Origin of the sequence: Vibrio litoralis DSM 17657 (genome assembly GCF_000426765.1) — a bacterium.
GTDB lineage: Bacteria > Pseudomonadota > Gammaproteobacteria > Enterobacterales > Vibrionaceae > Vibrio > Vibrio litoralis.
Genome location: NZ_AUFZ01000016.1, coordinates 403700 through 461370, shown reverse-complemented (window position 1 = coordinate 461370; position 57671 = coordinate 403700). Strand labels below are relative to the sequence as shown.

At 41.0% G+C, this 57671-nt stretch carries 56 protein-coding genes (2 of these 56 running past the window's edge); 23 read left to right on the top strand and 33 right to left on the bottom strand.

The genetic code is table 11. From position 1 onward, the window contains the following. From rbsC to rlmF, 5 genes are all read left to right on the top strand, one after another. A protein-coding gene (gene rbsC / locus K358_RS0105310) for a ribose ABC transporter permease (RefSeq protein ID WP_027695841.1) crosses the window boundary here: on the top strand, positions 1-577 show its 3' portion. Its footprint begins 413 nt before the window's first position; only the last 577 of its 990 coding nucleotides appear in the window; the start codon falls outside the window, past its left edge; its stop codon occupies positions 575-577. A 59-nt stretch (positions 578-636) separates the two neighbouring features. Continuing rightward, on the top strand, positions 637-1521 hold the full coding sequence (gene rbsB / locus K358_RS0105305) for a ribose ABC transporter substrate-binding protein RbsB (RefSeq protein WP_027695840.1): 885 nt from the start codon (positions 637-639) through the stop codon (positions 1519-1521). A 115-nt stretch (positions 1522-1636) separates the two neighbouring features. Then, entirely contained in the window at positions 1637-2569 is a 933-nt protein-coding gene (rbsK, locus tag K358_RS0105300) for a ribokinase (protein ID WP_027695839.1), read from the top strand. Positions 2570-2618: 49 nt separating this feature from the next. After that, the gene (locus tag K358_RS0105295) at positions 2619-3629 is read left to right on the top strand and encodes a substrate-binding domain-containing protein (protein ID WP_027695838.1); all 1011 of its coding nucleotides are present in this window, start codon (positions 2619-2621) and stop codon (positions 3627-3629) included. Positions 3630-3742: 113 nt separating this feature from the next. Beyond that, on the top strand, positions 3743-4891 hold the full coding sequence (gene rlmF, locus K358_RS0105290) for a 23S rRNA (adenine(1618)-N(6))-methyltransferase RlmF (protein ID WP_027695837.1): 1149 nt from the start codon (positions 3743-3745) through the stop codon (positions 4889-4891). A 79-nt stretch (positions 4892-4970) separates the two neighbouring features. On the opposite strand, the gene aroG is transcribed toward rlmF, so the two are convergent. The 6 genes from aroG to lplA all read right to left on the bottom strand — a co-directional run bounded on the left by aroG (position 4971) and on the right by lplA (position 10087). Next, the gene (gene aroG / locus K358_RS0105285; protein WP_027695836.1) at positions 4971-6026 is read right to left on the bottom strand and encodes a 3-deoxy-7-phosphoheptulonate synthase AroG; all 1056 of its coding nucleotides are present in this window, start codon (positions 6024-6026) and stop codon (positions 4971-4973) included. A gap of 222 nt (positions 6027-6248) precedes the next feature. Next, positions 6249-6680, bottom strand: a complete 432-nt coding sequence (locus K358_RS0105280) for a PaaI family thioesterase (RefSeq protein ID WP_027695835.1) — start codon at positions 6678-6680, stop codon at positions 6249-6251. A 139-nt stretch (positions 6681-6819) separates the two neighbouring features. Beyond that, entirely contained in the window at positions 6820-7350 is a 531-nt protein-coding gene (locus K358_RS0105275) for a DUF3833 domain-containing protein (protein WP_027695834.1), read from the bottom strand. A gap of 26 nt (positions 7351-7376) precedes the next feature. Continuing rightward, the gene (locus K358_RS0105270) at positions 7377-7895 is read right to left on the bottom strand and encodes a chalcone isomerase family protein (protein ID WP_211232231.1); all 519 of its coding nucleotides are present in this window, start codon (positions 7893-7895) and stop codon (positions 7377-7379) included. 631 nt (positions 7896-8526) lie between these two features. Then, complete coding sequence (gene cspE, locus K358_RS0105260; protein WP_017025742.1) at positions 8527-8736, bottom strand: transcription antiterminator/RNA stability regulator CspE; 210 nt, start codon at positions 8734-8736, stop codon at positions 8527-8529. Between the two features lie 334 nt (positions 8737-9070). Next, a complete protein-coding gene (gene lplA / locus K358_RS0105255) occupies positions 9071-10087 on the bottom strand; it encodes a lipoate--protein ligase (RefSeq protein WP_027695832.1) in 1017 nt (338 codons plus the stop codon). Positions 10088-10260: 173 nt separating this feature from the next. Here lplA and K358_RS0105250 point away from each other — a divergent pair, with 173 nt between their 5' ends. From K358_RS0105250 to K358_RS0105215, 8 genes are all read left to right on the top strand, one after another. Further along, positions 10261-11601, top strand: coding sequence for an alpha/beta fold hydrolase (locus K358_RS0105250; RefSeq protein WP_027695831.1), 1341 nt, complete (start codon positions 10261-10263; stop codon positions 11599-11601). Between the two features lie 38 nt (positions 11602-11639). Next, on the top strand, positions 11640-12155 hold the full coding sequence (locus K358_RS0105245) for a GNAT family N-acetyltransferase (protein ID WP_027695830.1): 516 nt from the start codon (positions 11640-11642) through the stop codon (positions 12153-12155). 214 nt (positions 12156-12369) lie between these two features. Continuing rightward, complete coding sequence (locus K358_RS0105240; RefSeq protein ID WP_038149722.1) at positions 12370-14259, top strand: PTS fructose transporter subunit EIIC; 1890 nt, start codon at positions 12370-12372, stop codon at positions 14257-14259. A gap of 237 nt (positions 14260-14496) precedes the next feature. After that, positions 14497-15045, top strand: a complete 549-nt coding sequence (gene speG, locus K358_RS0105235; RefSeq protein WP_027695828.1) for a spermidine N1-acetyltransferase — start codon at positions 14497-14499, stop codon at positions 15043-15045. A 351-nt stretch (positions 15046-15396) separates the two neighbouring features. Then, positions 15397-16347: a transaldolase gene (tal, locus tag K358_RS0105230; RefSeq protein WP_027695827.1), complete on the top strand. Its 951-nt coding sequence runs from the start codon at positions 15397-15399 to the stop codon at positions 16345-16347. 73 nt (positions 16348-16420) lie between these two features. Continuing rightward, the gene (locus K358_RS0105225) at positions 16421-16852 is read left to right on the top strand and encodes a universal stress protein (RefSeq protein WP_027695826.1); all 432 of its coding nucleotides are present in this window, start codon (positions 16421-16423) and stop codon (positions 16850-16852) included. Positions 16853-17207: 355 nt separating this feature from the next. Beyond that, positions 17208-18695, top strand: a complete 1488-nt coding sequence (locus tag K358_RS0105220) for a SulP family inorganic anion transporter (RefSeq protein ID WP_027695825.1) — start codon at positions 17208-17210, stop codon at positions 18693-18695. 10 nt (positions 18696-18705) lie between these two features. Further along, positions 18706-19557, top strand: a complete 852-nt coding sequence (locus K358_RS0105215) for a universal stress protein (RefSeq protein WP_027695824.1) — start codon at positions 18706-18708, stop codon at positions 19555-19557. A gap of 178 nt (positions 19558-19735) precedes the next feature. Here the strand turns inward: K358_RS0105215 and K358_RS0105210 are convergent, their stop codons facing one another. The 6 genes from K358_RS0105210 to K358_RS0105185 are packed head-to-tail and all read right to left on the bottom strand — an operon-like array spanning position 19736 to position 25029. After that, positions 19736-20398 carry an HAD family hydrolase gene (locus K358_RS0105210; RefSeq protein WP_027695823.1) on the bottom strand — a complete coding sequence of 221 codons (663 nt, stop codon included), beginning with the start codon at positions 20396-20398 and terminating at the stop codon, positions 19736-19738. Position 20399: 1 nt separating this feature from the next. Next, complete coding sequence (locus tag K358_RS0105205) at positions 20400-21419, bottom strand: ABC transporter ATP-binding protein (protein WP_027695822.1); 1020 nt, start codon at positions 21417-21419, stop codon at positions 20400-20402. After that, positions 21416-22222 (bottom strand): ABC transporter permease, encoded by an 807-nt coding sequence (locus K358_RS0105200; protein WP_027695821.1) that lies wholly within the window; start codon positions 22220-22222, stop codon positions 21416-21418. Before K358_RS0105200 ends, K358_RS0105205 begins: the two co-directional genes overlap by 4 nt. Positions 22223-22224: 2 nt before the next feature. Further along, positions 22225-23103, bottom strand: coding sequence for an ABC transporter permease (locus K358_RS0105195; RefSeq protein WP_425315031.1), 879 nt, complete (start codon positions 23101-23103; stop codon positions 22225-22227). A gap of 26 nt (positions 23104-23129) precedes the next feature. Next, complete coding sequence (locus tag K358_RS0105190) at positions 23130-23936, bottom strand: alkaline phosphatase family protein (RefSeq protein WP_027695819.1); 807 nt, start codon at positions 23934-23936, stop codon at positions 23130-23132. A 10-nt stretch (positions 23937-23946) separates the two neighbouring features. Beyond that, entirely contained in the window at positions 23947-25029 is a 1083-nt protein-coding gene (locus K358_RS0105185) for an ABC transporter substrate-binding protein (RefSeq protein WP_027695818.1), read from the bottom strand. 207 nt (positions 25030-25236) lie between these two features. Here K358_RS0105185 and K358_RS0105180 point away from each other — a divergent pair, with 207 nt between their 5' ends. Next, a complete protein-coding gene (locus K358_RS0105180; protein ID WP_027695817.1) occupies positions 25237-25950 on the top strand; it encodes a UTRA domain-containing protein in 714 nt (237 codons plus the stop codon). A gap of 98 nt (positions 25951-26048) precedes the next feature. Continuing rightward, the gene (locus K358_RS19570; protein WP_083962757.1) at positions 26049-26270 is read left to right on the top strand and encodes a helix-turn-helix domain-containing protein; all 222 of its coding nucleotides are present in this window, start codon (positions 26049-26051) and stop codon (positions 26268-26270) included. 235 nt (positions 26271-26505) lie between these two features. On the opposite strand, the gene K358_RS0105175 is transcribed toward K358_RS19570, so the two are convergent. From K358_RS0105175 to K358_RS0105155, 5 genes are read right to left on the bottom strand one after another with little or no spacing between them, the layout of a single operon-like run. Then, on the bottom strand, positions 26506-27750 hold the full coding sequence (locus tag K358_RS0105175) for an NRAMP family divalent metal transporter (protein ID WP_051241197.1): 1245 nt from the start codon (positions 27748-27750) through the stop codon (positions 26506-26508). Positions 27751-27804: 54 nt separating this feature from the next. Further along, complete coding sequence (locus tag K358_RS0105170; protein ID WP_027695815.1) at positions 27805-28758, bottom strand: 5-oxoprolinase subunit C family protein; 954 nt, start codon at positions 28756-28758, stop codon at positions 27805-27807. Continuing rightward, entirely contained in the window at positions 28743-29471 is a 729-nt protein-coding gene (gene pxpB, locus K358_RS0105165; protein WP_027695814.1) for a 5-oxoprolinase subunit PxpB, read from the bottom strand. Before pxpB ends, K358_RS0105170 begins: the two co-directional genes overlap by 16 nt. Further along, a complete protein-coding gene (locus K358_RS0105160; protein WP_027695813.1) occupies positions 29468-30202 on the bottom strand; it encodes a 5-oxoprolinase subunit PxpA in 735 nt (244 codons plus the stop codon). Before K358_RS0105160 ends, pxpB begins: the two co-directional genes overlap by 4 nt. Before the next feature lie 21 nt (positions 30203-30223). Further along, positions 30224-31018 carry a putative hydro-lyase gene (locus K358_RS0105155; RefSeq protein ID WP_027695812.1) on the bottom strand — a complete coding sequence of 265 codons (795 nt, stop codon included), beginning with the start codon at positions 31016-31018 and terminating at the stop codon, positions 30224-30226. Positions 31019-31180: 162 nt separating this feature from the next. On the opposite strand from K358_RS0105155, the gene K358_RS0105150 reads away from it, so the two are divergent. After that, positions 31181-32122, top strand: coding sequence for a LysR family transcriptional regulator (locus tag K358_RS0105150; RefSeq protein WP_051241196.1), 942 nt, complete (start codon positions 31181-31183; stop codon positions 32120-32122). Between the two features lie 288 nt (positions 32123-32410). After that, positions 32411-33355 (top strand): ribosome biogenesis GTPase YlqF, encoded by a 945-nt coding sequence (gene ylqF, locus K358_RS0105145; RefSeq protein WP_027695810.1) that lies wholly within the window; start codon positions 32411-32413, stop codon positions 33353-33355. Between the two features lie 165 nt (positions 33356-33520). Here the strand turns inward: ylqF and K358_RS0105140 are convergent, their stop codons facing one another. Continuing rightward, positions 33521-33898 carry a nitrous oxide-stimulated promoter family protein gene (locus K358_RS0105140; RefSeq protein ID WP_027695809.1) on the bottom strand — a complete coding sequence of 126 codons (378 nt, stop codon included), beginning with the start codon at positions 33896-33898 and terminating at the stop codon, positions 33521-33523. A gap of 24 nt (positions 33899-33922) precedes the next feature. After that, complete coding sequence (locus K358_RS0105135) at positions 33923-34924, bottom strand: CobW family GTP-binding protein (RefSeq protein ID WP_027695808.1); 1002 nt, start codon at positions 34922-34924, stop codon at positions 33923-33925. Positions 34925-35827: 903 nt separating this feature from the next. Here K358_RS0105135 and clcA point away from each other — a divergent pair. After that, a complete protein-coding gene (clcA, locus tag K358_RS18115; protein ID WP_051241195.1) occupies positions 35828-37276 on the top strand; it encodes a H(+)/Cl(-) exchange transporter ClcA in 1449 nt (482 codons plus the stop codon). A gap of 72 nt (positions 37277-37348) precedes the next feature. Here the strand turns inward: clcA and K358_RS0105125 are convergent, their stop codons facing one another. Then, complete coding sequence (locus K358_RS0105125) at positions 37349-38266, bottom strand: ROK family protein (RefSeq protein ID WP_027695807.1); 918 nt, start codon at positions 38264-38266, stop codon at positions 37349-37351. Positions 38267-38812: 546 nt separating this feature from the next. On the opposite strand from K358_RS0105125, the gene K358_RS18110 reads away from it, so the two are divergent. Then, positions 38813-39838: an OmpA family protein gene (locus K358_RS18110; protein ID WP_169716284.1), complete on the top strand. Its 1026-nt coding sequence runs from the start codon at positions 38813-38815 to the stop codon at positions 39836-39838. A 66-nt stretch (positions 39839-39904) separates the two neighbouring features. Here the strand turns inward: K358_RS18110 and K358_RS0105115 are convergent, their stop codons facing one another. The 6 genes from K358_RS0105115 to K358_RS0105085 form a co-directional block, all read right to left on the bottom strand. Beyond that, positions 39905-41320, bottom strand: a complete 1416-nt coding sequence (locus K358_RS0105115) for a class II fumarate hydratase (protein ID WP_027695806.1) — start codon at positions 41318-41320, stop codon at positions 39905-39907. Between the two features lie 110 nt (positions 41321-41430). Continuing rightward, positions 41431-41850 (bottom strand): GFA family protein, encoded by a 420-nt coding sequence (locus K358_RS0105110; RefSeq protein ID WP_027695805.1) that lies wholly within the window; start codon positions 41848-41850, stop codon positions 41431-41433. Between the two features lie 271 nt (positions 41851-42121). Continuing rightward, the gene (locus K358_RS0105105) at positions 42122-42967 is read right to left on the bottom strand and encodes a sulfurtransferase (RefSeq protein ID WP_027695804.1); all 846 of its coding nucleotides are present in this window, start codon (positions 42965-42967) and stop codon (positions 42122-42124) included. 24 nt (positions 42968-42991) lie between these two features. After that, positions 42992-43276: a DUF1294 domain-containing protein gene (locus K358_RS18105; RefSeq protein WP_038149717.1), complete on the bottom strand. Its 285-nt coding sequence runs from the start codon at positions 43274-43276 to the stop codon at positions 42992-42994. An 80-nt stretch (positions 43277-43356) separates the two neighbouring features. Next, positions 43357-44346, bottom strand: a complete 990-nt coding sequence (locus tag K358_RS0105095) for a 2-hydroxyacid dehydrogenase (RefSeq protein WP_027695803.1) — start codon at positions 44344-44346, stop codon at positions 43357-43359. A 162-nt stretch (positions 44347-44508) separates the two neighbouring features. Next, the gene (locus K358_RS0105085; RefSeq protein ID WP_027695802.1) at positions 44509-45714 is read right to left on the bottom strand and encodes a multidrug effflux MFS transporter; all 1206 of its coding nucleotides are present in this window, start codon (positions 45712-45714) and stop codon (positions 44509-44511) included. Positions 45715-45823: 109 nt separating this feature from the next. On the opposite strand from K358_RS0105085, the gene K358_RS0105080 reads away from it, so the two are divergent. Continuing rightward, complete coding sequence (locus tag K358_RS0105080; RefSeq protein WP_027695801.1) at positions 45824-46795, top strand: LysR family transcriptional regulator; 972 nt, start codon at positions 45824-45826, stop codon at positions 46793-46795. Positions 46796-46989: 194 nt separating this feature from the next. On the opposite strand, the gene K358_RS0105075 is transcribed toward K358_RS0105080, so the two are convergent. Then, positions 46990-47904, bottom strand: coding sequence for an aldo/keto reductase (locus tag K358_RS0105075; RefSeq protein WP_027695800.1), 915 nt, complete (start codon positions 47902-47904; stop codon positions 46990-46992). A gap of 672 nt (positions 47905-48576) precedes the next feature. On the opposite strand from K358_RS0105075, the gene K358_RS0105070 reads away from it, so the two are divergent. Then, complete coding sequence (locus tag K358_RS0105070; protein WP_027695799.1) at positions 48577-49890, top strand: TolC family outer membrane protein; 1314 nt, start codon at positions 48577-48579, stop codon at positions 49888-49890. Positions 49891-49899: 9 nt separating this feature from the next. Then, positions 49900-50493: an OmpA family protein gene (locus K358_RS0105065; protein ID WP_027695798.1), complete on the top strand. Its 594-nt coding sequence runs from the start codon at positions 49900-49902 to the stop codon at positions 50491-50493. A 179-nt stretch (positions 50494-50672) separates the two neighbouring features. Here the strand turns inward: K358_RS0105065 and K358_RS0105060 are convergent, their stop codons facing one another. After that, a complete protein-coding gene (locus K358_RS0105060; protein WP_027695797.1) occupies positions 50673-51338 on the bottom strand; it encodes a hypothetical protein in 666 nt (221 codons plus the stop codon). Between the two features lie 404 nt (positions 51339-51742). Between K358_RS0105060 and K358_RS0105055 the strand changes: the two genes are divergently transcribed. Beyond that, entirely contained in the window at positions 51743-52297 is a 555-nt protein-coding gene (locus K358_RS0105055; protein ID WP_027695796.1) for a YgjV family protein, read from the top strand. Between the two features lie 78 nt (positions 52298-52375). Here the strand turns inward: K358_RS0105055 and uxuA are convergent, their stop codons facing one another. The 5 genes from uxuA to K358_RS0105030 all read right to left on the bottom strand — a co-directional run. Then, a complete protein-coding gene (gene uxuA / locus K358_RS0105050) occupies positions 52376-53440 on the bottom strand; it encodes a mannonate dehydratase (protein ID WP_027695795.1) in 1065 nt (354 codons plus the stop codon). Between the two features lie 21 nt (positions 53441-53461). Continuing rightward, positions 53462-54964: a mannitol dehydrogenase family protein gene (locus K358_RS0105045; RefSeq protein WP_038149713.1), complete on the bottom strand. Its 1503-nt coding sequence runs from the start codon at positions 54962-54964 to the stop codon at positions 53462-53464. A 191-nt stretch (positions 54965-55155) separates the two neighbouring features. Continuing rightward, entirely contained in the window at positions 55156-56121 is a 966-nt protein-coding gene (locus K358_RS0105040; RefSeq protein ID WP_027695793.1) for a TRAP transporter substrate-binding protein, read from the bottom strand. A gap of 39 nt (positions 56122-56160) precedes the next feature. Continuing rightward, positions 56161-57465 (bottom strand): TRAP transporter large permease, encoded by a 1305-nt coding sequence (locus K358_RS0105035; RefSeq protein ID WP_027695792.1) that lies wholly within the window; start codon positions 57463-57465, stop codon positions 56161-56163. A gap of 64 nt (positions 57466-57529) precedes the next feature. Beyond that, positions 57530-57671: the final stretch of a TRAP transporter small permease gene (locus K358_RS0105030; protein WP_027695791.1), read on the bottom strand. 359 nt of this gene lie beyond the right edge of the window; only the last 142 of its 501 coding nucleotides appear in the window; its start codon lies off the right edge, out of view; it ends in the stop codon at positions 57530-57532.

Below are 57671 nucleotides of genomic sequence, written 5' to 3'. Positions count from 1 at the left end.
GTTAGTCACTATGACGCTTTTACGCGGTGTCACAATGGTTTATACCGATGGTCGCCCAATTTCAACTGGCTTTACCGATGTCGCAGATAACTTTGCTTGGTTTGGTACTGGTTACACACTAGGTATTCCTGTTCCTGTGTGGATCATGGTATTTGTTTTTGCTGCCGCTTGGTATGTCTTAAACCACACTCGCTTTGGTCGCTACGTTTACGCATTAGGTGGCAACGAATCGGCAACTCGCTTATCGGGCATTAATGTTGACCGAGTAAAAATTGGTGTCTACGCGATTTGTGGCTTACTTTCAGCTCTTGCAGGTTTGATCGTGACATCACGCTTATCTTCCGCCCAACCAACCGCTGGCATGGGGTATGAGCTCGATGCTATCGCTGCCGTTGTCGTAGGTGGTACCAGTTTAATGGGTGGTCGTGGCCGTATTATGGGCACCTTAATTGGCGCATTGATTATCGGTTTCTTAAACAACGCGTTAAACCTGCTTGATGTCTCTTCTTATTACCAAATGATTGCTAAAGCAGTCGTTATTTTATTGGCCGTACTAGTTGATAATAAAAATAAATAAACGTCATTACCGACACTAAGAGCTAACAATAAGCTCCCCTACGATAAAGGAATAACAACATGAAACTTAAAAAACTGACTACTTTGCTTTCCGCAGCCATGTTAACCAGTACGATGTCGGTTGCCGCGCAAGCTCAAGATACAATGGCTATTGTGGTATCAACACTAAACAACCCATTCTTCGTGAGTATGAAAGACGGTGCCGAAGCCAAAGCAAAAGAACTCGGTTACGATCTGATTGTTTTAGATTCGCAAAATGACCCAAGTAAAGAGCTTTCTAATGTCGAAGATCTTTCGGTGCGTGGTGTAAAAGCGATTCTTATTAACCCAACCGATTCAGACGCGGTCTCTAACGCGATTCGAATTGCTAACCGCGCTAATATCCCAGTATTAACACTCGATCGTGGCGCAAGCCGTGGTGACGTTGTCAGCCATATTGCTTCGGATAATGTTGCTGGTGGTGAAATGGCGGGTAAATTCATTATTGAAAAGGTCGGCGAAAAAGCTAAAGTCATTCAACTTGAAGGTATTGCCGGTACTTCAGCTGCTCGTGAGCGTGGTGAAGGTTTCATGAACGCTGTGAAAAATTCACAACTCGACCTTCTTGCAAGCCAGCCTGCTGATTTTGACCGTAGCAAAGGTTTAAATGTAATGGAAAACCTGCTCGCAGCCAATGGCGATGTTCAGGCTGTATTCGCACAAAACGACGAAATGGCACTTGGCGCTCTACGTGCGGTACAAGCGTCAGGAAAAGAGATTTTAATTGTTGGCTTTGATGGTACCGATGATGGTATTGCCGCAGTTAACCGTGGCATATTAGGTGCAACAATTGCACAGCAACCCGCTCTAATTGGTGAGCTAGGTGTTGCCACTGCAGACAAAGTTCTAAAAGGTGAATCGGTGGAAAAAAACATTCCGGTTCCACTTAAAGTTATTACTAAATAATCACTAAATGTGAGGGCTGAACTGCCCTCACTTTCTTCACTGCGAATGCTCATTGATATGACGTATTTAAGTCATATCAATTCGTATTTAAACGTTATCGCCATAAGGATGATATATGAACAAGCTGATCGTTTTAGGTAGTGTTAATGCCGATCATGTACTTCAAGTCCCCTCTTTCCCTCGTCCAGGAGAAACTCTAATGGGACGTAATTACCAAGTTATTCCTGGTGGAAAAGGAGCTAATCAAGCGGTGGCTGCCGCACGTTTAGGTGCAGACATTGGATTTATAGCTTGTGTAGGAAGTGATTCCTTTGGGCAAAATATCATTCAAAGTTTTGCACAAGATGGTATCAACACTGACTATGTATCTAGCATTCAATCAACTCCTACCGGCGTAGCATTGATCCAAGTCTCTGATGAGGGCGAAAATAGTATTTGCCTCTCACCAGAAGCCAATAATGCTCTAGACCAAGATCGAGTATCTATTTTTAAAGATCCCATCCAACACTGCGATTATTTACTGCTGCAACTTGAAACCCCTTTAGATGGTATTGAGTCGGCAATCAAATTGGCTAAATCGAGTTCTAATTCTAATATCAAAGTCGTTTTAAACCCAGCTCCAGCGAAAGCATTGCCGGACTCTATCCTGAATAACATTGATATTATTACCCCGAATGAAACTGAAGCTGAAGTCTTAACGGGTATTGCTGTCACCGATGATAATTCAGCACAAGAAGCGGCGAATAATCTTCATGAAAAAGGTATCCCAACCGTAATTATTACCCTAGGTGCTAAAGGTGTATGGCTAAGTGAAAATGGAAAAGGTAAAATTATTCAAGGCTTTAAAGTAAAAGCTCTGGATACTACCGCGGCCGGTGATACCTTTAATGGCGCATTTGTTACTGCATTACTTGAAGGCGTTGACACTGTACAAGCGATCTATTTCGCACATGCCGCCGCAGCCCTTTCTGTTACTCGCTTTGGAGCACAAACCTCCATCCCGACACGGCAAGAAACGGATAACTTTTTACTACAGCAAACATGTTAATTTAGCGTCTAAAATTCAATTTTACTTTCTATAAATAGGGAATCATCACATGGCAACAATGAAAGACATAGCTCGACTTGCTCAAGTGTCGACGTCCACTGTTAGCCATGTTTTGAATAAAACTCGATTTGTTAGTGAAGATATTGAAAAGCGCGTAAAACAAGCAGCAAAAGAGCTTAATTACGCACCATCTGCATTAGCTCGTAGTCTAAAGATGAAGTGCACTAAAACCGTTGGCATGCTAGTGACAACCTCAACCAACCCTTTCTTTGGCGAAGTACTTAAAGGCGTTGAAAGACGTTGTTATGAGAAAGGTTATAACCTAATACTTTGTAATACCGAAGGTGACAGCGAACGTATGAAAGCCTCTATAGACACTCTGCTACAAAAGCGTGTCGATGGCTTAATGTTAATGTGCTCTACCCTTGAGGGTGAAGAAATTGAAATTTTTGAACGCTATCCAGAACTGCCTGTCGTCGTTATGGACTGGGGCCCAATGGAATACGCGAGCGATAAAATTCAAGATAACTCTTTCAAAGGTGGTTACTTAGCCACTCAGTATTTAATAGACCATGGCCATACCAACATAGGCTGTGTCACCGGTCCGCTACATCGTAGTCAAGCATCACTGCGTTTTGATGGTTTTAAGCAAGCCTTGCAGGATAATAACCTGACTTTAAATGAAAACTGGATAGCTCAAGGCAATTTTGAGTGTGACGGTGGTTACGATGCTTACCAGTCTCTAAAACTCAATGGATCTTTACCGAGTGCTTTCTTCGTCTGTAATGACATGATGGCATTGGGTTTAATTAATGCGGCAAACCAAGATGGTGTAAAGATCCCTCAAGATCTTTCCATTATTGGTTATGATGATATTCATCTCACCAAATACATCACGCCTTCTTTAACCACCATTCACCAACCAAAACATCAATTGGGAAAAACTGCGGTGGATACTTTACTTTATCGCCTTGAAAGCCCAGATGCACCTCAACAAGTGATTCAATTAGAGCCGACGTTGATAGAACGTCATTCCGTGCTCAAATACCAAGTAAAGTAATCAAAATGAGTTAAGCAACACACACTCTCTGTCCGGTGAAGTTGCTTGGGTATAGTCTAGAAGTGCGCTATTATTCACGCCGTTTTTCATTCTACCTATTTCTTGGAGCCCTCATGGCCACTGGACCTCACAACAAAAATAATCGTCACTCTCAAACGACTAACAGAAATAATAAGTCCAGCTCTCAGAAACCAAGATCCAATCAACCTAGAACGAATAAACCCAAAGCTAATAATAATAAGACAGCATCGCACCGTTCAAAATCACCAATACATAAAAAACCAACCGGATTGCATCCCCGTAACCTGCACAATGGTCGTTATGATTTTGATAAATTAGAAGCCGCAAATCCGGCATTAACAGAATTCGTGATCTTAAACCCTCGTGGTGAACGCTCGATTAGCTTTAGCGATCCTAAAGCGGTGTTAGCACTCAATGAAGGACTGTTAAAAGCGTATTATGGTTTAGAGTTTTGGCAAATCCCACCGGGTTACTTATGCCCGCCAATTCCGGGAAGAGCTGATTACATTCATTATCTCGGCGACCTATTAACCGCAACCAAAGAAAAAACTGATACGCTTGTCGTAGAGAATGACGAGCGCGATCCGAATGCAGGTTCAGCAAATCACAAGCATACAGTCCTTGATATCGGCACAGGGGCAAACTGCATCTACCCTATTTTAGGCTCAAGCCTTTATGACTGGAATTTTGTTGCCAGCGATATTGATCCGATCTCGGTCAAAACCGCACAATTATTAATTCAGGCGAATAAGAGATTGACGAATAAAGTGAAAGTTCGTCAGCAAGCTAAACCTAGCAGCATTTTCCACGGCATCATCAAACCGAACGACGATTTCATTTTAACCATGTGTAATCCTCCATTTCACGAGTCATTGGAAAAAGCACGTGAAGGTAGCTTACGTAAAGTGAATAACCTCAATAAAGGCAAAACTGAAGCATTAGCAAAAAATAGCCAGCCAGTTTTAAACTTTGCAGGGACTGAAAATGAGTTGTGTTATGAAGGTGGTGAGATTGCTTTCTTGAAACAAATGGCCATCGAAAGTAAAGACTTTGCCAAGCAAGTATGTTGGTTTACTAGCCTAGTATCCAAAAAAGAGAATGTGCCGTTACTACAGCAGCAGTTGAAAAAATTAGGCGCAACCAATATTCGCGTCGTTGAAATGGCACAAGGCCAGAAGATCAGTCGCTTTGTGGCGTGGAGCTTTTTAACTAATTTAGAGCAGAAGTCATTTTTTAGCTAAGGAATAACCACTAACTCCACATACAATAATGCCCAGCAAATTTGCTGGGCATTCTATTTAATCGTATTTCTAATTCGGATTACTTCGCTTTACGACGATCCGCTACTGCTTTTGCAAGTTGGCGCAATACTGTTTCTGTATCATCCCAACCGATACACGCATCGGTAATACTCTGACCATAGTTTTCAACTTTGCCATCAACTAGATCTTGACGACCTTCATTTAAGTGGCTTTCAATCATCACGCCAAAGATAGCATTTTCACCACCGGCAATTTGAGTAGCCACATCTTCTGAAACCACCATTTGACGCTGGAATTGCTTAGAGCTGTTTGCGTGGCTGAAATCAATCATCACTTTTTGGCGTAGCCCGTTACCTGCTAATTCTGATTTCACAGCAGCAACATGCTCAGCACTGTAGTTTGGCTCTTTACCACCACGTAAAATGATGTGGCAATCTGGATTACCTGCCGTTTCTACAATTGCAGAGTGGCCGTATTTAGTTACTGATAAGAAATGATGAGATGCGCCAGCAGAACTACAAGCATCTGTCGCAATTTTGATGTTACCATCGGTGCCATTTTTAAAACCAACTGGACAAGATAGACCTGATGCAAGCTCGCGGTGAACTTGTGATTCAGTTGTACGAGCACCAATGGCGCCCCAGCTGATCAAATCACCCACATATTGCGGTGTGATCATATCTAAAAACTCACTCGCCGTTGGCATGCCGCTATCGGTTAAATCAAGAAGCAGTTTACGTCCCATACGAACACCATCATTGATTTGATAGCTATCGTTTAAATATGGGTCGTTAATAAGTCCTTTCCAGCCTACGGTGGTACGAGGTTTTTCAAAATAAACTCGCATTACCACTTCAAGATCATCTTTAAGTTCATCACGTAGTACTTTTAAGCGTTTTCCATATTCGAGAGCGGCTTCGGTGTCATGAATAGAGCATGGGCCAATAACGACAAGCAGGCGGTCATCTTTATCTTCAAGAATATTATGAATGGTTTGGCGAGACTCAAATGTCGTGTTGGTGGATGTTTCAGTTGCAGGAAACTTTTCTAAAACAGCGATTGGTGGTAAAAGTTCTTTAACTTGGTTAATTCTTACATCATCTACTTTTTGCATAACGACATTGTCCTTGTTTTATGTGCATTTCAAGCCTAGATCCAATGTTAAACATCAAATTTCAATCGCTTAAAATATGTTATTTTCTTTTCCTTCTAGTTAACTTATCTCTACAAAAACATAACTTCAATCATTAATTAATGATAAGTGGATATTTTATGATTTTTCCTATGGTAAAAAAGAAAAACGATACCAACACTGTCAGTATCGCTTTTGATCTCTTCAGCGCAAAATCATACAAGTTGCCGTTGCGTGACCATATAATTTCCCTTGCTCATCTTTCAAGCAACCTTCTGAGATACCTAAAGATTTACTTAAATTAATCAAATTCCCTTCGGCAATAAGTGGTGTATTTTGCGGAACCGGTTTCAGCATTTTGACATTCAAATCGATGGTTGCATAACCCACTCCAGCTTCAAGCGCTGAATGTACGGCACATGCTGTTACCGAATCCATAATTGTCGCGAGAAAACCACCATGCACGCCACCAAGCGGATTTAAATGTCTTTCATCGGCGGTTGCTTCAAAAATCACCTTGCCAGATTCGACAGAAATTACTTTCATTGGCATCGTTTGAGTAATTGACGCTGGTGGTATTTTTCCCGCAGCCATTGCTTGTAGCACTTCTAGTCCAGACATAGTCGCAAGTGACATAACATTCCTTATTATTTATTGAGTGTAATGTCATCAGTATGAAAGAGATCTGACCACTTGGCTAAATGAAATGCTAAAAATGGGATTTATACATGATTCCTAGCTACCAATACGCGCGATGCCTAGTCTTTTTCGAGCACTATTCTTTTTCAATAACCAAGGTCACTTGCCCTACTTCAATGCCAAACTTTGAAATGCTAGTACGATTAATCAAACGTGTCGGAGTAACCAGATACATCCAATCATCAAAATGAGTTTCGAGCGTATCGTCTTTATAGGGGATCTCAACATCATAATTCCACTGAAAAACACTGCCCGAACTGCGCCCAGAAGCAATACCAATCACATCACTTGCTTCGCCTGAAATAGAGCCGTCATCATTGAGGGTGATATACCAAATTCGCTTTTGGGTTTCGCCATCATCATAAACAAAATCTTCTTCGATAACGCCTTTACTTCCTTGCCAACTTGCGTCCATATCGACAACGAGTTTTCTGGTCAGCTCACCTTTATAATCTTGCACCACACCGTAGGCTTTTAACTTGCCAGTGAAAAAGCGCTTAAAATTAAACTCAGGTTGACTACCTTTATAAACTTCAACATCGGGTGCTGAGCAACTGGATAAAGCGGCTGCTAAACAGATAACAAAAAATGATTTAATCAGGTTCATAACTACTTCCTTGAGTTTATTGATGCTTACTGTCCAATGAGTTGCTTACGTACTTTGGGATGAGAGGTATTCGGTGAAAGCCAAATCGCGATGAAAGATTCAGTAAAGCTAGGATCTCGGATCACGCCAAGCTTTTTACCATTGTAGAAAAAAGCAGAAGTCTGATTGTTCTCGACTAAAACACTTAGCGTATCGCCTTGCTTAATATCTGGCCACAACGCCATCAATTCTTGATCATATTGTCCAACAAGAGATTGCTTGCCTAGATGTTGCCACTGCTCATTAGTCGCTTTGATTATATCTTTGGCTTTAAAGTCTCTTAAATAAGACAATGAAAGTAACAATGGTAAACCCTGGGTAGTGTAGTCTCCCGATGGGTTGTATAGCCGCGCATCATAAATATCCCAAAATAAGTATGTCATGCGAGCTTCGCCAACAAGCTGTAAATTACTCGAATCAACTTGGGCCCTGCCTACCTGGCTTACCGCTAAACATCCTATAAATAGCCACTTCCACATAACATCATCGCTAGGTTGGTTAATCATTTTAGCTAATACGTTATTGAAGGGCTTTTAGATCAAAAAAGCACACCACTGAATCAGTGCTGTGCTTCATTTCCCTTATGGGAGGGTTGATTCTTAGAGAGAATCTATTTGTCTTTCATTTGAGACTGAGATTGATCACGTTGGTGTTGGAACCAAAAACGTTTTCTACCGTTTGAACGAATCATAGTTATTTTCCTTCTTATTTTTCTATAACAGCACTGAAATTACTCAATTATTTAGAGAAAATCTGTGATGCCAATCGAATACTCGTAAACGAGTACATAAGCCGGTATTAACCTATTTATTTTGATGCTGAGTTCGAGTTTCGCTTTTAGGGAATATCGATAAAACGACTTTTCGAAGACACTTTCTTTTATCGAAAGTACGGTGAACAGAATTACAACGGGACTTGATGCTAAAGCAGAGGGTCGAGTATTAATTTTTCACACTTCAAACTATGAAGTTTATAAATGGGTTATTTGGGCTTGCCTTGCCAGTTTGTTAAGCAATGTGCTTAGTCTGGTTTTTTATTTTTGTGTTACTTCTTATAAAAACAAACGCTGACTAATAAAGCCAGCGTTTATTATATCTTCCAGTGTTAGAGATAAACTCTACACTAAAAAATCAATTATTAAGCAGGAACAACGTTCGCAGCTTGAAGACCTTTTTGGCCTTGCTCTACTTCAAAAGACACTTTTTGGCCTTCAGCAAGAGTTTTGAAACCTTCAGAAGCGATAGCACGGAAGTGTACGAATACGTCAGCGCCGCCGTTGTCTTGAGTAATGAAGCCGAAACCTTTTTCTTCGTTAAACCATTTAACGATACCAGTTGTTTTAGACATATTATGTCCCTTATCTTGTGTGCAATAAATGCAGTTCATAAATGATGTCGCTAAATGCGACGGGTGCTGCGTTGAACGATTTAATGGTTTATTAAGCGAAGGGAAAATCTAATAACAAAGACAAAAACGAAGCTGTATTTGAGGATTCTACTTTTACTAAATTGTTTCATCAATCACTCTTATCAACAGAGCGAGGTAGATATTACAGGGTTTGAGAGAGATGTACACCTATTTCGTACATATTATTGAAAATAAATCTTGTTTGTGTTTTTCGTCACATATTTAATAGGCTGAATTAGTGCAAATTATCTCAAAAACTCAGCCTACCCTTTACTTAAGCTAGTTGAACTAACAACCACTCTTTTACTTGGGCTAGCTCTTCAGCATTTTGTGGGTATCGAATTGACACCTCATCTAAAGCGGTCGTTATTCCTTCTGCATTATAAACCTGCCCGGTCAAAGCCTCTTGCAATGCTTCTAGTGGTGCAGGATCTAGGCTATCGGTAAACACTTGTACTTCTTCGATGTGCGCTTTCTTGATGTTAAAATGTAGCTCTACACCACCCCACTTGAAACGTTCGTCAATATGATGGCTAAATTCAGGCGTATTACCAAAGTTCCAATGCCAATCTTGTTGCTTAGTAAAGGTCGCTTCAAAGTTTGGTAAATCCGGCATCGCCTCTTCTGAAATAAATTCCGGCTCAACTGTTTCACCATAGTAGTCAAAGAACGCCTGTTTGATCGCTTCACATAAACTGTCGTGGGTTAAAGTATCATCGAGTTGATTAAGATTAATTACGCGAGATCGTACCGAGGTAATACCTTTCGCTTGTAGCTTTTTCGGATCTGGGTTGAGATAGTCCGCTAAACGACTCATGTCCGCATTTAATAGAATCGTGCCATGATGAAAGCCTCGATCCATTGTTTCTCGATAAGCTGAGCCTGAGAACTTACGCTCTCCCTCTTCTGTTTCCACTACGAGATCATTACGCCCTGTGGCTTTACCTTCTATACCTAATGCTTGTAATGCATCTAATACAATTTGAGTAGACACGGTTTTATCGTATCCCGGCTTGCCTGCCATAAAAGTAAAGTTGCTGTTGCCAAGATCATGAAATACCGCTCCACCACCGCTTTGTCGACGAGCAAGAGTAATACCATCTCTTTCCATGCGCTGAGTATTACACTCTTTCCAAGGATTCTGCGCTCGGCCAATCACCACCGTATTGTCGTTACGCCATAAAAACAGCACTTTTTGGTCGGCACTCATTGAACGGAAAATGGTATCTTCTACCGCTAAGTTAAATAGAGGATTAGTTGAAGTAGAAAACAGCAAACGAAGTGATGACATAAAAACTCTCAGTAGTAATGCATTAATAACCAGATATTAACCTGAATGAAAAGCATCTGTCCTTAACCAAGATGTAAAATTTTGCTTTTCCAGCAGCTTTCCATTAACTCACTTCACGCTTGGTGATAAGCTCCATCAATAAAAAGTAGTTTGTTGAATTAAGGAGAATTCTAGTGCCCATTCCTCATGAGCTTGCTTCATCATTTGTTGATAATGGAATACTGTATCAACCACACCAATTTCAAGTTCCGCTTAAGCATGATGATCAGCAAAGCCAGACGATTACCGTTTATGCTCGCGAGTTAGTCAGCCTAGAAAAACAAACGCAAGATTTACCATGGCTGGTTTATTTTCAAGGTGGCCCAGGTTTTCCTTCTCCTAGAGCGGATGGACAATCGGGATGGTTAAAAGCAGCGCTCCAGCAATATCGCGTATTGTTACTCGATCAACGAGGTACAGGGATAAGCTCACCCATTACTCACCAAACACTTGAAGGTATGAGTAGTGATGAACAAGCAGACTACCTCTGCCATTTCAGAGCAGACAGCATTGTCAAAGATGCCGAAGCCATACGTAAACATTTCAATGTGGAAAAATGGGCGACACTTGGTCAAAGCTTTGGCGGCTTTTGTTCATTAACCTATCTATCGCTTTATCCTAATAGTTTATTAAAGTCTTATATCACTGGCGGCGTTCCTTCTTTAACTCGCCATGCCGATGAGGTTTACCAAGCAACTTACCTACGGGTAAAACAAAAAAACGACCGCTTCTTCCGCCAATTTCTACAGGCGCAAACCTTGTGTCAACGCATTGCAGACTACTTACTTAATCACGAAACCTATTTACCTAACGGCCAGCTATTTACCGTAGAACAATTTCAAATGATCGGTATTAACCTGGGTCGTGGCAATGCTGCTCTACCTATGTACTACCTGCTTGAAAGCGCTTTTGTCACCGTAGATGGCAAAGAAACATTGAGCTACGCATTTTTGAATGCCATGTTGGCGGAACAGGCTTACCAGACCAATCCTATCTATGCCATTTTGCATGAATCGATTTATTGCCAGCCTTTTGCTAAGAATGATTCAGAGCAAACAGCATCGGCTTGGTCTGCGCACCGCGTTCGACAAACCTACCCTGAGTTCAACTACCAAACTGGAAAGCCTTTCTTGTTTACTGGTGAGATGGTGTACCCGTGGATGTTTGAACAAATGCAATGCTTAAAACCATTAAAAGAGGCGGCAAACAAACTCGCTGAAAAACAAGATTGGTCTGCTCTTTACGATGTAGAACAGTTAAAAAAGAATACGGTTCCCATTGCTTGCGCGGTTTATGTTGAAGATATGTATGTTGAGTTCGATTATTCACGCGAAACCCTAGCAAATATACCGAACAGTCGAGCTTGGATGACCAACGAATATGAACACAACGGCATTGGTGTCGACGGTGAAACCATCTTTAACCGACTTGATGAGATGCTAAACCAAATTAGCCAACTACCAAGCCACCAATAGCCGAATCCCCTAGCCTAGGGTGTTATAAGGAAATAACAATGAAAACCAAAGTATTAATTGATCTTACTCCGCACATGGATGATCTGGTTGCACTACTAAAAGACTGTGTGGCAAGTGGCGCTTCGGTAGGCTTCTTACCACCAGTAGAATCTCAAACGGCGCAAAAATATTGGCAAGAAGTAGCAACAACTCTTACAGCAAAGCCTAGTACTCGATTATTAATCGCCGCATTTGAAGGCGAACAGTTAGTTGGCTGCGTGCAATTATCTTTGGCGAGTAAATCAAACGCTAAACATCGCGCTGAAGTTGAAAAGTTAATGGTACATACTCAGCATAGAGGTAATGGAATTAGCAAGGCTTTACTATCACACCTAGAAGAAGAAGCTCTGGTAGCCGGTCGTCGATTATTAATTCTCGATACCCGTGTCGGTGATATTGCCTCTGAACTATACAAACGCATGAACTATACCGAAGCTGGCTATATTCCTGACTTTGCTTTAAGCGCCACTGGTGAGTTAGATGGCACCACGTTTTTCTATAAGATGCTTTCTTAATAAGAACAACTAAAAGATGGTGAGTTTTCGTGATGCAGCTGCTGCGATATTCACTTTTTTGCCCTTTCGTCCACACGCATTAACAAAACATGCTTTTGTTCACACTTTAATTGGATGGGTACAATCGTCCAGTAAATGCATTTATTTTACAATTTCACACACTTTTTATAGGTGATAATGTTTTTCGCATAACAATAAATAAGCGAGAAATATTATGCACTCTCTAATCAATGAAAATCTGGTCTGCCTAGATTTAAAGTCTACCAATAAACAAGATCTCCTCTCTGAAATGGCAAACATTTTAGAAAAAAACCAATGCATCACAAATAAAGAAGACTACCTTAAAGACGTTTGGGCACGAGAAGAACTAGGCTCAACAGGCTTTGAAGATGGTATTGCGATTCCTCACGCTAAAAGCTCTGCCGTTGTTAAACCTGCCGTGGCAGTTGGTATTCATCGCACTGGTATTGATTACGGCGCGGATGATGGTGAACGATCAAACATCTTTTTCATGCTAGCTTCACCTGATGGTGGTGATAATCATCACATTGAAGTGCTTGCACAAATTTCCAGTAAAATTATTGAAGATGGCTTTCTAGATTCTCTACGCAACGCCAAAACTGAACAAGAGATCGTGGCACTATTAGCTGGATATGATGAAGTCACACAACAGCCTGTAGAGCAACCTAGCTCAACCGAACAAAAACAACCATCTCAATGGAAGCAAACCATGTCTCGCCTTAAGCAGCATTTGCTATTTGGTACTTCCCACATGATCCCATTCATTGTTGCTGGTGGTGTATTACTGTCACTTTCTGTCATGATTTCAGGAAAAGGTGCGGTACCAGAAACTGGCGTATTAAAAGACATCGCCACTATGGGGATTGCGGGCTTAACATTATTCACCGCAGTATTAGGTGGCTACATTGCTTACTCGATTGCAGATAAACCGGGCCTAGCACCAGGCATGATTGGCTCTTGGATTGCCGTTCAACATTACAACACAGGCTTCCTTGGTGCGATTGTTGTCGGCTTTTTAGCCGGTTTTGTCGTTCAACAATTAAAACGTATCAAGTTCCCTGACAGTATGGCCTCTCTTGGTTCGATCTTCATTTATCCTCTGATTGGCACATTAATCACATGTAGTATTGTTATGTGGGTCATCGGTGAACCTATCGCAGGTATGATGGCAGCTATGAACCACTGGTTAGCAAGCATGGCTGGCAGCGGTAAAGTTATGCTAGGGGCAATTTTAGGCGGTATGACAGCGTTTGATATGGGTGGTCCAATCAACAAAGTTGCTACATTATTTGCTCAAACTCAAGTTGATACTCAACCGTGGTTAATGGGTGGCGTAGGTATTGCTATTTGTGTTCCACCACTAGGTATGGCTTTAGCTACATTCTTATCGCCTAAACGTTACAAAAAAGATGAACGTGAAGCAGGCAAAGCAGCAGCAATCATGGGCATGATCGGCATTACAGAAGGTGCTATCCCATTTGCAGCGGCGGATCCAATTCGCGTTATTCCAGCAATCGTTGTTGGTGGCATGGTAGGTAATATCGTCGGCTTTATGTTTAACGTTATTAACCACGCACCTTGGGGCGGTTGGATTGTACTACCGGTTGTTGACGGGAAAATAGGCTATGTGATTGGTACTATCGCAGGTGCAGTGACAACAGCATTAATCGTTAACTTACTGAAAAAACCTGTCACCGAAGATGATACGCAAGAAGATGATTCATCCCCTATCGAATCCATCTCAGAAGAAGGTGTTGCGCAAGTACTGGCGATTACCGCATGCCCTTCTGGCGTAGCTCATACCTTCCTTGCCGCAAAAAGCTTAGAAAAAGCAGCCGCAAAAATGGGCGTTAAAATCAAGGTGGAAACCCAAGGGGCGAACGGTATTGTTAACCGAATTACCCCGAAAGACATTGCCAATGCTGAGTTTGTTATCTTTGCTCATGACGTAGCCATCAAAGATCCACAGCGATTTACCGGCATGCGAATAGTTGATACTCATACAAAACACGCAATGAATGACCCAATCAATTTACTCAAATCAAATATACAGAATTCACACATTGAACCTGTGATAGCATAGTTCTTATATTTCAATAACTAACAACTCAATGCCGATGTATCCACTACATCGGCATTTTTATACGAGTCGCCATATTTACACTGTAAAGCCAATTGTGACACTGTCACCATATCGAGCAAAAAATCTTATCAATATCTGCAATATTTCTCGTTCTTCAAAGTAACCTGAATCCTTTATACTCGAGCCAACCCAGCAATTGGGTTCTATTATTAATCATTGAATATTAAAGAGTTAATTATGCCGGACACTATCCGTATTCGCGCTTTAGAAAAAGACGATCTTAGATTTATTCATAGCCTGAACAATAACCGTAGTGTGATGTCGTATTGGTTCGAAGAGCCATATGAATCCTTCATGGAGCTAGAAAGTCTTTATGTTAAACATATCCATGATTTGAATGAGCGACGCTTTATTGCTGAGAATGGCGACCGCGAGCATGTTGGTTTGGTCGAGTTGGTTGAAATCAACTATATCCACCGAACGGCTGAGTTTCAGATCATCATTGCCCCTCACTTTCAAGGCAAAGGCTATGCACGAGAAATCATTGATCGCGCCGTTAATTACGCTTTCAAAATATTGAATATTAACAAGTTATATCTGCAAGTTTCGGATGAGAACGAGAAAGCCGTTCACCTGTATGAAAGCTTTGGGTTTAAGCGTGAAGGCTTATTGATTGAGGAGTTCTTCATGAATGGTCAATATCGAAATGCCATTCGTATGTACATGTTGCAGCGTGACTACATTAACCTGCAACATGAACCTAGTGCGATTAATGCGACTGAATAAACCTTAACGACGACTACCTCTCCCTGCACTAAATGGAAGATAATTTTCCTTCTGTTTAGTGCAGTTCCCTCCTTAAATATCACCATGTGACAATAAAACGCCTTTCTAATAAAGATTGAGATTATCAAGGTTAGTTAAGCTTTAAATCAGCCAACGTTTGCGCAAGCGATTACCCAAAATAAAGTGAGATCTAGGCATCTTTTTTCACTCACTTGGTTTGACTTAAGCTCGTTATATTTCGACTATGAATACCTAATTAAACCTTACAGACTTTGGCTTGCCATCTTGATGTCGCTTAGCTGAATTATTTTTCTTCTGTTATTTCATTTCAATTATTAGATAGGGTTATACATGAGTAGTAAATTAGAACAACTTCGCTCGCTCACTACTGTTGTTGCTGATACTGGCGACATTGATGCCATCGCAAAATACCAACCTCAAGATGCCACCACTAACCCATCATTGATTTTAAAAGCGGCGCAAATTGAAGACTATTCACGCTTAATTGATCAATCTATCGCTTATGCCAAAGCGCAAAGTGACAATGCAAACCAACAAGTGCAAGATACTTGTGACATGCTAGCGGTGACGATTGGCCAAGAGATCTTAAAAGTGATTCCGGGGCGTATTTCAACCGAAGTAGACGCTCGTCTTTCATACGATACTGAAGGCAGTGTGACTAAGGCTCGCCAGCTAATCAAAATGTACAACGATGCTGGTATTACTAACGACCGTATTTTGATCAAACTGGCTTCTACTTGGGAAGGCATCCGAGCGGCAGAAATTTTAGAAAGTGAAGGCATCAACTGTAACCTCACTCTACTCTTCTCTTTCGCTCAAGCTCGTGCCTGTGCAGAAGCTGGTGTTTACTTAATTTCACCGTTTGTTGGCCGCATTATGGACTGGCACAAGGCAAAAGAAGGTCGTGATTTTGAAGCGAGTGAAGATCCTGGTGTTAAATCTGTTACCAATATCTACAACTACTACAAACAACATGGCTATAAAACGGTAGTAATGGGCGCGAGTTTCCGTAATACCGGTGAGATTTTAGAGCTTGCCGGCTGCGATCGCTTAACTATCAGCCCTCAGTTGTTGCAAGAGCTGGAAGATAGCCAAGGTGAAGTAGTACAAAAACTAAAACCTGCGCAAAGCATTCAAGCTCAACCAGAGAAAATGACGCACGCTGAATTCTTGTGGGAGCACAACCAAGATCCTATGGCGGTTGAGAAACTGGCTGAAGGCATCCGAGCTTTTGCTGTCGACCAAGGCAAACTAGAAGCCATGATTAAAGCGAAACTATAATCCTACAACCTAGGCTTTACCTTGCTAAAATGGTCAGTTAATTACTGGCCATTTTTTGTTTATCGGAGTGCTTATGTATCTATACCCTACTGTTTTGGTCGCCATTAACCCTAATGACTTGCATGCCAAACAGCTTGTTATTAAAGCCGCAACCATTGCGAAGCAAAACCAAGCAGAGCTTCATCTTGCTTATGTCGAAAAAGGTATTTTTAATACTCACTACCTATATCGAGATGAAGGATTATTCAATTTCCATTCCGACAAAGAACTGGAGCGTATTCAACAATTGCATGAGTTGAGCCAATCTAGCCCTTACCCAGTCAAGAATATTCATTTTGCTGCGGGGGAAGTCATCAAACACTTAGAAGATTTAATTGAAGAAGTTGAAGCGAAGCTTGTCATCGTCGGTCATAGAAACAAGCTCACACACTTCTTTGGTGGTATTGAAAAAGATTTATCCGCCGATCTGCATTGCGATATTTTGCAAGTGCATTGCTTTGAGTAATATTCGAACACCTTCATCCAGATTAACCTTACAAGCGATATGACAATTTTTTATTCCTTAGTGAATAAAACTGTTATATATTCCAAGCACTATTTGCAATACATAAGGTAAAGTACTTTGCTTGTTACGCCGCCCTAGACGTACATCCTCCCAAAAGTCACCACTTTTCGCGTGACACTTTTATGCCGTTTCCACGGTAGGTACTTTGGTATAAATATCAGAGTCACCACTATTACACACAAATAACATCTCAAAAAACTGTACATACTGCCATGCTCGCAGAAAGACCACTCGTGTCTGTCTTTTCTCGCATGCTGTCTGTCAGGTTATTTACAAGTACATAATAAGGATTTCTATGCTTGAAAAAATGAAAGTAGAATGGTTCTCGAACATTCGAGGCGATCTACTGGCTGGTATTGTTGTTGCACTAGCCTTAATTCCCGAAGCCATCGCCTTTTCGATTATTGCCGGTGTTGACCCTAAAGTCGGTTTATATGCTTCTTTTTGTATCTCAGTCATTATTGCTATCGTGGGTGGTCGCCCAGGTATGATCTCTGCTGCAACTGGTGCAATGGCGCTACTTATGGTCACTTTGGTAAAAGAACATGGATTAGAGTACCTACTCGCGGCAACACTACTCACCGGTGTGTTGCAAATTCTTGCTGGCTATTTGAAGCTTGGCAGCTTAATGCGTTTTGTTTCTCGCTCCGTTGTAACCGGCTTTGTAAACGCGCTAGCCATTTTAATCTTTATGGCGCAACTACCAGAACTCACCAACGTCACATGGCATGTTTATGCAATGACGGCTGCCGGCTTAGCGATTATTTACCTTTTTCCTTACCTACCTTTTGTCGGTAAAACCATTCCCTCACCTTTAGTTTGTATTGTGGTATTAACCGCTATTGCGATCTCTTTTGGAATCGATATTCGTACCGTAGGTGATATGGGTCAGCTACCTGATACTTTACCTATCTTCTTATGGCCGGATGTACCTCTTAACCTTGATACTCTACTGATTGTGTTGCCTTACTCTGTAGGTTTAGCGGTGGTTGGTTTATTAGAGTCAATGATGACAGCAACCATAGTAGATGATTTAACCGACACCAAAAGTAATCGTAACCAAGAATGTAAAGGCCAAGGTATTGCTAATATCGGTGCTGGTTTAATGGGCGGCATGGCTGGCTGTGCGATGATTGGTCAATCTATGATTAATATAAAATCTGGTGGTCGTGGACGTCTTTCTACATTTTCCGCTGGGGTCTTTTTGATCATCATGGTGGTTTTCTTAGATGATTGGTTGAAACAGATCCCAATGGCTGCCCTTGTCGCGGTGATGATCATGGTGTCTATCGGTACTTTCTCTTGGAGCTCGATTAAAGATCTCAAAAAGCACCCTCTATCGACCAATATTGTGATGGTCGTGACGGTTATTGTGGTCGTCGCCACGCATAATTTAGCCTTAGGTGTGCTGGCTGGAGTCTTGTTAGCGACGCTATTCTTCGCCAACAAAATCGGTCGCTTTATGGTGGTGAAATCAGACATAACCGACGATGGTGTACGTAAGTATCAGGTCGTAGGGCAAGTGTTCTTCGCGTCTTCTGAGCAATTAACTGAATCGTTCGATTTCAAAGAAGTGGTTGATAAAGTGGTTATTGACTTAACTCACGCACACTTTTGGGATATTACCTCGGTCTCTTCACTCGATAAAATCGTCATCAAGTTCCGTCGTGAAGGCGCTGAAGTGGAAATTATTGGCATGAGCGAAGCAACCGAAACCATTGTCGACAAGTTTGGCGTTCATAACGATCCCAAAGAAGTTGAAAAATTGATGGCTGGTCACTAAGGAGAGAACTATGAATAAGATTATTACCTGTATCGATGGCTCAACTTATGCCAATGCCGTCTGTCAAAGTGGGATTTGGGCTGCTAATAAGCTCGATAAAACCCTACTATTCTTACATGCCATTGAAAAAAACAATCAGTCCACCAGCGAAGATTTGAGTGGCGCCATTGGTCTTGGTGCTCGTTCTTCATTATTAAAAGATATGGCCTCGCTGGATGAACAAAGAAGCAAGCTTGCGGTAGAAGTTGGCAAAGATATGCTCACTCATGCTTCTCAGATTGCAGTAGAACAAGGTTGCCAGACGGTAGAACAAACTCAACGCTACAGCCACATCGTAGAAGCCATTATTGATCTAGAGTTTGAAGCTAGACTGATTGTCATTGGCCGCTCAGGTGAAGATCACGATAAAGGCTTTAAAAAGCTTGGTTCTAATATCGAAAAAATCATTCGCCAAGCACACACTCCTATCCTCATTACCAATAAGGAATTTAGCGAGCCTAAAAGTTTTATGTTGGCTTATGATGGCCGTGAAACCGCAGATAAAGCGGTTCAACGTGTTATTGACGGCGGGTTATTGCATGGTCTTACTTGCCACCTAGTGACAGTAAAAAATAGCCAAAATGACTTAGCGGATAAATTCAAAAAAACTGAAGCTTTATTAATTGAAAATGGCTTTGACGTTAAGTCTCAATTTTTAGAAGGTAATGTGTTTGATTCTCTGATGGATTACAAAAGAGATCATGAAGTAGACATGTTGGTGATGGGCGCTTTCTCACACTCTAAACTTGCACAAATATTTCTAGGCAGTAATACCCTAAAAATGTTGGAGCATACTCACCTGCCATTATTGATTTTGCGTTAATATCTCCGATTAATGCAGATAAACGCTGAATAGGTAAAGAGTCGCACATAAGGCGACTCTTTATTCTTTCATTAATATCCCAATACATAGTGCCAATAAACTAGTAGTGATACTAAACTAGTAGGGACAACAAGCTAATACCGACCTATCACGCGATCTATTATCACACGAGCCACTATCAAACACTCCATTCCAACACTTGCCAGTTTTCTTGATCAGAATGAGCTTTTAAAGCTGGGCATGGATTCACTAAATACGCATAATCGGCAAACTCACACAAAGGTAAGTCATTGATTGAGTCAGTATAAAAATGGATTTCGGAAAAGCATTCTGATTGACTCTTAATCCATTCTTTCAAGCGCAATACTTTGCCCTCACGATAGCTTGGAATACCGGAAATCTCAGGCGTATAGCAACCTTGTTTCGTCACCAAATCAATCCCTAAAGCATGGGTAATTCCAAGATGCTGCCCGACAACACGAACCAAAAACGACACGCTAGCAGAAATAATCACCATCTGAGCTTGTTGCTGTTTAAGCTGCTCAATCAAGCCTTTCGATTGAATAAACTGCTTAGCCAAGATTTCTTCCACCACACACTCTTCCACCAGCTGATTAACCTCTTCAACCGGCAAGCTTGCTAAAGGGGCAATCGAGAACTCAAGATAATCTTGCATATCCATTTTCCCTTGAGCATACAGACTCATTAAGCGCTTATCTTGCTCAAGAAAACTTGCGTCAGTGATAATGCCTTTACGCACTAAAAAAGCATTCCATAACATCGCACAATCAGCATCAATTAACGTCTCATCCATATCAAAGACATACAAAGGTTGTGTCATGTTAAGCACCCACAGGTTGAATTTCATTTAGATTAAAGAGTAGCTCAAGCGAACTCCCTTCTGGCATCAAGCGTTCAGATGAACGGTTTAATAAATCGACCGTTAATTCACACTCATCTACCGCCACTTGGTAACGAATAATATTGCCTAATAATTGATGACTTTTAATCACCCCTTGTCGTGGCGAAGAGATATGTTGCGCATACTGACGCCCCTTTTCTTTGACATATATCGACTCTGGACGGATCGCCACTTTACTTGTCGTATCAAGGTCAAACAAGGCTTTAGCACAGCTGCCATCAATCAGGTTATAGTGCCCCATGAAACCTGCTACAAACTCATTGGCAGGTTGGGTATAAATCTCTTCTGGCGAGCCCGCTTGTACTATCTCACCTTGGTTCATCAAGAAGATGCGATCAGACATGATCATCGCCTCTTCCTGATCGTGAGTGACAAAAATCGTAGTCAGATTCATCTCTTTTTGAATGTCACGGATTTGTTGGCGTAAATGCTTACGAATTTTGGCATCCAATGCGGATAATGGTTCATCCAACAATAAAATTCTCGGCTTCACCACCAAAGCACGCGCTAATGCCACACGCTGGCGCTGACCGCCTGATAATTGATGTGGATACTGTTTTTCTTTACCTTTTAAGTCCACTAATTCAATCACTTGGTTCACCAGCTTAGCCACCTCACCGGAAGCCACTTTTTTCATTTTCAGCCCAAAAGCAATGTTGCCCTCAACGGTCATATTCGGAAACAAAGCATACGACTGAAACACCATACCAATGCCACGTTCTTGTGGTGATTGATGAGTAATGTTTTCATCATTAACCCAAATCTCACCTTGTTCAACCGGGTTTAACCCTGCAAGGCTACGCAACAAAGTTGATTTACCACAACCACTTGGCCCTAAAAGCGTAATAAATTCGCCTTGTTCAATAGTAAAATTCACATTCTCAAAAACAGTATTATCGCCAAATGATTTGGTTAATTGTTTTGCAGTAACGTAACTCATGCTGTTGCTCCGCGGCTGAAACGACTGGCCAACCAAGTCAATATAAAGATAAAGATGAAATAAGTGATAACCAGTGCAGAAGTAAAGTGACCACTGGTTTGTCGCATGTTGAAGAGATAAATTTGCAGCGTCTCATAACGTGTTCCCACCAAGATATTGGCAAAAACAAATTCACCTAATAAGAACGAGAAAGACAAAAACAGCGACGCCATTAAACCTTTCTTTAAGTTCGGTAAGATGATCAATAAAAACGCTTTGGTGGTACTCGCACCTAACAAATGCGCCGCATCCATCAAATCGTGCAAATTGATCGATTCAAAACTGTTAGCAATGGCGCGATACATAAATGGCACCGCGATAGTGAAGTAGGTTCCGACTAGAATCCACGGCGTCCCCACTAACGACCAATCACTGTCCGCATACAATTGCAACAAACCAACCGATGACACCACTGGCGGTACGGCGAACGGTAGCAAGATCATAATATTCATGACCTTATCCAGTTTTGGAAAGTAATAAAACACCACAAAAATTGCTGGTAAAATCAACACCACACTGAGTAGTAGCGCTGCAATACAAATAAATAACGAACGCCCAAAGGCTTGTACAAAGCGTGGATCGGTCAATAATTGCACATACCAATCTAAGGTGAAACCATCCGGTAAAATGGTCGCCCCCCAACGTGATGAAATGGAATACACTAATGTGGCGACAATCGGGATCATCATGATGGTGACAATGCTAAACACCACTGTTTTATGGAATAGCATCGTTTTATGAAATCGAGTATTCAGTTCTTGCATGACTACTTACTTCCCTTTTTCGCTGCATAACTTTTTGAAATAAGCCACTGATTAATCACTGTAATGAAGGCTAAAATACCCATCAAAATAACGGAAATGGCGGCGGCTAAGTTCGGCTCTAGGAATAAGTCTCCAGACACCAAACTCGCAATACGAATCGTGATCAGGTTGTAGTTGCCGGAAGTTAATGCGTAGACACTGGCATAAGCCCCCATTGCATTGGCGACTAAAATAATAAAGGTTCCGAGCAATGCAGGAGATAACACAGGAAGCGCCACGCGACACCAGTATTGAAAGGTATTGGCGCCAAGTAGAGATGCAGCTGATTGCCAATCATCGCTTAAAGCGTCAAACGCGGGATAAAGCAGCAGCACCGCGAGTGGGATTTGAAAGTAGATATAAATGGCCAACAGGCCCCATTGTCCATACAGGTCAAAATCTCCCAGCAGACCATATTGTTTAAGCAACAAAGTGACCGCGCCATTGGTGCCTAAGATAATAATGAAAGCAAATGACAACGGAACGCCGGCAAAATTGCTGCTCATATTGGTAAAGGCAATCACCGCATCGCGCAGTCTGCCACTTACTTTTCTCAGTGACGACACCAATAAAGCGGCAATCGCCAGTCCAATAAAACTCGACCAAATCGACAACCATAAGCTATTGCCGAACGCTTGCATCATAAATGCAGAATCCAGTACTTCTAGGTAATTATCCAAGCCAAACGCTTCATCATAAATAAAGCTATTGACCAACACCCACAACATAGGCGCGAGTTGAAATAAGTAAAACACCACGGCGAAAGGCACAAGCCAAACGGCAGGTTTGATCTTATTGAACCAAAGACAAACAGGCTGCTTTTTCCTCTTTGATTGCGTCACTGTGGCGGAATATAAGAGAGGAGAATTCATACGGCTAATAATCCTTGAGTCACATCTTTTTGATGTTGAATGCCCAACAACTGACATACGTTGCCACAAATATCAGTTTGTTTAATCTTGCAGTCTTGATGCGAAAACCCATCACCAATCACCACAAATGGCACTTCTCTTTCTTCTGGCAAAATACCGCCATGGGATAGATCATTATTCATTCCGTGATCACTGGTGATAATCACTTGATAGCCCTCTTGTAACCAGGTATCGATATAGTGCGACAAAATAATATCGGCATGACGAGCTGAGTTTCGATATTGACGAGAATCTAAACCAAATTTATGACCGATATCGTCAATATTCATTGGATGAATCAACAAAAAATCAGGTTGATGCGTCTGTCTTAAATGTTCAGCATCCAAGAACAAAGCTTCATCTGGATAATCATCCCAGTGATAAAAACAACCATGCTGAATATTGAGAGCCTTATCATGAGTAAATCGGTCACGTACTGCCTCATAAGGCGCACGGTTATACAACTCGCTCACCCAATGATAGGCAGCCGCTGCGGTGGTTTTGCCTTGCGAGGTTGCTAGGCTAAATATGGACTCATGATGTGAACGTCGCACAATTTGATTACTGACAATGCCACTATCAACCGGACGAACCCCAGTTAAAATACATTCATATAACGGGCGAGACATGGAAGGTAGCTCACTTTGCACGGTATAAAATGTGGCGCGTTGCTGCTCTAGTAGACCATTTAAGTAGCCCATACAATCACGGGCTACTTGATTATTCAGTCCATCTAAAACAACAAGGATAACCTTATTGTTCATACTCATGGCCCTACTTCTGGTTAATCAAAACGCTTTCTTGCCATTGGCGTGGCAGTTTACGTGCTGATTTTTCCCATGCGGCAAAGTCAGTCACTGGATGAACATTTTTATATTGCTCATTAGGCAGTAGTTTATCTTGTACCGATTTAGGCAAAGTAATGTTCGTTCGGATAGGGCGCGCATACCCTTCAGCTAAGTTGATTTGTCCTTGGTCGCTAAAGATGTATTCACGAGCAAGTTTGGCCGCATTTGGGTTTTTCGCATATTTGTTAATTAAGGTGGTGTAACCAGAAATGATAGAGCCATCTTGTGGAATATTGACGGTGAAACGCTCTCTGTCGATTTTGTCACGATAGTTCAAGGCATTGAAATCCCATAAGATCGCTACTTCGACTTCCCCTTTCTCAAGGTTCGCAATGCTTGGATCGGTAAATGACAAACGCCCTTGTTTCGCCAGTTCACCAAAGAACTTTAATGCCGGTTTTAAGTTCGCTTCATCACCACCATTTGCAAACGCCGCTGCTAATACTGCATTGTTAGCTTGCGCCGCAACCCCCACATCGCCAACCGTCACTTTATAGTCACCTTTTAATAAGTCAGCCCAAGTTTTCGGTGCATCTTTTACTAGGTTATTATTTGAGATAAAAGAAATCGTACCGGTATAGGCAAGTGCCCAATGGCCGTCTTTATCTTTTGCCCAATCAGGGATCTCATCCCAAGTCGTTGGTTTATACGGCTGAGTCACACCCTTTTTCACCGCAACACGTGCAAAAGCAAAACCGACATCACCAATATCTGCCGTTGCATTTTTCTTTTCCGCTTCAAACTTAGCAATTTCTTGCGCTGAGCTCATATCCGTATCTTGGTGTTTTAAACCATACTTCTCATTCAAATCTTGCCAGGTATCTTTCCAGTTTGCCCAACTATCTGGCATTCCAACGCTATATACCGCGCCTTCTTTCTTTGCTGCAGTCACTAATGAATCGATATCGCTTTCCTTTGCAAATACTGATGAAGAGACACCTACCGCTATCAATGCAGTCACAACATGCTTTATCGGAAATTGAATTGAACGACTTGTTAAGGTTTTCATGTTTTTCCATCCTTCTGGACTAGGTCAGTAAATTCAGCATTTATGCTATGGATGAAAAATGACGATTCGGTGCCAATTTCTTGACAGTTTTAATGAATTTATATGACGGAATCATTTCAGGGTGCCTCAGCGAGGCTTGTCATATTTCTGTTACCTTTGATGATTAAATTTAATAGGAATTACTCATGGACTAGGTCAAGAAAACAAGTGAACAATGCCCCCCTATTTACAACGCAGCTCAGCAAAATCAAATCAGAACTAAAAAATAAAATTCATTTAGGGCAGTTACAACAAGGACAAAAAATCCCATCAGAAAGGGAACTGAGTGCCTTGTTTGACACTACTCGCATTACGATAAAAGATGCGCTGATTGCACTAGAAACTGAAGGGGTGATTTACCGAGAAAAGCGTCGTGGTTGGTACGTTTCACCAGAGCGATTAACCTATAACCCTCTCTCTCGTTGCCACTTTCATCAAATGGTCAATGACCAAAATCGAACTGCGAAAACCCATTTGATAAAGGTTCGTGAAGAGCTTTCCAATGCTGATTACGCACAAGCATTAGCCTTAAAGCAACCAGAGCCAATTCTCATTATTGAGCGTTTGCGTTTAATCGATGGCCGCGCGGTTTTATTTGTTGAAAACGTCTTAAAAGAAAAGTTATTTGAAGGGATTTTAGAAGAATGCCTCACTTCATCGTTAACCTTGCTATATCAAAACAAGTACGGCTATCAGACTTCTCACTCGCAATTTGAAGTGATCCCCACCGCAGCCCCTCGGCATGTAGCACATGCGTTGAACTTAGCGGAAGGCCAACCCGTGCTCAAAATTCAGCGGACCAATTATAAGCAAGATGGCGAGTTGATCGATTGTGAGTTTGAATATTGGCGACCAGATGCGGTACGGATAAAGATTGCTTAAGAGATAACTTGATATGATGTCCATTGAGGTTGATTATAATCGGACGAGAAGGCACAGTGCTCTTGGGTATCTAAGCCCAGTAAACTTTGAACAGAAAAATGTCACTTAATGCCGTGTCCAGTCTGGTTAGAGCAGATCAGAGTCGACGGACCATCCACTATAATTTTGAACGCTGTTTAGGCATATCTCCAATCCAATACATTAAAAACAACAGACTAAACGCAATCAGACTCCATCTGTTAAATAACATAAAAATTACTTGTATTTCTGACTTAGCATTAGAGCATGGTTTCTTCCATACCAGTGCATTCAATGACTAATACAAACACTTATTTGGTGAAACCCCAAAGTAAACTATAGAAATAGCTTCTAATTACACTAAAAGCTTTCATATGCATTTTGTTATTCGTTCGAAACAATAAGTTAACCATATATTTATTTACACTAAGTAATTAGATGGTATATGCAAACGAAAGTATGAATGGTGGTTTGATATTTCTTTTTCTCATTCACTGTATCTTTTAGGCTTTTTTGCGTTTAACCAATACTTTTACATTATGTAAGCAACATAATGTAAAGAGTATAAATACTCATTAGCGCCATCATTGCGGTAATCAACCACCCAAAGACGGAGAGCCAAACTGGGTGATGATAATCATCACCAACGATTGCTTTCTTACGAGATGCAATCAACATTATTCCTAGCGTAACGGGTAAAATAAACCCATTCACGGCTCCAGCAACGATCAAAAGAATTACAGGCTTTCCAATAAAGCAGAAAATCAAACTTGATGTTGCAATAAATCCAATAGTGAACGCTCGTGAGTTCTTTTCAATAAAAGGGTGAAGCGTTTTTAAAAACGAAACCGAAGTATAAGCGGCACCAATAACAGAAGTAATTGCAGCCGTCCATAATACTAATCCAAAGATTTTGTACCCAACGTCACCTGCTGCATGTTGGAACATTGATGCTGGTGGGTTCGAAGGATCTAAAGTAACCCCAGTAGAAATGACACCTAATGCAGCAAGAAATAAAATGATTCTCACAACTGATGCTAAGCTAATAGCAGAAATAGACCCTCGATTCACCTGCGGTAACGATTCTTTACCTGTCACACCAGCATCAATCAAACGATGGGCACCAGCAAAAGTGATATAGCCACCGACCGTCCCACCAACAAGAGTAACGATAGCCAATACGTCTAGTTTTTCCGGCCATACTGCTCTATAAACGGCTTCTCCAATCGGAGGTTCTGTCGAGAATAAAACGTATAACGTCATTGCAATGAGAGCTCCCCCCATCACAATTGTGAATCGATCCATGACCTTTCCCGCATCTTTTAACAAGAATAAGGTGATTGCAATGACGGCACTTATTGCCGCTCCGACCACAGGAGTTATCCCAGGAAAGATTACATTCATCCCCATCCCCGCGCCACCAAGATTACCTATATTAAAAGCAAGCCCCCCTAGTGCAACAGCCCCTGCAATCGCTATTCCTAAGCCGGGTAATAAATCATTCGCAATGTCCTGAGCTCGCTTCTTAGATACAACAATAACTCGCCATATATTCAGTTGAGCACCAATATCTAAAATAATCGAAACCAGAATCACAAATGCAAAACTTGCCCCTAAGGTTTGGGTAAATACTGTCGTTTGAGTTAAGAACCCAGGACCAACAGCTGAGGTTGCCATCAAAAATGCGGCTCCCATGATCAATGACCAGTTTATTTGTTTCTTATTGGTTTGAATGAAATTCAATTCACCCGCTGTATCTTGTGCTGATTTTTCAATTGTCATGCATTACCCCCTGTATATTAAGCAGCAATCATCCATTGTTGCCTTTCTTATCATTTAACTGGCTTCTTGGACTCGACGCCTTCCGATGTAGCTTTCAAAGAACGCTTGTTCAATCCTTCTTTCTTCTTGTGCTTCGTAAATATCCTTTTCAACAAATTGGATCTCAGCACCTGGTAAACACTGAGCTAATAAACGTTGTCCTTTAGCACTAATGCAACCAATCTTGGGATAGCCCCCAATGGTTTGTCGGTCTTTTAGCAAAATAATTGGCTGACCATCTTGAGGGATTTGGATTGCACCCGCTGCAATCCCTTCTGAAATGAGATTTTGTTTTTGGCATAGAATAGGCTCACCACTAAACCGGCAGCCCATTCGGTCCATTTGTGGAGTGAGTTGATAAGTTGAGGTGAAGAACTTCTCTCGTTGTAATTCGCAAAAGGATTCATACTGATATCCGAGAAATACATCTAAGGTAATCGATTGCTTATATTTAGGAATAAACTCCGGTGGAACACATGTGAGAGGCATAGGAGTAGTTTCAGCATAACCTATTGTATCCTTTGCCATTAACTTGTTACCGTCACCATTGATTCCCCCCATCTGATCCCGCATTACCGTTGCGCAGCTATTTAGTAATGGAATGGCATTAAACCCTCCCTTAACTGCAATGTATGCCCTCATTCCAGCTCGAGAGCCTCTAAGGGTTAACTGATCTCCAGCGGAAACAGAATGAGATTGCCAGCACTCTATAGAAACACCATTTAACGTTGCCCCCATATCAGCCCCAGTCAAAGAAAACGTCGTTTCCTTCTTAAATTGACAGCTAAACTGTCCCATCGTGACTTCAATTTGCACTGCGTTTGGATCATTATTGAGTAGACGATTTGCCCATAAAAATGAATGTTCATCCATAGGGCCTCCAGTTGTAACGCCTATAGATTGATGTCCATATCGCCCAAGATCTTGCAACAAACTCAAAGGGCCAGAAGTAATTATTTGTAATGACATGCTTCCTCCTTCTTAAAGTCACTCTCTTCTGGAAATAAGCATCCTCCCATTTCAAGAAATGTCTCTTTATCAATTGATTTAAACTGGATCTGTGCGCCAACCTCAAATTCAGTAAGGTTGTCTTTTTCAAAATCAATTAAGTTTACCGGTGTCTTACCAATGACACTCCAACCACCTGGAGATTGTTTCGGATAGATTGCTGTTTGTCGGTCCGCTATCGCAACACTGCCCATAGGAACCTTAAGTCTCGGCGTTTCTTTACGAGGTATTTCAATACGTTTATCTGTGTTACCTAAGTAAGCAAACCCTGGTGCAAAACCAATTGCATACACCCGATAACTCATCGAGCTATGAAGGTTGACTACTTCATCGAATGATAAACCAGTGTAAGCACTTATATGGTCAGCATCTAATGCCACTTCTAAACCATAATAAACGGGTAATTCAATCACTTTCCCCATCGATTTTACTTTGCGTTTTTCACACAAACTCAATGTGTAATTTACCGCTTCCATGAAAGTTTTAAGATCAATCGTTAATAAATCAAAGCTAATTAAAATTGAGGTATACGATGGAATGACATCAATAATATGAGTACTTAATCGGCGCCGAAGAGCTGTAACCGCAATTGAGATTTTATCTGCGGTTTCCAAATTCACAGTATCTGAAAAATAAACAATGATTGTATTTTCATTTACAGGGGATATGTTCATATATTATCCACCCTCATACGTAAGCGTTGAGCAATAGATAATGCTAAAGGTCCGTCTCCATGTATACACAGTGTGTCAGCTTTAACATACACGGTTTTCCCTGTATGCGTTGTCACTGACCCACTTTCCATCAACTGCTTAGCTTGCCAATCTACTTTTTCTAAAGTGGTGTGGCATGAGTTGGGCTCAGTCCTAGGCATTAAACGACCATTTTCGTCATATGCTCTATCAACAAAAGCTTCAAACCATAAATGAATGCCGTATTCATCAGAAAGCGCTTGATAATGTTGATAATCAGGTACGGCCATAACAACCAATGGAAGGGTCTTATTAAACTTTTTTATTGCAGATAAAACAGTATGAAACACTTGGTCATCTTTCATCATCGCATTATAAAGAGCACCATGAGGTTTTACATAACTCATGGTCGCATCTTCACTTTGACAGATTCCCTGTAACGCTCCCAACTGATAGATAATACACGACTCAAGATCTTCGGAGCTCATCGCCATATACCGTCGACCAAATCCTTGAATATCGGGATAACTTGGATGAGCACCAATCAAAACGTTATTATCTTTTGCGAGTTTTACCGTTGACTTCATAACGGTGGGATCGGAAGCATGCATACCGCAAGCAATGTTAGCCATGTCGACATATGGCATAACAGCAGGGTCCTGCCCCAATTGCCATAACCCAAAACTTTCACCCATATCACAATTAATTTTCATTTGATTTCCTCGTATTATCAGTTAAAGGAAGGCAAATTCATTACTCAAACGGTTGGTAATGAGCATTTTCCCTGGAGCATGAGTAATACAAAATGGAGGCTTACTATTTCGGATAATATTTTGAGGCGTGACACCACAAGCCCAAAAAACCGGCACTTCATCAGGCTTGAGCTGAACCGCATCACCATAATTAGGTGAATCTAGGTTTGAAATACCGATTAAAGATGGAGTCCCGAAGTGGATTGGGGCTCCATGTGCTTTAGGAAAGCGAGTGGTAATTTGAACCGCTCGAATGGTATCTGCAGATGTGAATGGACGCATCGATACGACCATATTGCCGTGAAAACGGCCGGCTGTTTGGCATGAAATATTAGTATCGTACATTGAAACATTGCAGCCCTGGTCAATATTTCTTATCCGTAGTCCAGATTGGATCATGGCTTCTTCAAATGAGAATGAACAGCCTAAGACAAATGTCACTAAATCATCACGCCAAAGTTCTGTTAAATCCGAAACTGAATGGTTAAATTCACCATCATAGAAAACATTATATTCAGGTGTATCAAGACTGATATCGATATCTAGACCAATATCAGATAGATGTTTTTCACCAGGATCAGTCATACCAATCAAAGGACATGCGACGGGATTACGTTGACAAAATAATAAAAAATCATTCGCCCACTCCTTTGGTAGGATCACCAAATTCGCTTGCAAGTAACCAGAAGCTAAGCCACTTGTTGAACCTGTATAGGTATTTGATCGAATAAGTTGGCGTAATTTATCTAATGAAAGTTGAGAAGAACACTCAATCATAGTCACCACTCCTTTGGCAAAATATTGTTATCACAAAGTTAAAGGTAACCTGTATTCACATAATGTCTATTAGCGATTTTTTGACCAGACTGATAAAAATAAATTATGATGTTATAAGGAAGTTAAATTTATAGCTAGAAATGAATAATAAAAGGATGTTGAATGATAAACCTAAAACAGTTGGAAACGTTTGTTTCGATTGCTAGTTTAGGAAGTTTTCGACTTGCTGCTAAGCAATTATGTACAACTCAACCCGCTATTTCTGTTCGCATATCTAACTTGGAAGAAACATTAAATACAAGCCTATTTAAACGAGAAAAAGGGAATGTCGTACTGACCCCTAAAGGGAGAGCGTTATTACCTATGGCTGAAAATATATTGAGTTCAACCACTCAATTTATGTACAAAGCTAATGGTTCTAATGCCCTATCAGGCTTAATAAAAATTGGTGTATCAGAAACCATTGTTCATACATGGCTTCCCACATTCCTCGCAACCATCAACAAACGCTATCCCGCTATAGAAATTGAATTAGTCGTTGATGCCACAGTAAACTTAAGCAAAGAACTACTGGCACATAATATCGATATAGCGATCTTATTAGGTCCTATTTCTTCACCTCAAGTAATAAATTATCCCGTAGGTGAATATCCTCTTCATTGGGTTTCTAGCCCTGAAATTGCAATGAAATTAGATTTATCTAGCCAGCACTTTACAAATTGGCCCATTATTACGTATTCAAGAAATACGGCTCCTTATCATGCAATTCAACGACATTTCTCTGAAAAGAAAATGTCTTCTGTGAGGTATTACTCAGTAAGCGCTTTATCGGCTAGTATAAAACTTGCAGAATCAGGAGTCGGCATCGCCATCTTGCCCAAAGAAGTAATTCAATCACAACTACAAGATGGAAGCCTAACCGTGATTGATGCCAAATGGACACCTGAACCATTAAAGTTCACCGCTTCCTACATTAAGAAACCAGATGATTTACTCATTGAAGAGGTCGTTAATATCGCTATTAAATCTTCAGATAAGGGAGAAACTATTAAAACCACTAGCACGAAAGGCAGCAATGGCTCATGTAGTGGCACTCACCTTTAACGCTACTGATCTGCTCCAGCCAGACTGGACACTGCATTAAGCGACATTTTTCTGTTCATAGTTAACTAGGCTTAACTGGTGGTGCGGATCATTAAGCAATGTTTCTACATTTCGCACAAATTAATTACTACCGAGTTAATTTCTCTCAGAATTCCATAACTGTTACAATGCGAGCATTACTGACTTATCCCGCTATCGGCACTACTTTTAATGGTTTCACTTTTACTTTTAGTACCCCATTTAGTACCCCATAGCCTAACAACCAAAAACTAAAAGGATAAAAAACAAATGGTTAACGGCAATATCCAATGGTTTCCGGGCCATATGCACAAGGCTCGTAAAGAGATCGAAGAAGTCATACCTAAAATTGATGTCATTATTGAAGTGCTAGATGCGCGCATTCCATTTTCGAGTGAAAACCCGCTTATTTCGCAACTGCGTGGTGAGAAACCTTGCGTTAAAGTACTGAATAAGCGCGATTTGTCTGATCCGGAACTAACTCAAATGTGGATCGATCACTTTGAGAAAGAGCAAGGTGTGAAGGCGATGGCGATCACGACTGAAAATCCTCAAGAAGTATTTAAGATCATGGAGTTGTGCCGTAAATTAGCTCCGCATCGTGAAGCGATTGGTAAAGATATTCGCACTATGATCATGGGGATTCCAAACGTTGGAAAATCGACGATTATCAATACCCTAGCGGGACGCATGATAGCGCAAACCGGTAACCAACCGGCGGTAACTCGTCGTCAGCAACGCATTAACTTGCAAAATGGTATGGTGCTTTCAGACACTCCGGGGATTTTGTGGCCTAAAGTAGAGAACCCGCACAGTGGTTTTCGTCTAGCGGCTACCGGAGCGGTAAAAGATACGGCAATGGAATACGATGAAGTGGCTTTTTATACGGTTGAATATTTAGCTAAACAATACCCTGAACTACTTAAAGAACGTTACAACATTGACGAACTGCCAGAAACTGAAATTGAATTAATGGAAGCAATTGGTCGGAAGCGTGGTGCTTTGCGTGCCGGTGGCCGTATTGATCTACATAAAGCTTCTGAGATTCTGTTACATGAACTTCGTAATGGCACACTCGGCAAAATCACCCTTGAACTGCCGGAAATGATCACGGAAGAATTAATTCAAGTTGAGATTGAAGCTGAGCGTAAAAAAGAAATGCAAATTAAGAAAAAAGAAGAACGTCGTAAACGCTACCTGCGTAACAAGCGTTAATATTATACCAATCGCATTAATTATTTGACTATTCTTGCTTGCTAAAACCCTCGATAACTGCGTTATAAATGTGGATTGTAGAGCAACTACTTATCAACATTTATGCCTTGTTCTCAAGGATTTTTTTTTACGCAATCTCTAATCACTTAATTAATTTGATTGGTATTACTTTTGTAGTCTCTTAGCACGGTTTGATTGATTGGCGGCAGGTTTTCCTACCGCCTTTTTTCTTTCTTTGTATAAATGTCGAATTGCCAACAGTGGATGCGGTAGTAACATTCTCGGGCCAGAGTAACGCATCACTAAGCGCATTTGCTCTTTTTGCTCCGGTTTATAGTAGTGTATTGGGCACTTATTGCATGTTGGTTTGCTCTCGCCATACGGACAACGATCTAAACGCATTCGAGCATATTCCACCAAATCGTTGCATTGCTGACATAGCGAGTCGTCAGCATGATGATGAGCGCGGCAATAGATCTCCACCATTGCCGTCACTGTTTTCATTTCAGTGCGTAATGCACCTTGTAAAATATCATCTTGCATCGTTCCAACCTACATCGGTATTTCTTACTTTTCTTCAGCAATAGAAAGCAAAACATCTTCTAGTTGTTGCCACGGCATTAATTGGCTATCGATCACTTCAATGCGAGATTCAAAGCCATCTAGACTGATTTGATTCACTGACACCACACTATTCGAGACATTAAAGGCGTAACAACCTTGGTCAGTATTCATTACCGCTTTCACTCGTTCAGCCGTTAGTGCAGATAGCATTGAGAAAAGTTGGTCAAAATTAAACGTGAATTCTGCGCCGAATAACCAACCACAACTGTGATAACCCTGCCCTTTATTTTCTTTGCGGACAAATTTTTCACCAGGCTGTAAACCAAACTGAGGGTCTAGATCATCATGATGGTGATCGTGACCGTGCTTAGCTTCATCTTGATTCGAGGCCACTCGTTCAATATCTAGCAAAGAAAGATCTATCTCGCCTTGAATAGCGGTAACCAAATGCAATTGTTCAGCGTTAGCACTATGCTTTTGCTTAAATGACTCAAACCAAATTGCTAATTGCGCTAAATCACTTTCAGCAACCTGATCAACTTTATTGGCCATGATAATTTGAGCGGAATCGAGCTGATCATTGAAGTTTTGATTTTCAGTGTATTTTTCAATCGACAAATGCCTTGGGTCAACTAATGCTATCGTGGCTTTTAAATCCACATAAGACATGAATTGTTCAGACTGCAATTTGGCAATCACTTCTTTGGGATGACCTAAACCGGTTGGTTCAATGAGTAAACGATCGGGATTGGTTCGAAGTAATGCATTAATCCCTACCGACATAGGAACGCCCGCAGTACAACACATGCAACCACCAGGGATTTCCTTAATCATCGCACCTTGATCTGTCATCAACGCACCATCAATACCAACTTCTCCAAACTCATTAACTAAAACCGCCCAGTTTTCGTCTTTTGGCTTATTTTTGAGTAAATGCAAAATGGTGGTGGTTTTCCCTGCTCCCAAAAAACCAGTAATGATGTTAGTTGGCACTCTTTGTGTCATGTCCTACTCCGTTGAACCGTGTGTTTATACCCAAATGACTTCAAGATGCGAGTTTCAGCAAGAATAAAACAAGCTTTAGGCAAGACAAATTGGACATGATCATAGTCATTCTATCTCTGTTCAATTTAACGCAGCATAAAGCTTGTTTTAACTTGCCCTTCGGGAGCTTCATTCAAACCTCTTCTTTTTTATAAGAGATAGGCCGCGTCAGATTGGTTTGAAAGGTGCCTACATTCCTTCGCCAATCTTCCTTACCTAAAGGTCTGGATGATAGCTCTGAATTCTGCATCTTGAAGTCACTTGGGTATATGATTTTATTTCCGCATTATACTCAACTCATTTGAAGATGCAGTAGATAACCGCAGTAGGTAACCTCAGATATATAGATAACCAATCACCATAAATGCAAAAAGCGCACCCATTTGAGTGCGCTTCTCCCCTCGAGACTCAATCGTGAGTATGCGAATCATATAGCGTAATTAAGCTATGATCATATTCGAGGATTTCAATTGATACTTAATTTTTACATCCATATTGTTGTGTCATTATCTAAACACATAACCTTCTGTAACCGGTTACGTCGATAGAAGATGATTTCCTCCGTTATGAAATGTCACTCTCTTCTATCTAATTACAAGAATGGCACAAAAACACCAAATGACAAGTTAGTGAATAGCATCTTCTATCGCGCTTTAAGTCACTCTCTCGTAACCTAGTCAAAATATTATTATTTTTCGTTATGTACACTTTTAATGATCTAAGTAAAATAACTTTTCGTAACAATTTGATGTAATACTCTCATTGCATCTTATAATGATGTAGAACTTTATTTTTCAATGTATCTATTCTTCAGCTAAGCAGATACTCGACCTTTTCTCAGTAATGGTGGAAAAATCTAACCTAATGGCCAATTCAAAATCATTTCGAAACTCTCTATCACAATACAAATCTAAAAAATTTGTTGGTGTCATTCTGACTAGAGACAAGACACCAGTATCTATTTTATTACTTTCTGTAATTGTGGGGCTTTTGGCGGGTTTAGTTGGCTCTTTCTTTGAAATTGGCGTGCATTGGGTCTCTGAAACTCGCACCGATTGGCTTAAACAAGAAGTGAGTTCTTTGCTGCCTTTATGGCTTTCAGCAATCTTAGTCAGTGCTGGGTTGGCATTTATCGGTTATTACCTTGTCAGTCGATTTGCACCAGAAGCTGCAGGATCTGGGATCCCTGAAATTGAAGGGGCGATGGATGATATTCGTCCTGTGCGTTGGTGGCGGGTAATTCCGGTAAAATTCTTTGGTGGGCTTGGGGCATTAGGTTCCGGTATGGTACTGGGGCGCGAAGGTCCAACCGTACAAATGGGCGGTAATATTGGCCGCATGGTTTCTGATATTTTTCGCTTAAAAGATCCAGATGGACGTCATTCACTACTCGCTTGTGGTGCCGCTGGTGGTTTGGCGGCGGCATTCAATGCGCCACTGGCAGGGATCATGTTTGTAGTTGAAGAAATGCGACCTCATTTCAGATACAACCTACTCTCGATTAAAGCGGTAATTATCTCTTCTGTAGTAGCAACCATCGTATTTCGCTCAATCAGTGGTCAAGCGGCAGTGATCACGATGCCGCAATATAGTGCACCAGATCTCGACACCTTGTGGCTATTTCTCGTCTTAGGTTTGATTTTCGGTATCTTTGGTGTCACCTTTAACCGTTTAGTGACGTGGTCACAAGACATGTTTGTTCTGATTCACCGTAATGACAGAAAACGCTACTTAATCACTGGTACAATCATCGGCGGAATATTTGGGCTACTACTACTTTACCTTCCTGAATTAACCGGCGGTGGTATTCAACTTATTCCAGGCGCAACTACTGGCGATTACAGTATTAGCTTATTACTCATTTTATTCTTTGCCCGCGTTGCCACCACGTTAGTCTGCTTTGGATCTGGTGCTCCTGGCGGTATTTTCGCACCAATGCTGGCACTTGGCACCCTGTTTGGCACCTTTTACGGACAGCTTGCTCTCCAAATTGATCCAAGCCTCAATATCGATCCGGGAATGTTTGCCATTGCAGGCATGGGGGCACTTTTTGCGGCAACGGTGCGAGCACCAATCACGGGTATTTTACTGGTAATTGAAATGACCAATAACTACCATCTGATTTTGCCTTTAATTATTACCACATTAGGGGCAACCATTATGGCTCAGCTACTTGGCGGTCAACCTATCTACACTCAATTACTGCATAGAACCTTGAAAAAAGCCAAGCTCCAACAAGGTGATCTGCCTAAACATGAAGAAGAAAAAATTGAAACCAATGCTGAGGTCAATGTAGAAACCAATCGTAAATAATGTATCTAAAACATGATAATTAACCTGCTAGCCTAGCAAAATCAATAATTCCGTTATGGCTAGCAAAAAAAATTATGCCTTAACACTATGCATCTGAGGCAACCAACATGCTCCTCTTACGCCGCTTGAATCACCGTACTTCGCTTTCACAATCTTAGTGTTACACACATCCGAAAAAACATAGGCGCCAATCGAATCGTTGATATCTTGGTAAATTTCTTCGACATTCGACAAACCACCACCAAGAACAATCACATGCGGGTCAAGTACATTAATAACTGATGCCAAACTACGAGCACACATATCAATAAACGATGAATAATGCTGTTCCGCATTAGTATGGCCAGCACGTTTTAGACCCATGATTTCTGCAGAGTTGTAGCCAGTACCATGTTGTTGATTGTAGCGTTCAGAAAAACCTGAACCTGAAATAAAACGTTCGATACAATTAATTTTTCCGCAGTAGCATTGCTGTGCGAGCCCATCATTATCTCGATGGTATTGTGGCAATGTATTATGCCCCCATTCTCCTGCAATCGCATTCGGTCCAGATAGCAACTGGCTATTGACAACAACACCACCGCCACAACCTGTACCAATAATGACGCCAAAAACGGTGGGATACCCAGCTCCTGCGCCATCTTGCGCTTCCGATAATGTAAAACAATCGGCATCATTGGCGATATACACCGGTTGCTTAATGATGTCCGCAATATCTTTATCTAAACGTTGTCCATTTAATATTAAGCAGTTACAGTTTTTTATGGTTTGGCTATCAGGACTTATCGCCCCCGGTAGACCAATGCCAATGCTCATGGACTGCTGTAATGTTTTTTGAATACTTTGAATAAAATCGCTGACTGTTAACAAAAACTCAGAGTAACTGCTGGTTGGTGTTGCTATTCGCTGCTGATAAATGGTTTGTCCATCTTCTGCTAACACTACCGCTTCAATTTTTGTTCCACCAATATCCAAGCCTAAACTAAGCATTCCATACTCCTTATGAACCATAATGGCCTCGACCTAGAGACTCGCAATTCTTTTACTAGCAACTAAATAGCAACCAAGAAATTTTCTTTTTATGCGATAGAGGACACTAAAAAATAGAGATCCACATCACAATAATCAACTTTTCATTTAAAGCACAAGACCGCAATATCACTACAGGTTAGAACTAAAAATCACACCACTCTAATCAAAATTAATTATTTGAAAAATGATTCAATGCACATAAAAAACATAAATCATTGAAATTTAATGACTATTAAAAATCAAAAACAGACTCAAAAATAACCAATAACATAATCAACGCACACGCCAACATATTATTCAATAAACCAATTGATGACACTTAGAATTTACAAAAGTTTCACACTCATGGATTGATAAACTATTCTTACAGCAGTATTGTATAGGTAGATTTTTGATAACTTTATAGTTTTCAATCACTCGCTAGCAAAATCATGGTCCAAATTTCCTTTATCGAAGTTGTGGATCGCTTGTATGGACAAAAATAACTTTATAGTTGGTGCCAATATGAATATTAAACGGATATCTCTTTACCCTTCTGTAGCGTCAATCATTTCTCTTTCCCTTCTTATGTCGCCACAGGTCAATGCCGCTGCAGAAAATGCCGGAGAGTTTTACCTTGGTGCTAAAACCGGCTGGGCTAATTTCGATTACTGTGAAAGCGGTGATGATTGTGATGATGATGCATGGGGTGGCAGCGTCTACGGTGGTTATCAATTTAACGAATGGTTCTCTCTTGAAGGTGGCTACAACTACTTAGGTAAAGCCAAAGCTTCTAATAGCACTCAAGGATATCTGGAAAGCAAAGTTCAAAATGGTGAGTTAGGTGCTAAATTCGACTGGAACCTAACTAGTGCTTGGAACCTATTTGGTAAAGTTGGTACCTCATATAACGACATTGAGCACGATTTATCACAAGGTAGTAATATAAGTGATAACAATTGGTCTGTGATGCTAGGCGCTGGTGTTGAATACCAACTAAGTCACAACTGGCGAATCCGTACAGAGTATCAATGGTTTGATGATGTTGGTAGCTCAAGTGTTGCTAAGTCTGATGTGAACTACTTATCTCTTGGCCTAAGTTACTATTTTGGTAGCTCAGAGAGTGCTGCACCAGTCGCTGCAGCGACAACAACTGCGGCAGTAGTCGCCGCTCAAGAGCCAGAACCTGAACCAGTTGTTGCAGAAGAACCATTACCAGCCGCAACATTATCTGGTCATGCTTTTGAACATGATTCAACTGAGCTCACAGAAGAAGCAAAAACAACACTTGCTCCTGTCGCAGAGTACCTAAACCAACGTCCTGAAATTAAAGTGGATGTAATTGGATATACTGATTCAACAGGTAGTGCTAAGTACAATCAAAAACTTTCTGAACAACGCGCACAAGCCGCATCGGATTACTTGGAGTCTAAAGGGGTTGATGAGTCTCGCGTAACCACTATTGGTAAAGGGGAAGAAAACCCTATCGCGGATAACTCAACAGTAGAAGGCCGTGAAAAAAATCGCCGCATTGAAGTTTCATACAAGTAATATTTGAAACCTCATAATACTAAAGGCCGCACACGCGGCCTTTTTGAGCTTTATACCCAAATAACTTCAAGCAATCCCACCTCTAGTTAGCTTATAAGGATCTAGAATCTTTTTTAAATCTTCACGAGATAAATCGGTTTCTTGAGCTGCTACATCAATGATCGCACGCTTTTCTTTATACGCTTTCTTGGCAATTTTCGCGGCTTTTTCATAGCCAATAATAGGGTTTAACGCGGTGACTAAAATGGGGTTTTTAACGAGGGCCAAATCCAAATTATCTTCTCGCACAGCAAAATCTTTTATCGATTTATCTGCAAGACTGCGTGAACTATTAGCAAGTAGTTCAATGCTTTGTAGTAGGTTAAAAGCAATCACTGGCAACATCACGTTTAATTGAAAATTACCACTTTGCCCTGCAACCGTAATCGTTGTGTCATTCCCCATCACCTGGGCTGCTGCCATGGCTACGGCTTCAGGTATAACGGGATTCACTTTACCCGGCATAATCGATGAACCCGGTTGTAAAGCTGGCAATTCTATTTCACCTATTCCCGCGAGTGGCCCTGAATTCATCCAACGTAGATCATTAGATATTTTCATTAAGGCTACGGCATAAGCTTTTAATTCACCGGATACTGCTACGCTTGAGTCTTGGCTACTTAAATTGTAGAAATAGTTATCGCTTGGCTGAATGGACCTTCCCGTTATTGAGCTCAGATGCTGCGTAAATAATTGAGCAAACTCTTGAGGTGCATTAATGCCGGTACCGACTGCGGTTCCGCCCTGCGCCAATTGCTTTAAATCAGGCAAGAGTTGTTCAATGCGGCAGCGAGCTTTATCGATTTGCACCTTCCAACCAGATAACTCCTGCCCCATGGTTACTGGCATCGCATCCATTAAGTGAGTACGACCGGTTTTCACAATATGAGATAGTGCAGACGCTTTTGCCTCCAACACTTGACTTAAATGCTCCATGGCAGGAATCAATTCATCTTCAATCGCCATTAATGCACTAAGCTGAATCGCCGAAGGAATCACATCATTACTGCTTTGCGCCATATTGACATGATCGTTCGGCCCAACGCGCTGTGCTTGCCCCGTTGCTTCTTCAAGAATTTGATTTGATAAGGTCGCGATCACTTCATTAAGATTCATGTTGGTGCTGGTACCTGAACCTGTCTGAAAAACATCGATCGGAAATTGGTCAAGATACTCGCCATCAATAATAGCCTGACAACTCGCCTGAATCGCTTTAGACATCGTACTATCGAGTAGACCCAACTCTGCATTGGTTTTAGCGGCGGCTTGTTTAATCATGGCAACAGATTGAATAAAACAAGGTGGCATCGTCAAAGAACTGATTGAAAAATTATTGACGGCTCGTTGAGTTTGAGCCTGATATAAAGCATCTTTGGGGACTTTTACCTCTCCCATGCTGTCATGTTCGGTACGGTAAAAAGTATTGGAGGGAACAGGAGCCATAACATCATCCTTAAGTTGTGATGGAATGGCTTCAGTGTCGAACCTATTTGACCGTTATGCAAGTTATCATTGTGATAAGGGAAGATGATTCAACGCTCACCAGTTTTCGATTAACGTTGTTTTTCAAATTGCTGAACATCATCGGGGATCACAACCCAATCTTGCTTTTCGCTTGTCCATACATGCATCGCCGGCACAATCATTCGAGTATCATCTAGACTAGCCGCCGCCTTAAATTTAATCATATCTGGCGCAGCAGGGTTTAATTGATAAATACGATTGCCGCAGCCTGAACAGAAATGACCGATGTTTTCATTACCGCTGTCTGTAGTACGACTGGTTTGCTTTAGCTCACCTTGAATATCAATATTCTTTGCATCCACTACACAAGTGATACTAAACGCACTGGTGGATAATTTTTGGCATTCTTTACAATGACAAGCAATCACCATTTTAGGTGCCGTTTTCAAGGTGAAATTCACATTGCCACACTGACATTGGCCTTTTACTGGATAGCTAACATCCGTCATAACGGTTCCTTATTATATATACCCAAGTGACTTCAGGGTGCAGAATTCAGAGCTATCATCCAAACCTTTAGGCAAGGAAGATTGGCGAAGGAATGTAGGCACCTTTCAAACTAATCTGACGCAGCATAAAGGTTTGAATGAAGCTCCCGAAGGGCAAGTTAAAACAAGCTTTATGCTACATTAAATTGAACAGAGATAGAATGACTATGATCATATTCAATTTGCCTTGCCTAAAGCTTGTTTTATTCTTGCTGAAACTCGCACCTTGAAGTTACTTGGGTATATCAACCGGTAAATCATGGTTTGCGCCCCATTCAGCCCAAGAGCCATCGTATACGGCTAGGTTTGTATAGCCACAAAGATAAGCCGCCATCAGGACAATACACGCCGTTAAGCCTGAACCACATGAAAATACTTGCTGTTTTGAAGCATCTAAATGCTGTGCAAGTAGTGTTTCCAGCGCCTCGAGTTTCTTGAATTGATGCCCTTCAAGTAGCGAACTAAAAGGTAGGTTAATTGAAGATGGAATATGTCCAGATCGCATCCCTTCACGAGGCTCTGCGACTTTACCTAAAAATCGCTCTTGCGAACGCACATCAATAATTTGAATATCATCGTTTGAAATCGCCGCTAACACATCATCCGCATTAAACACTTTCTGCGCTTGATAGTTTGCATTCACATTACCCATCGTTCTATCTATATCAGTATAAGAATCTGCTAATGGATAGCCCAATGATTGCCATAATGACAGTCCACCGTCTAAGACATAAACGTGCTCAAAGCCCATGGTTTTAAATATCCACCAAGCGCGAGGAGCGGAATAGAAACCTCGAGCATCATAGAGCACCACCACACTATCTTGATTAATGCCTAGCTGACGAGCTTGTTCGGTAAACAATTCAGGGCTTGGCATGGTATTTGGAAGTGGATTGGTTAAATCAAGGAAAACATTTTCGATATCAAAAAGCTGAGAGTTAGGTAAATACTGACGAGGCAATTCTAAGGCTTCACCGACCACAGCATGTTGAGTAGTCGTATCAAGAACAACGACATTATCGTCAGAAAAGTGGTCAAAGAGCCAAGTCGCAGAAACTAAAGGATAATCAGAGTTCATGGCGGTAATCCTTGTTGATTCACATTACATATAAAAATCAGGGTTTTGGATCAAAACTGTACCAATACAATTAAGGACAACTAATAACCAAAATACAAACTGAAAACGAAACTTACTGGTTTTATGGCGAAAGAGACGCTGAGCTAACAACGCGCCCGGCCATCCACCTAAAAAAGCAAGTATGTGTAACGTTTTTTCTGGGGTGCGCCAATTGCCTTTGATTGACGCTCGTTTGTCTTTCCAATAGACAATAAAAGTGACAAAACTCAGGATTAAGCAGTAAATTAATCCAGCTTGCAGGGTAATCATTAAAACGTGCTCTTTTAAGGGGGGGTAAAATTGATATACGAATAATACTCCACCCCATGACTAACTACTATAGTTTGACTTTAGATCACTTCATTACCAGAAGACTTACCCTGCGAGAACAGCTTAATGTTACTTAATGTCGTATCAGCAATATTGGCTAATGCTTCATTCGTTAGAAATGCCTGATGTCCGGTGAATAAAACATTATGACAAGCGGATAAACGACGGAAAATATCATCGGTAATGATGTCATTGGATTTATCTTGGAAGAACAATTCTTTCTCATTGTCATATACATCAAGTCCCAATGCGCCAATTTTTCCGGCTTTTAGCGCTTCAATGGCATCTTGTGAATCCAGTAGACCACCTCGACTGGTATTGATAATCATCACTTTATCTTTCATTTTACTAAATGATTCAGCATTTAAGAGCCGGCGATTTTCTGATGTTAAAGGACAATGCAGTGTGATCACATCCGATTGCTGATAAATATCTTCAAGCGAAGAGTAAGTTGCGCCAATCTCATTTGCGGCATCACTAGGGTATGGGTCGTAGCATAAAACATTCATACCTAGTCCTTTTAAAATACGCATAGTCGCTAGGCCAATTTTACCAGTACCAATCACGCCTGCGGTTTTACCATAAAAGTTAAATCCAGTTAGACCTTCTAAAGAAAAGTTAGCATCACGGGTACGCTGATAAGCTTTATGAAAACGACGATTTAAGCACATCATCATGCCTACTGCATGTTCCGCAATGGCCTCTGGTGAATACGCTGGCACTCTTACAACTTGTAATCCCAACTCTTTTGCAGCGTCTAAATCAACACGGTCAAATCCGGCACACCGCATTGCGATCAGCTTTGTTCCTTGGCCGGCGAGCTTTTCGAGTACAGGACGACTTAAATCATCATTAACAAAGGCACACACCACTTGAGAATCTTCAGCAACTGACGCGGTTTTTAAATCCAGTTGAAAATTATAAAAATGACATTCATGACCATGGTTTTCATTCGCCTGACAAAATGATGCTTCATCATACGATTTTGTGCTAAACATTGAGATTTTCATCCGATACCTCTGATTTAAAAGTTTATCAATCTGAGCTTAATACTACGCCTCTGAAGCCCATATACACAAATGATTGAAAGCGAAACATATAAAATTTATATAATAAAAAAACCAGCACTAGGCTGGCTTTCATTAATTACTCATAAAGAGAAGCATGACACATCAATCGTGAGCCAGTCGTTCGACATGCCATGCATTCATTCTTTTCATCGACATTACCGTCAACAATATAATCGCCCCACCGGCCATCACACATATCACCGCATAAGGGGCGGTTAAAGAGGTTTGTTGAATCAAGCCCGCCAATAATGACGCACCGCTCATTTGAATAAAACCAAGCATTGCCGCCGCGGTTCCAGCTCGTTCACCAAAGCCAGATAGCGCCATACTGGTTGCAGGACCAAGCAACAAGGCAAAACCAATACATAGCAATGCCATTGGTAGCATAAAGCCTGCGGCAGCCGCCAATGGTAAAACAAGCTCCCATTGCTGAACCGCAAATTGTAAGGCAGCCGAAGCGATAAATAGTGATAGCGCAAAGATAACGGTTGAGCGATTACCGAGTTTTTTGATCACCCAAGGCGCAACAAAGCAAGCAGCAATGTTAATCAGAGCATTGACACCAAATAAACCACTAAACGCTAATTCCGACATACCTAAATGCCCAATCAGCCACACAGGTGAGTAAGACACATAAGTTAAAATCGCGCCCATTCCTGTCATGCAGCAAATTGCATAAAAAAGAAAATGACGATCCATCAGCACAGGCTTATAGCGAGCCCAACGGTATAACGCACCATCGCTTACCGTATGGGATGGACGAGTTTCAGGGAAGCGGAACGTCACCATACATAAAATCAACATGGAATAGCAGGTCATAAATACAAACGTTGAACGCCAGCCAAAGTGCAGTGCTAATACTCCACCTAAGGTCGGTGCTAATGCTGGGATCACGCAAATTGCGCCATTAAGGTAGCTATAAATTTTAGCCCCATCTTTTACGCTGTAACAATCTCGAACCGCACTGAATACTACAATTGATGTCGAACAAGCCGCTAACCCTTGTAGCACTCGGGCAATTTGCAACAACTCAAACTCTTGTGCCACAGCCGCCAGAACGCTACTCAAGCCATATAAAATAACACCAAACAGTGCAACTGGTCGGCGCCCAAAACGGTCAGCAAGCGGGCCAATCACAACCTGGCCTAACCCCATTGCGAACAAAAATAGAATTAAAGTGGATTGAACTTCACTATTGGAAACAGAAAATTCCGCCGCCATCGTCGGGAGAGACGGTAAGTAAATATCGATAGCTAATGGGCTAAGCAGCACCATCGCCATTAACATAGGTAATAAGTTGCGTTGCATCGAATTCTCGTAAAAGTTGGCACATCAGATAAGGCCGCTAGTGTAGCGCTTAGATGTTATGAATAGAAATGGTATAATAGCTAAAGATAATTTCCCTAAAGGAATAACAGTGAATTTAGATAAACTAGCCAGAATCGATCTTAACTTACTTGTGATTTTACAAGTTCTGATTGAAGAACAAAGTGTTACTCGTGCCGCCAGCCGTTTAAATTTAAGTCAATCGGCATTAAGCAAAAGTTTAAACCGTCTACGCGATACGCTAGAAGATCCCCTCTTTCAGCGTACTTCTCATGGTTTAAAACCGACTGCTCATGCCCTCGCATTAGCCAAAATTTTACCTAGCGTACTTCAAGACTTATACCAAATCACTCAACCCCCCACGTTTACCCCTGAGACAAGTCACCGCAAGTTTAGTTTTTCTATGGTCGAAAGTGCCTACGAAACTTTAATTCCCTCTTTTATTGGCTCATTACTCAATCAAGCACCTGATATTCAACTTGATTCTTATCTATGGACTGGCCAATCATTTAACGACTTACAACACGGACAAATCGATTTTGGGATTGCTGGGCGTGATTTGCATCCTCAATCTGAGTTTAATGTTGGCAAGCTACCCGAAGGCATTGAGCACCAAACCTTATTTAAAGATAAACAAGTTTGCTTGGTGCGAAATGATCATCCTGTATTAAAAACAATTGAAGAAACTGAATGGACATTAGAGCATTATTTAGCGTTATCACATGTGCAGGTTCGCTGTGAAGGTAAAGAATGGTGGGCGTTAGATTACTACCTCGCAGAGTTAGGTCATCATCGTAAAATTAAAACTACTGTGCCGGATTTTTATGGCGCAGCGAGCGTGAGTGCCCATAGTGATTTAATTTTCACCCTGCCTTCGAGTTTTGCTAGCCACGCGCTAAAGCTTTATCCGCTTACTCAATTACCGCTACCATTTGAGTTTATGCCAATGGCTTATGTGTTGCTGTGGCATGAAAGAAACAATCAAGACCAAGGCCATCAATGGATACGTGAGACTATATGCCAATCCATTCAACAGGCTGGATTGCCGTACCAATCTAGTTAATTGCCATAAACAGCGAGTTGCCAAACAACGGAATAAGGAGCTCAAGTGAGCTCCTTATTAACTAAATACAAAGTAATTGAAGTTGCAGTGAGGCGACAAGTGAATGAGGCCCCATGAACATAGCTTGCCTATGCGATTGGGGTGAATGAACACCTCAACAAAGCTGCAAATTCAAGTACGCCGTGTATATAGGTTTATGGTACACCGTGGCCTTTCGATGCAATCCAAACTCGGAACCACTGCTCACGAGTCAGTTCAATATTCAGAGAATCAATCGCCGCTTGAACGCGTTCTATCTTACCAGAACCAATAATTGGTAAAGGCTTAGATGGTAAACGGCAAACCCATGCATAGATCACTTGGTCAATACTTTGTGCGCCAACTTCTTCACGAATCGCTTCCAGTTCATCACGAACACGAATATGCTGCTCTTTTAAGCCATTGAAGATATCACCACCCGCAAGACAAGACCAAGCCATTGGCTTAACACGTAATTGCTGAAGCAAATCTAGGGTACCATCATCAACTACATCAAAGTGTAATGGGTTAATTTCAACCTGGTTAGTCACCAATGGCGCATCTAAACGAGATTGCAGCAACTCAAATTGACGAGGTGTAAAGTTAGACACACCAAAGTGTTTAACTTTACCGGCTTGTTTTAACTCAGAAAACGTCTCAGCTACTTCATCCGCATCCATTAAAGCATCCGGGCGATGAATCAATAGCACATCAATATCTTCAACTTGTAAGCGCGCTAGTGAGTTATTAACTGATTCAACAATGTGATTCTTACTGGTGTTGTAATGATTCACTTTCCAATCAGGGTTTTTATCGCCACACAGTTTGATATCGCACTTAGTGACGATCTCAATTTGTTCGCGCATGCTTTTATCTAGTGCTAATCCTTCACCAAATAATTGCTCACACTCGTAATAACCATAAATATCCGCATGATCAACCGTCGTCACACCGAGTTCAACGTGCTTCTTTAAAAACGTTAAACGTTCTTGTGGTGTCATACCCCAATCACCCAAGCGCCAATAACCTTGCACTAACTCTGAAAATTCAGGCCCTTGAGGTGCAATTTTTTGTTTGTTTACTGCAACCATTTGATTGACTCTCTGTTTTTTTAACCTCAGATGAAGTTATTTAGAATGCGGTGAAAGCCTATGAGTACTCTCGATTTTTATCAATCCTAGGGCGTTTTTCATCTAGGTACAATGCCTAATTTAAAAAGCTAAAATCACGATAATGCATATTGAACTATCTTTGATAGTAATAACATTTTTCGATAGTCATTGAATCATTTGTAAATGAAGCCACTGAACCCGCTCTGTAGAGCGTTTAATTGTTACCAAATCATTGCCGATGCTCCTAGGGCCTGTTGAACTTTGGTGGTTAAATTTCGTTCGAGATAAAAGCGTTTTAGCCGAACCCTTTGGGCGGCATTTGTTGTTTTTTTCTACTGCGTTATCGGCTTCTCGTGTAGGCTAGCTACACCACGAATCCTCTACCTTGTAGAAAAAACTGACAATTCAAACAAGACTTATTTAACAGTTTAACTATTTAACAACTAATTTATTCGCATGACTTCGTCTAAACTGATAGGATTTAAGCAAAATCATGCGTTTAAATTGTATATTTAACACCGCCCATTAGTTAAGAAATATATAATTAGTTGTAAACACCTTGTAAGATCGTGTAAATCTAAATTTTGTCCGTTTTCGGCTTTACGTAACCCTTTCCTTAGCGCTTAATTGTTTAGCATTAAGAGGATGATGATGATAAAAAACCCAAATATACATAAGCTAGCCGTTTTCCTTGGTTGCCAATTAATCGCACTACCAACCTATGCGCAATCTCTTGAGCAAGCAATTGCTACTGCATTAGCAACTAACCCTAATATTCAATCAACTTATAATGAATTTATCAGCCAAAAAGAAACCAGCCGCTCATCTACAGGTAAATACTTACCTTCGGTTGATCTTGAAGCGGGTGTGGGTTATGAGGATTATGACAACAGTGCAGGTTCGCAAGGCGAATATAATCCTAGATACGCACAAATTAGTATTCGCCAGCTAATCTGGGATGGCTCAAGCACTTATAATGATATCCAAAGAACCAAAGCGGAAGCGGAATCAGAGCGCTACCAACTGTTAGCTGATGCCCAAGATATGGCATTATCGACTGTCGAAGCTTATATTGATGTCATTCAAGCTCAAGAAGTGGTGACTCTATCTCAAGCTAGCCATGATGTGCACATGCGTATTTATCGAGATATCAAAAAACGTACGGATTCAGGTTTAAGCTCAACGGCCGATCTCATTCAGGTTGAGGGCCGCGTCGCACAAGCCAATACCAACCTACTCTCAGCTCAAAGTAACCTAAACGATAAAATTACTGCATTTGTAAAGGTGGTTGGCTCTTACCCTCAAGATCTAAGAAAGCCTAAAATCGATGATACTTATGTGGCAAAGTCATTAAATGATGCGCTTGAGAAAGCAAAAGCCAACAACCCAACCATGTATTTGGCTTACCATGATGTACAAGCTGCTCAGTATCAATACGAACAAACCAAAGGTACTATGCTACCAACGTTTACTGTTGAAGGTTCGCAAAAGTATGGTGATGAACTTGATGCATCAGACGGCGATACTGACGAATTAAAAGTTATGCTTAAAATGAACTACAACCTATACAGCGGTGGTAGTGATGCTGCCAAAAGCCGTTCAGCTGCCAGCCAAATAAGCAAAGCAAAAAATATCCGTGACAATGCCTACCGTCTATTAGAAGAAAGTACTCGTTTATCTTGGAGTGCCAAAGAGCTTGCGGTGTCGCAAGAAAAATTCCTTCAACGACACGTTGACTCTGCGGCCAAAACTATCATTGCTTATGAGAAACAGTACAAAATTGGTAAACGTACCTTATTGGATCTACTGAACACCGAAAATGAATTATTTGAATCTCGTAAGGCTTATTTAGCTGCGCATTATTCTGGCATTGTTGCTGATTATCGCTTATTGAACTCTACTGGTCTTCTGTTGAATGAATTACGCGTTGCCATTCCTGATGAATGGGCTCGTTCGTCTAAATAAGGAAATACTATGAAAGCATTAACTCTTTCTTTATTAGCTTTATTGCTGGGTGCATGTTCGAACCTAGAATCTGAACCACCACCTATCGCCTACCATTCGAAAGATTTAAGCGATTCTGATAATGATGGTGTCATTAACGCACGTGACTTATGCGCCAATACCCGCCACAATGCCGTGATTGATAATGATGGTTGCCCTACGGTTATCCATTCAGAAGAAGAAAATAAACTGCACATTTTATTTGCCAATGATTCCACAGTGATTCCAGCGGCTTATGATAAACACATTGAGAATATGAGCCACTTCTTGGACAAATATCCACAAACTCATATTGTGTTAAACGGTTATGCTAGCCCAGTAGGACCAGCAGAACACAACAAGTACCTTTCTATTCAACGTTCAGCTAATGTTTATAAAGCGCTAGTTGCGGCAGGTATTAACCCAAAACGAATTGAAACGGTTGGTTACGGTGATAGTGACCCAGTGAACGCTACCTCGAGAGACGAAACCATGACATTAAGCCGTCGTGTTACCGCTTCTGTAGTCGGGATGGATAACAGTGTAGTAGAAAGTTGGACTATCTATGATCAACGAAAAGATTAAAACTCATTTAACCCAATCTTTTCGTTTACTGGTTTTGTTTTTATTCTATATGCAAGTAGTTTCAATATACGAAGTTTCAAAAGAGTCTTTATAGCTAATGGATAAAATAAAATCCCCTGATAGAAATATCAGGGGATTGTTAAGTCTAGATTATACCCAATACTCAGAATTCAGTGCTATTAATCATCAACCTCTAGCACAACATCATCAATAAACACTTCTGTTTGAGAGGCCACGTCGCCATTAACGTCGATATTTTCAGTACTGCTTAGATGAGTCAAAGCATAGACTTCCAAAGTTGTATTACTACCTGAATTAAAGGCTAATTCCACTTTACGGAAACCATGCGTATCATCACCATCGAAATCGATATCATCATTGGTGAATGTCTTCGTTCTTACGCTGTTACCCGTAAGAGAACCGACCCCCATATCTTTAACACCCAATTCAAGTAAATTTGGCGACTCATCGCCTTTCTCATCACGGTAGTAAACCGTCAAAAGGTAGTCGGTATCTGGTTCAATATTTGGAATAATTTGGCTTACACCAAGTCCTTCTTGTAGCGTTGAGCTTTCATTGATTGAAGGGTAAAACAAACGTAGAGAGCCAGGGTCACCAGAAGCAGTAATATTCGTTGCTTCAACAGCGCCTAACCCAAGGTCTGGTGTAGCATGAACTAACCAAGCACCACTGCTATTACCATTTAAAGCAAACCGAGTAAAAGCACCGTCAGCCACTTTGCCCATAGCCGGTACCGGCGTAGTATTCACTGGCGCTTTATCCGAATTCGAAGCACAACCGGCAAGCCCCCCAGCAATGGCTAACGCTAAATAAATTTTTCTCATATTATATTCCCTTTCACACGCGATGAAATTGTTAACAAACCAGTCGTTTAAGCCAAATTATAGTTAACTAAAATACATTGGTCATGATTATTGTTATCTTAACGAAATTCGCTGTAAATATCTTCCATTACTAGGGATTTATTACACTTTAAAATAAAGACTATGAGCTAAAATATACCCGTCAATATCCCTTAGCGAACAACCTCACCAATATACTATTGGTTTACCTGCATTCTTTGGGGTGAATCACCATTTAATGAAATAGTATTTCATTTTATTTCAAATCACGCGTTACCATGTTAATCTAATTGGTATAATAACTTTTTCACATCACACATACTATCATTCGGCTTTAGACTCCAACTCCTAATGCCATTTTTGCTTTCTTCGTTTAAGGCTATTACATGGAATTTTTAATTAATCTTTCTTTTGCTCAATGGCTTGGCTTTCTCAGCTTCGCTTTAGGGATTTCTACGTTTTATCAAAAGGATGACCGTAAGCTTAAAATTTTAATGGTGATATTCCAGCTGAATAACGTTTTACACTTCTACCTTCTCGGGTCAAATATTTCAGCAATCAGTACACTTTTATCTTTCTTACGAACAGCAACAGCCATTAAAACCTCAAACAAAGTTGTGGCCGCCTTTTTTGTGATCGTTAGTATTGCGCTTGGTTTATGGATAGCTGAAGGGCCACTTGATTTACTGCCCATTGCGGGCTCTGTCTTAGGCACCATTGCGGTATTTCTCTTAAAGGGAATTCAAATGCGAATTGCCTTTATCATCGGTGCGGTATGCTGGCTGGCCAATAATATTATTGTCGGCTCGATCGGAGGCTCGCTATTAGAAGCAACACTATTAACGGTAAACTTATTTACTATCATGCGTTTATATCGCAATAAGAAAAAGTTGGAGTCTAGCGAAGCAGTAGAATCTCCTCTGTTAGATGAAAAGAAATAGTCCCAACAAACAATAAAGGCGAAGTACTGTAAACCTCAGTACTTCGCCTCTTCATCGCTCACTTCAATCGAAGATCATTTACGACTTATGGTTTAACGTATCCCACAAACCGTTTATGTACATAATGCCAAGTGCACGATCATATAGACCGTACCCTGGTCTCGCCCACTTCTCTTCGCCCCAAATATGACGTCCATGATCAGGTCGAACATAACCTTGGTAATCATATTTATGCAGCGTTTTTACTACTTCGACAATATCAACCGAACCATCGCACGCGCGGTGTGAACTTTCGATGAAATCCCCATTTTCAAAACGCTTTACGTTACGAATATGCATAAAGTGTATACGGTCATGGTAGCTTTCAATAATTGCAGGAATATCATTATCAATCGAGCCTAATGAGCCGGTACATACTGTTAAACCATTATGAGGTCTATCGACCAGTTTTAAGAAGCGCCCGATATTTTCCTTATTAATGATGATGCGTGGTAACCCAAAAATAGGGAAAGCGGGATCGTCAGGATGAATCGCCATTTTGATATTACATTCTTCAGCAACAGGAATAATTTGTTCTAAGAAGTATTGAAGGTTTTTCCATAGATCTTCCGCAGTAAAACCCTCGTATTGTTTAAAGGTGTTCTTTAGGTTAGCTAAACGCTCAGGTTCCCAGCCGGGCATGGTCACATCAGTGTTTTTAGAAATCGTCTCAATTAGCTCAATAGGATCAATTTCATTAATCTTACTTTTTTCAAAAAACAAAGCATTCGAACCATCTGGCATTTTTTTATATAGATTAGTGCGAGTCCAATCAAATACCGGCATAAAGTTATAACAAACGACTTTGACACCAAATTTAGCCAGCACTCGTAGCGTTTGCTTGTAGTTTTCAATGTATTGATCTCGAGTATCAAGACCCAGTTTAATATCTTCATGTACATTAACGCTTTCTACTACGTCAATATGAAAGCCATATTCTTGCGCTTGTTTTTCGACTTCCGCCACGCGCTCTGGTGACCAAAGTGCGCCTGCCGGCATGTCGTGCAATGACCAAACCACGCCTTCAACACCCGGAATTTGTTTAATTTGGTCTAAGGTGATTTTATCATTTCCTTCACCATACCAACGAAATGTCATTTTCATAATACTTACCCTTGCCTGCGCTTACACAGTTTGAATAAATTGTTGAACACTTTGCTTGGATCCGTGCTCAATCAGTTGATTTAAAGCATCAATTAACTGAGCTTTAAATGTAGAATTACTCGCTAACTCAGCTGAAAATACCGAATCTAATGATAAAAATGCGCTAACTACATCCGAAGTAGAATCACCATGTGTTAACCATATATCACTGAACGTTGCTTTCAACGGATCTCTTACATCAATCGTGGATCCCTGTTCGTCTACGCCACTAACATATTTCATCCACGCAGCCACCGCTAAGATCAAGCCTGAGACATTGATGTCATGGCTTAAGCCAAAATCAATAGTCTGTAGAAAACGTTGCGGTAGCTTTTGAGAACCATCCATCGCAATCTGCCAAGTTCGATGCTGTAGCGCGGTGTTTTGATACCTTGCAATCAACTGGTCTTTATAGGCTTCAAGATCAATCCCTTTTACATCGACTGAAGGGCTAATCTCTTTATCCATTAAATAACGGATAAAAGCACTAAAACTTGGATCTGACATGGTTTCCGAGACGGTTTGATAGCCCGCTAAATAACCCAAATACGCAATTGAAGAATGAGTACCGTTGAGTAACCTTAGCTTCATATTTTCGAACGGAACAACATCATCGGTCAGCATAATATTAGCGATAGATGTTTTTTCCCAAGCCGGTCGCTCATTATTAAACTTATCTTCAATCACCCACTGTAAAAACGGTTCTGTGCTCACGCAGCAATCATCTTCAGCCTCTAGCTGCTGGGATATTTTATTGATATCAGCTTGAGTGGTTTGAGGCACAATTCGGTCGACCATGCTGCAAGGAAAATCAATATTCTCTTTAATCCATACCGCTAGCTCAGGATCAAGTTGCTGTGCAAAATCTAACACCACACGTTTTAATACATGACCATTTTCAGGCAAGTTGTCACAAGTTAATGGCGTGAATGGCGCTATACCTTTCTCTTTACGAGTTTTAATGGCTGAAACCAAAAAACCAATTGCACTGTGTGGCTGTTCAATATGCTGCAAATCATGTTGAATTAACGGATGATAGATATCTAAATGGCCAGTTGATGGCAAATGGCAATAGCCTTTTTCTGTAATCGTCAGAGAAACAATTTTCACTGCTTCGCTGGTCATATAACCAAGAATTTTCTCAACTTGATTACTAAAAAGCACCTCTTCAACTGCACCAATCACTTCAAGGTTAACCTGTTCGTCTTGACCGACTGCAACTGTGTATAGATTATCTTGACTTGAAAACTCTTGCTCAACCCCTGTTTCCGATTCAGGTTTACCGGCTGCTCGCCAATTATTGACGCCGACAATTTTCCAGTCGCCACCAAATTCTTTCAGCGCGACATCGGTAATTAACGCCTGATGTGCGCGATGAAATGCACCAAAACCTAAATGTACAATACCAACTTTTGCGTTGAGATTATTTTGATTAGGGAGTGAGCTTGCTGTGACATGCTCTAGGTTAACTCGATTCAACTTCATAATACGTTCGCCATTTCATATTGTTTTTTAAATTGACTGTTAAAACATTCTTCTACCGATCTAAACCAACTTAAAAAACAATAAGTCACTTGATTGGGTTCTCTTTGGCTGGAAGGTAAATAATAAGGCTCAGGCTAACCTAGTGCGTCGACCTGAACCTTATCTACTACTGCTATAGTTAGAGCCATTGATTACTTAGTGTTTTGAATATCACTAAGCATATCGACAAGGTCTGGGTTCTCTTTCTTAAACTTCTCGTAAACTGGTTTTACCGCTTCTTGGAACGATGCCGTATCACTATCTACGAATGTGATACCTTTGGTTTTCAGATCTGCCGTTGCATGGTCAACATACTTCTTCCAGTTAACTTCTTGCTGCTTCGCCGTTTCTTTTGCCACTTTACGGATAGTTTCTTGCTGCTCAGGTGTCAGTTCATCCCAAACGCTGGTTGAGACAACGAGCACGTCAGGCACCATTGTGTGTTTGTCGTAAGAGAAGGTTTTCTTCACTTCAAAATGACGAGAAGAGTAATAAGATGGAATGTTGTTTTCTGCCCCATCGACTACCCCTTGCTGTAGTGCTGAATACAATTCGCCGTATGGTAGTGGAACAGGTGTAGCCCCTAGAGATTTGATGATATCAATCGCCAATGGTGAGTTTTGAACACGAATCTTCATGCCTTTCAAATCAGCAGGTGTTTTGATTGCTTTATCGGTATAGAAACTACGCGCCCCCGCATCCAAGAATGCCAAGCCAACAAAACCATCTTCACGAGAAGAGGCTAAAATTTTGTCACCAATAGGCCCATTAAGTACATCACGATACTGCTGCTCACTGCTGTATAAATAAGGAAGAGATAAGATTTTATAATCTTTCGAAAATGACTCTAGTGGAGCAGCACTCACTTTAGTAAAGGCAACGGTACCGTTTTGTACCATTTGCAATAAGCTGGTTTCATTACCCAACGTTCCATTGGCGTACACTTTTACTCTGATTTTCGTTTCATCTTTAACGTGGTCAGCAAACCAACTTAACGATTGATGCACAGGGTGTTCAGTGGGTAGTGCATGAGCTAATTTCAATGTTTGAGCATAAACACTAGAGGTAAATGTTGCTCCAGCTAAAATTCCCGCAAGCATTAACTTATTCAGTTTCATATTATTATTCCCTTATTTGTTTCTACGTTATTGAACTTATTAAGATACATATCCCGCCAAATGAGGTAGCCACATCGTTAGTGATGGCACCATAATGATCAGCCCCAAAGTTAAAACCATAATTAAGAATAAAGGTATTAACTTAGGCACTACATCGCCGAGCTTATTACCAGAGACACTACAGCCTACAAATAAAGCCGTACCAACTGGTGGAGTACAAATACCGATACAAAGGTTAAACACCATGATGATGCCAAATTGAATCGGGTCGACCCCAAGCTCAACGGCAATAGGTAAAAATATCGGTGTAAAAATCAGAACCGCTGGAGACATATCCATGAATGTCCCCACCACTAACAAAATCAAATTCATTAGCAGCATAATAACCAGCGGGTTGGTTGAATAATTAAGAACGAAGTCTGCAATCGCCCCCGGAATATCAGCATTTGCCATAGACCATGACATTGCCGAAGACGTTGCAATCATGAGTAATACGATAGAAGTCGTAATCACACTATCAAGTAAGATAGGCGCTAGATCTTTAAACTTTAACTCACGATAAGCAAAACCTAGAATTAAGCTATAGACCACCGCAATAGCTGAGGCTTCGGTTGCAGTAAACGCCCCACCTAAAATACCGCCCATAATAATTAACACTAAAAATAAGCTTGGAATAGCATCCCAAATCACTTTCATTGTTTTTTCTTTTTGAACGATTTTCTCTTGTGGGATTTTATATTTTTTGCCCAATAACAGAATACCAATCATAATTCCCAAGCCCATTAAAAGACCCGGAATATAACCAGCAATAAAGAGGTACTGCACTGAAGTACTACTGACTAAAGCATATAAGATCAGGATATTAGAAGGCGGAATTAACAACCCCGTTGGACAAGAGGCAACATTCACTGCGGTCGAGAAATCTTTCGGGTACTTATGCTTCTCCTGCAGTGGTTTCATTATCCCACCAACAGCCGCGGCAGCCGCGGCAGCAGAGCCCGATAAAGAGCCAAACATCATATTGGCAATAACATTCACATGAGACAGTGAGCCAGGAAGCTTACCGCCGAGCAACATAGCGAAATTAATCAGCCGATTCGCCAAACCGCCGCGATTCATTAAATTCCCAGCCACAATAAAAAATGGCAAGGCTAATAAACCAAAGCTATTTAACCCGTTTGTTAATTGTTGTGAAACTAAGATCGACGCTTTATCAATTGGGAAGTCTATAAATATAGTCAGTAAAGCAGCGCCACCAATTGCAAAAGCAATGGGAATTCCTATTAATAAAAATATCGCTAGCGAGCCAAATAGAACCACAATTGGCAATAAATCATAAACCATATCAGGCATTGAATTGATGTAGTCTTGGGTAAATATTAAATCAACCAGTGTCATGATATTTCCCTCAGTGAACTATTTGATATATTGATTTGAGAATATCAATACATGCGTAGTAGCAGATAATGACACCCGACAACGGTGCAACCGTGTAGACATAACCAATTAAAAGTTGATGCTCACCGATAAATAACCCAGGAGAAACTTGA

Excerpts from the sequence above, each read along its gene's own strand:
- rbsB (WP_027695840.1), top strand. The coding sequence starts at position 637 with ATGAAACTTAAAAAACTGACTACTTTGCTTTCCGCAGCCATGTTAACC.
- rbsK (WP_027695839.1), top strand. The coding sequence starts at position 1,637 with ATGAACAAGCTGATCGTTTTAGGTAGTGTTAATGCCGATCATGTACTT.
- K358_RS0105295 (WP_027695838.1), top strand. The coding sequence starts at position 2,619 with ATGGCAACAATGAAAGACATAGCTCGACTTGCTCAAGTGTCGACGTCC.
- rlmF (WP_027695837.1), top strand. The coding sequence starts at position 3,743 with ATGGCCACTGGACCTCACAACAAAAATAATCGTCACTCTCAAACGACT.
- aroG (WP_027695836.1), bottom strand. The coding sequence starts at position 6,026 with ATGCAAAAAGTAGATGATGTAAGAATTAACCAAGTTAAAGAACTTTTA.
- K358_RS0105280 (WP_027695835.1), bottom strand. The coding sequence starts at position 6,680 with ATGTCACTTGCGACTATGTCTGGACTAGAAGTGCTACAAGCAATGGCT.
- K358_RS0105275 (WP_027695834.1), bottom strand. The coding sequence starts at position 7,350 with ATGAACCTGATTAAATCATTTTTTGTTATCTGTTTAGCAGCCGCTTTA.
- K358_RS0105270 (WP_211232231.1), bottom strand. The coding sequence starts at position 7,895 with ATGATTAACCAACCTAGCGATGATGTTATGTGGAAGTGGCTATTTATA.
- cspE (WP_017025742.1), bottom strand. The coding sequence starts at position 8,736 with ATGTCTAAAACAACTGGTATCGTTAAATGGTTTAACGAAGAAAAAGGT.
- lplA (WP_027695832.1), bottom strand. The coding sequence starts at position 10,087 with ATGTCATCACTTCGTTTGCTGTTTTCTACTTCAACTAATCCTCTATTT.
- K358_RS0105245 (WP_027695830.1), top strand. The coding sequence starts at position 11,640 with ATGAAAACCAAAGTATTAATTGATCTTACTCCGCACATGGATGATCTG.
- K358_RS0105240 (WP_038149722.1), top strand. The coding sequence starts at position 12,370 with ATGCACTCTCTAATCAATGAAAATCTGGTCTGCCTAGATTTAAAGTCT.
- speG (WP_027695828.1), top strand. The coding sequence starts at position 14,497 with ATGCCGGACACTATCCGTATTCGCGCTTTAGAAAAAGACGATCTTAGA.
- tal (WP_027695827.1), top strand. The coding sequence starts at position 15,397 with ATGAGTAGTAAATTAGAACAACTTCGCTCGCTCACTACTGTTGTTGCT.
- K358_RS0105225 (WP_027695826.1), top strand. The coding sequence starts at position 16,421 with ATGTATCTATACCCTACTGTTTTGGTCGCCATTAACCCTAATGACTTG.
- K358_RS0105220 (WP_027695825.1), top strand. The coding sequence starts at position 17,208 with ATGCTTGAAAAAATGAAAGTAGAATGGTTCTCGAACATTCGAGGCGAT.
- K358_RS0105215 (WP_027695824.1), top strand. The coding sequence starts at position 18,706 with ATGAATAAGATTATTACCTGTATCGATGGCTCAACTTATGCCAATGCC.
- K358_RS0105210 (WP_027695823.1), bottom strand. The coding sequence starts at position 20,398 with ATGACACAACCTTTGTATGTCTTTGATATGGATGAGACGTTAATTGAT.
- K358_RS0105205 (WP_027695822.1), bottom strand. The coding sequence starts at position 21,419 with ATGAGTTACGTTACTGCAAAACAATTAACCAAATCATTTGGCGATAAT.
- K358_RS0105200 (WP_027695821.1), bottom strand. The coding sequence starts at position 22,222 with ATGCAAGAACTGAATACTCGATTTCATAAAACGATGCTATTCCATAAA.
- K358_RS0105190 (WP_027695819.1), bottom strand. The coding sequence starts at position 23,936 with ATGAACAATAAGGTTATCCTTGTTGTTTTAGATGGACTGAATAATCAA.
- K358_RS0105185 (WP_027695818.1), bottom strand. The coding sequence starts at position 25,029 with ATGAAAACCTTAACAAGTCGTTCAATTCAATTTCCGATAAAGCATGTT.
- K358_RS19570 (WP_083962757.1), top strand. The coding sequence starts at position 26,049 with ATGTCACTTAATGCCGTGTCCAGTCTGGTTAGAGCAGATCAGAGTCGA.
- K358_RS0105175 (WP_051241197.1), bottom strand. The coding sequence starts at position 27,750 with ATGACAATTGAAAAATCAGCACAAGATACAGCGGGTGAATTGAATTTC.
- K358_RS0105170 (WP_027695815.1), bottom strand. The coding sequence starts at position 28,758 with ATGTCATTACAAATAATTACTTCTGGCCCTTTGAGTTTGTTGCAAGAT.
- pxpB (WP_027695814.1), bottom strand. The coding sequence starts at position 29,471 with ATGAACATATCCCCTGTAAATGAAAATACAATCATTGTTTATTTTTCA.
- K358_RS0105160 (WP_027695813.1), bottom strand. The coding sequence starts at position 30,202 with ATGAAAATTAATTGTGATATGGGTGAAAGTTTTGGGTTATGGCAATTG.
- K358_RS0105155 (WP_027695812.1), bottom strand. The coding sequence starts at position 31,018 with ATGATTGAGTGTTCTTCTCAACTTTCATTAGATAAATTACGCCAACTT.
- K358_RS0105150 (WP_051241196.1), top strand. The coding sequence starts at position 31,181 with ATGATAAACCTAAAACAGTTGGAAACGTTTGTTTCGATTGCTAGTTTA.
- ylqF (WP_027695810.1), top strand. The coding sequence starts at position 32,411 with ATGGTTAACGGCAATATCCAATGGTTTCCGGGCCATATGCACAAGGCT.
- K358_RS0105140 (WP_027695809.1), bottom strand. The coding sequence starts at position 33,898 with ATGCAAGATGATATTTTACAAGGTGCATTACGCACTGAAATGAAAACA.
- K358_RS0105135 (WP_027695808.1), bottom strand. The coding sequence starts at position 34,924 with ATGACACAAAGAGTGCCAACTAACATCATTACTGGTTTTTTGGGAGCA.
- clcA (WP_051241195.1), top strand. The coding sequence starts at position 35,828 with ATGGCCAATTCAAAATCATTTCGAAACTCTCTATCACAATACAAATCT.
- K358_RS0105125 (WP_027695807.1), bottom strand. The coding sequence starts at position 38,266 with ATGCTTAGTTTAGGCTTGGATATTGGTGGAACAAAAATTGAAGCGGTA.
- K358_RS18110 (WP_169716284.1), top strand. The coding sequence starts at position 38,813 with ATGAATATTAAACGGATATCTCTTTACCCTTCTGTAGCGTCAATCATT.
- K358_RS0105115 (WP_027695806.1), bottom strand. The coding sequence starts at position 41,320 with ATGGCTCCTGTTCCCTCCAATACTTTTTACCGTACCGAACATGACAGC.
- K358_RS0105110 (WP_027695805.1), bottom strand. The coding sequence starts at position 41,850 with ATGACGGATGTTAGCTATCCAGTAAAAGGCCAATGTCAGTGTGGCAAT.
- K358_RS0105105 (WP_027695804.1), bottom strand. The coding sequence starts at position 42,967 with ATGAACTCTGATTATCCTTTAGTTTCTGCGACTTGGCTCTTTGACCAC.
- K358_RS18105 (WP_038149717.1), bottom strand. The coding sequence starts at position 43,276 with ATGATTACCCTGCAAGCTGGATTAATTTACTGCTTAATCCTGAGTTTT.
- K358_RS0105095 (WP_027695803.1), bottom strand. The coding sequence starts at position 44,346 with ATGAAAATCTCAATGTTTAGCACAAAATCGTATGATGAAGCATCATTT.
- K358_RS0105085 (WP_027695802.1), bottom strand. The coding sequence starts at position 45,714 with ATGCAACGCAACTTATTACCTATGTTAATGGCGATGGTGCTGCTTAGC.
- K358_RS0105075 (WP_027695800.1), bottom strand. The coding sequence starts at position 47,904 with ATGGTTGCAGTAAACAAACAAAAAATTGCACCTCAAGGGCCTGAATTT.
- K358_RS0105070 (WP_027695799.1), top strand. The coding sequence starts at position 48,577 with ATGATAAAAAACCCAAATATACATAAGCTAGCCGTTTTCCTTGGTTGC.
- K358_RS0105065 (WP_027695798.1), top strand. The coding sequence starts at position 49,900 with ATGAAAGCATTAACTCTTTCTTTATTAGCTTTATTGCTGGGTGCATGT.
- K358_RS0105060 (WP_027695797.1), bottom strand. The coding sequence starts at position 51,338 with ATGAGAAAAATTTATTTAGCGTTAGCCATTGCTGGGGGGCTTGCCGGT.
- K358_RS0105055 (WP_027695796.1), top strand. The coding sequence starts at position 51,743 with ATGGAATTTTTAATTAATCTTTCTTTTGCTCAATGGCTTGGCTTTCTC.
- uxuA (WP_027695795.1), bottom strand. The coding sequence starts at position 53,440 with ATGAAAATGACATTTCGTTGGTATGGTGAAGGAAATGATAAAATCACC.
- K358_RS0105045 (WP_038149713.1), bottom strand. The coding sequence starts at position 54,964 with ATGAAGTTGAATCGAGTTAACCTAGAGCATGTCACAGCAAGCTCACTC.
- K358_RS0105040 (WP_027695793.1), bottom strand. The coding sequence starts at position 56,121 with ATGAAACTGAATAAGTTAATGCTTGCGGGAATTTTAGCTGGAGCAACA.
- K358_RS0105035 (WP_027695792.1), bottom strand. The coding sequence starts at position 57,465 with ATGGTTTATGATTTATTGCCAATTGTGGTTCTATTTGGCTCGCTAGCG.